61 protein-coding genes (2 of these 61 cut by a window edge) are annotated in these 53,502 nt (G+C 72.0%); 32 read left to right on the top strand and 29 right to left on the bottom strand.

The window, feature by feature from the left end; all coding sequences use genetic code 11:
- From AB0M59_RS24230 to AB0M59_RS24245, 4 genes are all read right to left on the bottom strand, one after another.
- Nucleotides 1-727 carry the 5' portion of a hypothetical protein gene (locus tag AB0M59_RS24230; protein WP_364618622.1) on the bottom strand. Its footprint begins 275 nt before the window's first position, so the window shows 727 of its 1,002 coding nt (coding positions 1-727); its start codon is at nucleotides 725-727; its stop codon lies beyond the left edge, outside the window.
- Nucleotides 724-2,034, bottom strand: coding sequence for a hypothetical protein (locus tag AB0M59_RS24235; RefSeq protein WP_364618624.1), 1,311 nt, complete (start codon nucleotides 2,032-2,034; stop codon nucleotides 724-726). Before AB0M59_RS24235 ends, AB0M59_RS24230 begins: the two co-directional genes overlap by 4 nt.
- Nucleotides 2,035-2,079: 45 nt before the next feature.
- Nucleotides 2,080-3,102, bottom strand: a complete 1,023-nt coding sequence (locus tag AB0M59_RS24240) for a ferritin-like protein (protein WP_364618626.1) — start codon at nucleotides 3,100-3,102, stop codon at nucleotides 2,080-2,082.
- Between the two features lie 62 nt (nucleotides 3,103-3,164).
- Entirely contained in the window at nucleotides 3,165-3,959 is a 795-nt protein-coding gene (locus tag AB0M59_RS24245) for a GntR family transcriptional regulator (RefSeq protein ID WP_364618629.1), read from the bottom strand.
- Between the two features lie 136 nt (nucleotides 3,960-4,095).
- Between AB0M59_RS24245 and AB0M59_RS24250 the strand changes: the two genes are divergently transcribed.
- From AB0M59_RS24250 to AB0M59_RS24260, 3 genes are read left to right on the top strand one after another with little or no spacing between them, the layout of a single operon-like run.
- Nucleotides 4,096-4,965 (top strand): aldolase, encoded by an 870-nt coding sequence (locus tag AB0M59_RS24250; RefSeq protein ID WP_364618632.1) that lies wholly within the window; start codon nucleotides 4,096-4,098, stop codon nucleotides 4,963-4,965.
- 32 nt (nucleotides 4,966-4,997) lie between these two features.
- A complete protein-coding gene (locus AB0M59_RS24255; RefSeq protein WP_364618635.1) occupies nucleotides 4,998-6,485 on the top strand; it encodes a CoA-acylating methylmalonate-semialdehyde dehydrogenase in 1,488 nt (495 codons plus the stop codon).
- Nucleotides 6,486-6,535: 50 nt separating this feature from the next.
- Entirely contained in the window at nucleotides 6,536-6,901 is a 366-nt protein-coding gene (locus tag AB0M59_RS24260; protein ID WP_364618637.1) for a hypothetical protein, read from the top strand.
- A 187-nt stretch (nucleotides 6,902-7,088) separates the two neighbouring features.
- Here the strand turns inward: AB0M59_RS24260 and AB0M59_RS24265 are convergent, their stop codons facing one another.
- Nucleotides 7,089-7,655, bottom strand: coding sequence for a TetR/AcrR family transcriptional regulator (locus AB0M59_RS24265; protein WP_364618640.1), 567 nt, complete (start codon nucleotides 7,653-7,655; stop codon nucleotides 7,089-7,091).
- A 193-nt stretch (nucleotides 7,656-7,848) separates the two neighbouring features.
- Between AB0M59_RS24265 and AB0M59_RS24270 the strand changes: the two genes are divergently transcribed.
- The 5 genes from AB0M59_RS24270 (at nucleotide 7,849) to AB0M59_RS24290 (ending at nucleotide 14,501) form a co-directional block, all read left to right on the top strand.
- The gene (locus tag AB0M59_RS24270; RefSeq protein ID WP_364618643.1) at nucleotides 7,849-8,301 is read left to right on the top strand and encodes a (2Fe-2S)-binding protein; all 453 of its coding nucleotides are present in this window, start codon (nucleotides 7,849-7,851) and stop codon (nucleotides 8,299-8,301) included.
- Nucleotides 8,288-9,250 carry a xanthine dehydrogenase family protein subunit M gene (locus tag AB0M59_RS24275; RefSeq protein WP_364618646.1) on the top strand — a complete coding sequence of 321 codons (963 nt, stop codon included), beginning with the start codon at nucleotides 8,288-8,290 and terminating at the stop codon, nucleotides 9,248-9,250. Before AB0M59_RS24270 ends, AB0M59_RS24275 begins: the two co-directional genes overlap by 14 nt.
- Nucleotides 9,247-11,421 carry a xanthine dehydrogenase family protein molybdopterin-binding subunit gene (locus tag AB0M59_RS24280; protein WP_364618648.1) on the top strand — a complete coding sequence of 725 codons (2,175 nt, stop codon included), beginning with the start codon at nucleotides 9,247-9,249 and terminating at the stop codon, nucleotides 11,419-11,421. The genes AB0M59_RS24275 and AB0M59_RS24280 overlap by 4 nt, the downstream gene beginning before the upstream one ends.
- A gap of 175 nt (nucleotides 11,422-11,596) precedes the next feature.
- A complete protein-coding gene (locus AB0M59_RS24285) occupies nucleotides 11,597-13,027 on the top strand; it encodes a carboxylesterase family protein (protein ID WP_364618650.1) in 1,431 nt (476 codons plus the stop codon).
- 196 nt (nucleotides 13,028-13,223) lie between these two features.
- Nucleotides 13,224-14,501, top strand: a complete 1,278-nt coding sequence (locus AB0M59_RS24290) for an ATP-binding protein (RefSeq protein WP_364618652.1) — start codon at nucleotides 13,224-13,226, stop codon at nucleotides 14,499-14,501.
- 10 nt (nucleotides 14,502-14,511) lie between these two features.
- Here AB0M59_RS24290 and AB0M59_RS24295 read toward each other — a convergent pair whose 3' ends face one another.
- A complete protein-coding gene (locus AB0M59_RS24295; RefSeq protein WP_364618655.1) occupies nucleotides 14,512-14,868 on the bottom strand; it encodes a hypothetical protein in 357 nt (118 codons plus the stop codon).
- A 135-nt stretch (nucleotides 14,869-15,003) separates the two neighbouring features.
- Here AB0M59_RS24295 and AB0M59_RS24300 point away from each other — a divergent pair, with 135 nt between their 5' ends.
- Nucleotides 15,004-15,429, top strand: coding sequence for a DUF2269 family protein (locus tag AB0M59_RS24300; protein ID WP_364618658.1), 426 nt, complete (start codon nucleotides 15,004-15,006; stop codon nucleotides 15,427-15,429).
- Here the strand turns inward: AB0M59_RS24300 and AB0M59_RS24305 are convergent.
- From AB0M59_RS24305 to AB0M59_RS24325, 5 genes are all read right to left on the bottom strand, one after another.
- Nucleotides 15,426-16,103 (bottom strand): GNAT family N-acetyltransferase, encoded by a 678-nt coding sequence (locus tag AB0M59_RS24305; protein ID WP_364618661.1) that lies wholly within the window; start codon nucleotides 16,101-16,103, stop codon nucleotides 15,426-15,428. The genes AB0M59_RS24300 and AB0M59_RS24305 overlap by 4 nt on opposite strands.
- A gap of 61 nt (nucleotides 16,104-16,164) precedes the next feature.
- Complete coding sequence (locus tag AB0M59_RS24310; RefSeq protein WP_364618664.1) at nucleotides 16,165-16,797, bottom strand: hypothetical protein; 633 nt, start codon at nucleotides 16,795-16,797, stop codon at nucleotides 16,165-16,167.
- A gap of 77 nt (nucleotides 16,798-16,874) precedes the next feature.
- A complete protein-coding gene (locus tag AB0M59_RS24315) occupies nucleotides 16,875-17,285 on the bottom strand; it encodes a VOC family protein (protein WP_364618667.1) in 411 nt (136 codons plus the stop codon).
- Nucleotides 17,286-17,355: 70 nt separating this feature from the next.
- The gene (locus tag AB0M59_RS24320; RefSeq protein ID WP_364618670.1) at nucleotides 17,356-17,913 is read right to left on the bottom strand and encodes a hypothetical protein; all 558 of its coding nucleotides are present in this window, start codon (nucleotides 17,911-17,913) and stop codon (nucleotides 17,356-17,358) included.
- A 225-nt stretch (nucleotides 17,914-18,138) separates the two neighbouring features.
- Nucleotides 18,139-19,137 (bottom strand): NAD(P)-dependent alcohol dehydrogenase, encoded by a 999-nt coding sequence (locus AB0M59_RS24325; protein WP_364618673.1) that lies wholly within the window; start codon nucleotides 19,135-19,137, stop codon nucleotides 18,139-18,141.
- Between the two features lie 85 nt (nucleotides 19,138-19,222).
- On the opposite strand from AB0M59_RS24325, the gene AB0M59_RS24330 reads away from it, so the two are divergent.
- From AB0M59_RS24330 to AB0M59_RS24350, 5 genes are all read left to right on the top strand, one after another.
- Nucleotides 19,223-19,552, top strand: a complete 330-nt coding sequence (locus AB0M59_RS24330; protein ID WP_364618676.1) for a helix-turn-helix domain-containing protein — start codon at nucleotides 19,223-19,225, stop codon at nucleotides 19,550-19,552.
- 70 nt (nucleotides 19,553-19,622) lie between these two features.
- Nucleotides 19,623-20,063 (top strand): MarR family transcriptional regulator, encoded by a 441-nt coding sequence (locus tag AB0M59_RS24335; protein ID WP_364618679.1) that lies wholly within the window; start codon nucleotides 19,623-19,625, stop codon nucleotides 20,061-20,063.
- Nucleotides 20,060-20,863, top strand: a complete 804-nt coding sequence (locus AB0M59_RS24340) for an ATP-binding cassette domain-containing protein (protein ID WP_364618682.1) — start codon at nucleotides 20,060-20,062, stop codon at nucleotides 20,861-20,863. Before AB0M59_RS24335 ends, AB0M59_RS24340 begins: the two co-directional genes overlap by 4 nt.
- Nucleotides 20,823-21,644, top strand: a complete 822-nt coding sequence (locus AB0M59_RS24345; RefSeq protein WP_364618685.1) for an ABC transporter permease — start codon at nucleotides 20,823-20,825, stop codon at nucleotides 21,642-21,644. The genes AB0M59_RS24340 and AB0M59_RS24345 overlap by 41 nt, the downstream gene beginning before the upstream one ends.
- A 114-nt stretch (nucleotides 21,645-21,758) precedes the next feature.
- Nucleotides 21,759-23,801 (top strand): transglycosylase domain-containing protein, encoded by a 2,043-nt coding sequence (locus AB0M59_RS24350; RefSeq protein WP_364618688.1) that lies wholly within the window; start codon nucleotides 21,759-21,761, stop codon nucleotides 23,799-23,801.
- On the opposite strand, the gene AB0M59_RS24355 is transcribed toward AB0M59_RS24350, so the two are convergent.
- Entirely contained in the window at nucleotides 23,798-24,223 is a 426-nt protein-coding gene (locus AB0M59_RS24355; RefSeq protein ID WP_364618690.1) for a nitroreductase/quinone reductase family protein, read from the bottom strand. The two genes, AB0M59_RS24350 and AB0M59_RS24355, sit on opposite strands and share 4 nt — an antisense overlap.
- Nucleotides 24,224-24,324: 101 nt before the next feature.
- Between AB0M59_RS24355 and AB0M59_RS24360 the strand changes: the two genes are divergently transcribed.
- Nucleotides 24,325-24,774, top strand: a complete 450-nt coding sequence (locus AB0M59_RS24360) for a zinc-ribbon domain-containing protein (protein ID WP_364618692.1) — start codon at nucleotides 24,325-24,327, stop codon at nucleotides 24,772-24,774.
- Between the two features lie 108 nt (nucleotides 24,775-24,882).
- On the opposite strand, the gene AB0M59_RS24365 is transcribed toward AB0M59_RS24360, so the two are convergent.
- Complete coding sequence (locus AB0M59_RS24365; RefSeq protein ID WP_364618693.1) at nucleotides 24,883-25,395, bottom strand: PhoU domain-containing protein; 513 nt, start codon at nucleotides 25,393-25,395, stop codon at nucleotides 24,883-24,885.
- Nucleotides 25,396-25,521: 126 nt separating this feature from the next.
- Here AB0M59_RS24365 and AB0M59_RS24370 point away from each other — a divergent pair, with 126 nt between their 5' ends.
- The 3 genes from AB0M59_RS24370 to AB0M59_RS24380 all read left to right on the top strand — a co-directional run bounded on the left by AB0M59_RS24370 (nucleotide 25,522) and on the right by AB0M59_RS24380 (nucleotide 27,542).
- A complete protein-coding gene (locus AB0M59_RS24370) occupies nucleotides 25,522-25,956 on the top strand; it encodes a single-stranded DNA-binding protein (RefSeq protein ID WP_364618695.1) in 435 nt (144 codons plus the stop codon).
- A gap of 176 nt (nucleotides 25,957-26,132) precedes the next feature.
- Nucleotides 26,133-26,426 carry a hypothetical protein gene (locus tag AB0M59_RS24375; protein ID WP_364618698.1) on the top strand — a complete coding sequence of 98 codons (294 nt, stop codon included), beginning with the start codon at nucleotides 26,133-26,135 and terminating at the stop codon, nucleotides 26,424-26,426.
- Nucleotides 26,427-26,537: 111 nt separating this feature from the next.
- The gene (locus AB0M59_RS24380; protein ID WP_364618701.1) at nucleotides 26,538-27,542 is read left to right on the top strand and encodes a pirin family protein; all 1,005 of its coding nucleotides are present in this window, start codon (nucleotides 26,538-26,540) and stop codon (nucleotides 27,540-27,542) included.
- Here the strand turns inward: AB0M59_RS24380 and AB0M59_RS24385 are convergent.
- Together AB0M59_RS24385 and AB0M59_RS24390 are read right to left on the bottom strand one after the other, a co-directional pair.
- Entirely contained in the window at nucleotides 27,516-28,358 is an 843-nt protein-coding gene (locus AB0M59_RS24385) for an alpha/beta hydrolase (RefSeq protein ID WP_364618704.1), read from the bottom strand. The two genes, AB0M59_RS24380 and AB0M59_RS24385, sit on opposite strands and share 27 nt — an antisense overlap.
- 503 nt (nucleotides 28,359-28,861) lie before the next feature.
- Nucleotides 28,862-29,536 carry a GntR family transcriptional regulator gene (locus AB0M59_RS24390; RefSeq protein ID WP_364618707.1) on the bottom strand — a complete coding sequence of 225 codons (675 nt, stop codon included), beginning with the start codon at nucleotides 29,534-29,536 and terminating at the stop codon, nucleotides 28,862-28,864.
- Nucleotides 29,537-29,538: 2 nt separating this feature from the next.
- Between AB0M59_RS24390 and AB0M59_RS24395 the strand changes: the two genes are divergently transcribed.
- Nucleotides 29,539-31,209, top strand: a complete 1,671-nt coding sequence (locus tag AB0M59_RS24395) for a thiamine pyrophosphate-dependent enzyme (RefSeq protein WP_364618709.1) — start codon at nucleotides 29,539-29,541, stop codon at nucleotides 31,207-31,209.
- Here the strand turns inward: AB0M59_RS24395 and AB0M59_RS24400 are convergent.
- The gene (locus AB0M59_RS24400) at nucleotides 31,206-32,591 is read right to left on the bottom strand and encodes a pyridoxal-dependent decarboxylase (protein ID WP_364618711.1); all 1,386 of its coding nucleotides are present in this window, start codon (nucleotides 32,589-32,591) and stop codon (nucleotides 31,206-31,208) included. The two genes, AB0M59_RS24395 and AB0M59_RS24400, sit on opposite strands and share 4 nt — an antisense overlap.
- Before the next feature lie 358 nt (nucleotides 32,592-32,949).
- Entirely contained in the window at nucleotides 32,950-33,849 is a 900-nt protein-coding gene (locus AB0M59_RS24405; RefSeq protein WP_364618923.1) for a phosphatase PAP2 family protein, read from the bottom strand.
- Nucleotides 33,850-33,965: 116 nt separating this feature from the next.
- Between AB0M59_RS24405 and AB0M59_RS24410 the strand changes: the two genes are divergently transcribed.
- From AB0M59_RS24410 to AB0M59_RS24420, 3 genes are read left to right on the top strand one after another with little or no spacing between them, the layout of a single operon-like run.
- The gene (locus AB0M59_RS24410; protein WP_364618714.1) at nucleotides 33,966-34,667 is read left to right on the top strand and encodes a response regulator transcription factor; all 702 of its coding nucleotides are present in this window, start codon (nucleotides 33,966-33,968) and stop codon (nucleotides 34,665-34,667) included.
- Nucleotides 34,664-36,094 (top strand): HAMP domain-containing sensor histidine kinase, encoded by a 1,431-nt coding sequence (locus AB0M59_RS24415; protein ID WP_364618717.1) that lies wholly within the window; start codon nucleotides 34,664-34,666, stop codon nucleotides 36,092-36,094. The genes AB0M59_RS24410 and AB0M59_RS24415 overlap by 4 nt, the downstream gene beginning before the upstream one ends.
- Nucleotides 36,091-36,579 (top strand): hypothetical protein, encoded by a 489-nt coding sequence (locus tag AB0M59_RS24420; RefSeq protein WP_364618720.1) that lies wholly within the window; start codon nucleotides 36,091-36,093, stop codon nucleotides 36,577-36,579. The genes AB0M59_RS24415 and AB0M59_RS24420 overlap by 4 nt, the downstream gene beginning before the upstream one ends.
- A 19-nt stretch (nucleotides 36,580-36,598) precedes the next feature.
- Here AB0M59_RS24420 and AB0M59_RS24425 read toward each other — a convergent pair whose 3' ends face one another.
- Both AB0M59_RS24425 and AB0M59_RS24430 read right to left on the bottom strand, forming a co-directional pair.
- Nucleotides 36,599-37,495 carry a methyltransferase domain-containing protein gene (locus AB0M59_RS24425; RefSeq protein ID WP_364618723.1) on the bottom strand — a complete coding sequence of 299 codons (897 nt, stop codon included), beginning with the start codon at nucleotides 37,493-37,495 and terminating at the stop codon, nucleotides 36,599-36,601.
- Nucleotides 37,496-37,529: 34 nt separating this feature from the next.
- Nucleotides 37,530-38,123 carry an NAD(P)H-dependent oxidoreductase gene (locus tag AB0M59_RS24430; RefSeq protein WP_364618726.1) on the bottom strand — a complete coding sequence of 198 codons (594 nt, stop codon included), beginning with the start codon at nucleotides 38,121-38,123 and terminating at the stop codon, nucleotides 37,530-37,532.
- A gap of 98 nt (nucleotides 38,124-38,221) precedes the next feature.
- Here AB0M59_RS24430 and soxR point away from each other — a divergent pair, with 98 nt between their 5' ends.
- Nucleotides 38,222-38,701: a redox-sensitive transcriptional activator SoxR gene (gene soxR, locus AB0M59_RS24435; protein ID WP_364618729.1), complete on the top strand. Its 480-nt coding sequence runs from the start codon at nucleotides 38,222-38,224 to the stop codon at nucleotides 38,699-38,701.
- On the opposite strand, the gene AB0M59_RS24440 is transcribed toward soxR, so the two are convergent.
- From AB0M59_RS24440 to AB0M59_RS24450, 3 genes are all read right to left on the bottom strand, one after another.
- On the bottom strand, nucleotides 38,698-39,207 hold the full coding sequence (locus AB0M59_RS24440) for a DUF664 domain-containing protein (RefSeq protein ID WP_364618732.1): 510 nt from the start codon (nucleotides 39,205-39,207) through the stop codon (nucleotides 38,698-38,700). The two genes, soxR and AB0M59_RS24440, sit on opposite strands and share 4 nt — an antisense overlap.
- A gap of 71 nt (nucleotides 39,208-39,278) precedes the next feature.
- Nucleotides 39,279-39,806: a hypothetical protein gene (locus AB0M59_RS24445; protein ID WP_364618735.1), complete on the bottom strand. Its 528-nt coding sequence runs from the start codon at nucleotides 39,804-39,806 to the stop codon at nucleotides 39,279-39,281.
- Between the two features lie 2 nt (nucleotides 39,807-39,808).
- Nucleotides 39,809-40,525: a hypothetical protein gene (locus tag AB0M59_RS24450; protein WP_364618738.1), complete on the bottom strand. Its 717-nt coding sequence runs from the start codon at nucleotides 40,523-40,525 to the stop codon at nucleotides 39,809-39,811.
- A 246-nt stretch (nucleotides 40,526-40,771) separates the two neighbouring features.
- Between AB0M59_RS24450 and AB0M59_RS24455 the strand changes: the two genes are divergently transcribed.
- Together AB0M59_RS24455 and AB0M59_RS24460 are read left to right on the top strand one after the other, a co-directional pair.
- On the top strand, nucleotides 40,772-41,512 hold the full coding sequence (locus AB0M59_RS24455; protein ID WP_364618741.1) for an SDR family oxidoreductase: 741 nt from the start codon (nucleotides 40,772-40,774) through the stop codon (nucleotides 41,510-41,512).
- 28 nt (nucleotides 41,513-41,540) lie between these two features.
- Entirely contained in the window at nucleotides 41,541-42,428 is an 888-nt protein-coding gene (locus AB0M59_RS24460) for an SDR family oxidoreductase (protein ID WP_364618744.1), read from the top strand.
- Here AB0M59_RS24460 and AB0M59_RS24465 read toward each other — a convergent pair.
- Nucleotides 42,409-42,849: a DUF6314 family protein gene (locus AB0M59_RS24465; RefSeq protein ID WP_364618747.1), complete on the bottom strand. Its 441-nt coding sequence runs from the start codon at nucleotides 42,847-42,849 to the stop codon at nucleotides 42,409-42,411. The genes AB0M59_RS24460 and AB0M59_RS24465 overlap by 20 nt on opposite strands.
- Nucleotides 42,850-42,899: 50 nt before the next feature.
- On the opposite strand from AB0M59_RS24465, the gene AB0M59_RS24470 reads away from it, so the two are divergent.
- Together AB0M59_RS24470 and recQ are read left to right on the top strand one after the other, a co-directional pair.
- Nucleotides 42,900-43,499, top strand: a complete 600-nt coding sequence (locus AB0M59_RS24470; protein WP_364618750.1) for a hypothetical protein — start codon at nucleotides 42,900-42,902, stop codon at nucleotides 43,497-43,499.
- 60 nt (nucleotides 43,500-43,559) lie between these two features.
- On the top strand, nucleotides 43,560-45,395 hold the full coding sequence (recQ, locus tag AB0M59_RS24475) for a DNA helicase RecQ (protein WP_364618753.1): 1,836 nt from the start codon (nucleotides 43,560-43,562) through the stop codon (nucleotides 45,393-45,395).
- A gap of 1 nt (nucleotide 45,396) precedes the next feature.
- Here recQ and AB0M59_RS24480 read toward each other — a convergent pair whose 3' ends face one another.
- A complete protein-coding gene (locus AB0M59_RS24480) occupies nucleotides 45,397-45,624 on the bottom strand; it encodes an antitoxin (RefSeq protein ID WP_285998111.1) in 228 nt (75 codons plus the stop codon).
- Nucleotides 45,625-45,800: 176 nt separating this feature from the next.
- On the opposite strand from AB0M59_RS24480, the gene add reads away from it, so the two are divergent.
- Nucleotides 45,801-46,778, top strand: a complete 978-nt coding sequence (gene add / locus AB0M59_RS24485; RefSeq protein WP_364618755.1) for an adenosine deaminase — start codon at nucleotides 45,801-45,803, stop codon at nucleotides 46,776-46,778.
- Here add and AB0M59_RS24490 read toward each other — a convergent pair.
- Together AB0M59_RS24490 and AB0M59_RS24495 are read right to left on the bottom strand one after the other, a co-directional pair.
- Complete coding sequence (locus tag AB0M59_RS24490; RefSeq protein WP_364618758.1) at nucleotides 46,756-48,123, bottom strand: VWA domain-containing protein; 1,368 nt, start codon at nucleotides 48,121-48,123, stop codon at nucleotides 46,756-46,758. The two genes, add and AB0M59_RS24490, sit on opposite strands and share 23 nt — an antisense overlap.
- Nucleotides 48,120-49,001: a MoxR family ATPase gene (locus AB0M59_RS24495; RefSeq protein WP_364618761.1), complete on the bottom strand. Its 882-nt coding sequence runs from the start codon at nucleotides 48,999-49,001 to the stop codon at nucleotides 48,120-48,122. Before AB0M59_RS24495 ends, AB0M59_RS24490 begins: the two co-directional genes overlap by 4 nt.
- Before the next feature lie 63 nt (nucleotides 49,002-49,064).
- On the opposite strand from AB0M59_RS24495, the gene mgrA reads away from it, so the two are divergent.
- Both mgrA and AB0M59_RS24505 read left to right on the top strand, forming a co-directional pair.
- Complete coding sequence (gene mgrA / locus AB0M59_RS24500; protein WP_364618764.1) at nucleotides 49,065-50,093, top strand: L-glyceraldehyde 3-phosphate reductase; 1,029 nt, start codon at nucleotides 49,065-49,067, stop codon at nucleotides 50,091-50,093.
- A 53-nt stretch (nucleotides 50,094-50,146) separates the two neighbouring features.
- Entirely contained in the window at nucleotides 50,147-50,356 is a 210-nt protein-coding gene (locus tag AB0M59_RS24505; protein ID WP_364618767.1) for a cyclic-phosphate processing receiver domain-containing protein, read from the top strand.
- A gap of 68 nt (nucleotides 50,357-50,424) precedes the next feature.
- On the opposite strand, the gene sigC is transcribed toward AB0M59_RS24505, so the two are convergent.
- Nucleotides 50,425-50,976 carry an RNA polymerase sigma factor SigC gene (sigC, locus tag AB0M59_RS24510; protein WP_364618769.1) on the bottom strand — a complete coding sequence of 184 codons (552 nt, stop codon included), beginning with the start codon at nucleotides 50,974-50,976 and terminating at the stop codon, nucleotides 50,425-50,427.
- 58 nt (nucleotides 50,977-51,034) lie between these two features.
- Entirely contained in the window at nucleotides 51,035-51,547 is a 513-nt protein-coding gene (locus tag AB0M59_RS24515; RefSeq protein WP_364618772.1) for a PadR family transcriptional regulator, read from the bottom strand.
- Between the two features lie 89 nt (nucleotides 51,548-51,636).
- Here AB0M59_RS24515 and AB0M59_RS24520 point away from each other — a divergent pair, with 89 nt between their 5' ends.
- Entirely contained in the window at nucleotides 51,637-52,197 is a 561-nt protein-coding gene (locus AB0M59_RS24520) for a hypothetical protein (RefSeq protein ID WP_364618775.1), read from the top strand.
- Nucleotide 52,198: 1 nt separating this feature from the next.
- Nucleotides 52,199-53,479 carry a carotenoid oxygenase family protein gene (locus AB0M59_RS24525; RefSeq protein WP_364618778.1) on the top strand — a complete coding sequence of 427 codons (1,281 nt, stop codon included), beginning with the start codon at nucleotides 52,199-52,201 and terminating at the stop codon, nucleotides 53,477-53,479.
- Nucleotides 53,480-53,483: 4 nt separating this feature from the next.
- Here the strand turns inward: AB0M59_RS24525 and AB0M59_RS24530 are convergent, their stop codons facing one another.
- Nucleotides 53,484-53,502, bottom strand: partial view of a DUF427 domain-containing protein gene (locus AB0M59_RS24530; RefSeq protein WP_364618781.1) — the final stretch only. The gene runs 722 nt beyond the window's last position; only the last 19 of its 741 coding nucleotides appear in the window; its start codon lies beyond the right edge, outside the window; it ends in the stop codon at nucleotides 53,484-53,486.

A 53,502-nucleotide genomic window follows, 5' to 3' on the forward strand; every position in this document is an offset into this window, starting at 1 on the left:
CGAACACCCCGGCGACCTCGACCTCGAGCCGGATGGCCGTCGGGGCCGCGACGATCCGCCAGGTCACGGTGTTCTCCGCGGCGTCGAGGACGCCCGGCGGCACCCGCGCCCAGTCCACGCTCGTTCGGCCCTCGGTCAGGACGCCGTCCTCGGCCGCGCCCGAACCGGCGCCCGCGGCCAGAGCGTACGCGCGCTGCCCCGGCATCGCGGCGTCCGCCAGCCGGGCCGCGGCCTCGGCGCGCACGACGTCGTCCTGGTCGTCGAACCAGGCCGACAACCGCGTGCACAGGCCACGAACTTCGTCGGCGACGGGTGTAGCGGCGAGCCCTTCGACGGCGGCGTCGAACAGTTCCCCTGGAGTGGCTTCGAATCCGTCGAGCATGCCTTCGGCCACCGCCGCGGTGGCGACCGCGGCTTCGAGGTCCAGCAACGCCGGATCCAGGGACGGAACGCCGAGCGCCGGGCTCGCGGGCCACCACCGGCGGGCCCACAGCAGCAGCGCGAGGGTGGCCAGTTCGGGCCGGGCAGGGACGTCGACGTGGCCGGATGCGAGGGCCGCCAAGGCATGTTCCTCGCCGACGAGCCGGGTCAGCCACGGTTCGGCGGCCGCCGCGTCGGTGAGTTCGACGCGCATCGAGCCGGGCACGCCGGCGAGCAGGTCGGCGAGGGCGAAGCGGACGAGGCCGCCGTCCGCCGCGACGACGGGCGTGTGCACCGGGTGCGTCACGAGACGGCCTCCAGGTCCGGCAAGCGGGCCACGAGCGCGCGGCGCACCTTCGTCCGCAGGTCCAGCGAGGTCGACCGGACGACGCCGGTGACGAGGTCGCGCACGTCCGCGGCGTCGGCCGGGAGCTCACCGCGGACGTCGAAGCCGTGCAGGCGGATCCACAGCCGGCCGAGGAACTGCTTGCCGAACTCGCGCAGCTCGCGCACCAGCTCGGCGTCGGGACGCGGGGTGAGCGGCGTGGTGCCGGCCAGCGCCCGGCGGGCGTGGAGCACGTACCCCTCGCGCGCGACCTGGGCGTTGAGCTGCCGCGCGAATCCGGGGGCGGCCCCGGGCACGCTGCCCTCTAGTGGCCGGAGGGCGGGCGCGAGGACGACGCCGAGCGCGAAACACGTGGCCAGGGCGGGCAACCCGAGTCCGAACCCGGCGACGACGCGGCGGGCTTCGTCGTCGACGAGGTCGGCGACGGAACCGCGTTCGCCGGCGGGGAGCCGGCGCAGGGTGGCGCGCACGCGCCGTTCGACGCTGCGTTCGAGGAGTTCGGGGCCGGCTTCGTCCTGCCGGCGCAGCGGCGGGACGGCGGTGCGATCCCCGCGCTGCAGACCGAGATCCGGCGGCGGCGAGCCGGAAACGGCCTCGGCGGCCCGGGCGAGCGCGTCGGCTCCGCCGGGCCGGCGCAGCGCCAGGCCGAGGGCGTGCCCCGCGGCGGAACCGGCCAGCCACGCGGCATCGGTGAGGGTTTCCACGAACTCGCCGAGCAGCACCGCGGCGTCGTCCGGCACGAGACCGGCATCGGCGTGCCAGCGACGGTGCAGCCCGGCGGTCAGATCCGCGGAAGCCCGGGGATCGGCGAGGTACGCGGCCAGCTGCGCTACGCCGGCTTCGTCGCCTTCGCCGTGCAACTCGCGCAACGCCGCGTCGGCGGTCTCCGGTGCTTCCGGTCCCGGCATCCCGAACGCCGTCGCCAGCTCGTACGCCAGGGGAAAGCACACGTCCTGGACGTCGCCCGCGGTGATGCGCAGGGCCCGGCGCTGCCGCTTCAAGTGCACGAACCACGCGGCGGTCGCCCGCAACCGCGGTGCGTCGGCGAGGAGCAGCTCGGTGAGTTCGGCCGCCGCGGCGGGCTCCAGCAGCGGCCGGCCCAGCTTCGGCCGCGCTGCGGTGCGGACGACCAGCGGATCGATGATCTTCTTGACGGTGCGGGTCAGCGGACCGCCGTCGCCGGACGAGAGGACTTCGACGCCGGGGATCCGGTGCCACGCCGCCGCGAGCACGGCCGAGCGCAGCCGGGGTTTGCCCGATCCCGTCACCGCCACCCCCTCCTGCGAGGCACTTTACGCGATCGGGCCGCCGCCTCAGGCGCGCTGCTCGGGCGGCACGTACTCGAAGGCCGGCCCCGCGGTCGTCCGCCCGTCGCCGGTGGGCAGCTTCATCAACGCCACCGCCTGCGCCCGCAGCGCGTACATCGTCCCGACCGCGTCCCGCATCTGCCCCGGGTCGCCGGTGAAAGCCTGCTCCAGCTGGTAAAGCAGCAGACTGTAGGTCTGGTTGAACCCTTCCTGCGCGACCCGGATCGCGCTGCCTTCCGGATAGTCGGCCGTCCGCGGATTCGGCCGCATCGGCAGCACGCCGTCGAGATCGACGGCGATCTTCTCGCCCGTCGGACCGGACGCGGGCGTGTCGCCGGTGCGGTAGCGGCGGCCGAGACTCAGCTCCTGGAAGCGGTAGTAGTGCGCCACCTCCTCGCGGTCGGGGTGGAAGACGTCGCGGTCGCCGTCCCAGACGTCGGTGCGGGCCGCGCCCTCCCCCTGTTCGACGACCTCCGCCAGCGCCGCCAGGGCGGACTTCAGGTCGTGGACCGCGATGACTTCACCCCCTCCGCCCCGGAGGTGGAACGCGTCGATCTGCCGGGCCGGGTCACCCGTGAAGACCGCGGTTTCGCCCAGCTCGTCGCACAAATCGCGGAAGCCGGCCTCGATGGCGGCGTAGAACTGGCCGATCGTCTCGTACTCGTCCGATTCGGGCGGCGCGTCCGCCGACGCGGGCTGCTCGATGCGCAGGAACAGCTCGAGCGCTTCGGCGCCGAACGGCGCCAGGTGGACGTGTACGGAACGGTCGCCGTGCGGCAGCGGATGCGGATAAGCCGGCAACAGCGCGGGGGTGTCGAGCCGGGGCGAACCGCCCACGGCGTTGAGCAGGTTCGCGTCCAGCGCGAGGTGCAGCATCTCCTCCGCCAGCACCGACCCGACCACCTGCACGGCTTCGGGATTGCGGGCCGGGTCCAGCGAATACAGCGCGCACAGGTAAGGGGGAATGGTGGCGTGCTCGAGTTCGATCGCCCACTGCAGGTGGCGGCGGAGATCGTCCAGCGTGTCCATGGCTACCTCGGTTCGTCAGGTCGGTTGCGGCAGCTGAGACAAGACACCGCACCGGCTTGTGACTACTGAGGGCCGTTGGTCAGTGAGAGGTTGAACGCGTAGCGGGACGCGCGGTAGACGTGCCAGCCGTACTCGACCACCCGGCCCGTGTCGTCGTAGGTCGTGCGCTGCATGGTCAGCAGGGCCGCTCCCGGCGGCTCATCCAGCAGCTCCGCGTCCTCTTCGGTCGCCAGCCGGGCACCGATGTTCTGCTCCGCCGCGTGCAGGCGGACCCCCGCCGACCGCAGGAGCTGGTAGAGGCCTCGCTCGCGCAGTTCGTCGTCGGTCGGGTCGATGATGCCGTCGGGCAGGTAGTTGTTCATCAGCGCGAGAGGTTCGCCGCCGGTCGAGCGGATGCGCTTCAGCCGCCGCACCCGCGTCAGGCCCGGCGCTTCCAGCAGCTCGGCCACCTTGGCATCGGCGTCCTCCACCTCATTGACCAGCACCACCGACTCCGGCTTGCCGCCGAGCCCGGCGAGGTCGTCGAACAGGCTGCTCAGCCGCAGCGGCCGCGCGACCTTGGTGCGGACGACCTGGGTGCCGACGCCGCGACGCCGCACGAGCAGGCCCTGGTTGACCAGCGTCTGGATCGCCTGGCGGACGGTCGGGCGCGAAAGCCGCAGGTTCGCGGCCAGGTCCACCTCGTTGCCCAGCCGGGCGCCCGCCGGCAGCCGGCCGTCCTCGATCGCGGCGTGCAGCTGCTGCGAGACCTGGTGGTACAGCGGCTCCGGGCTGCCCGGGTCCAGCACGATCTCCCGGCCGGGATCCCAGGCCGGGTGCGTGACGTCCACGCCGGACGACGACGGAGGGGTGCTCATCGCCGGAAGCCTACCGCGATCCGGACTGCGGTAGGGATGACCTTATGTCCATATGTCTTGACAAAGTCTCCGAGCGCTGGCAGTGTCGGTTTCGGATCGGCCGAAGGCCGGTACTTCGCAAGCTGGGAGCGGAACTGTGACCGACGTAGTGCGGCGTCTCGTCGCGAAACGAGTGCACCACCCGGAAGCGATCGCCGAGGCGGCCGCGAACCGGGTGCGGGCCAAGTCGCCGTTCAACGACAAGGGCCGCACGATGATCATCGCCGCGGACCACCCCGCCCGCGGCGCCAACGCCGTCGGCGCCAACCCCTCCGCAATGGCCGACCGGGGCGAACTGCTCGAGCGGCTGTGCCTCGCGCTGGAACGCCCCGGTGTCACCGGCGTGCTCGCGACCGCCGACGTCATCGATGACCTGCTCCTGCTCGGCGTATTGGACGGCAAGACCGTGATCGGGTCGATGAACCGCACCGGGCTGGCCGGGTCGAGTTTCGAGATCGACGACCGCTTCGCCTGCTACGACGCCGAAACGATCGAACGGATGCGGTTCGACGGCGGCAAGACCCTCACCCGGATCTGCCTCGACGACCCGGCCACCCCGAGCGTCCTGGTGAACACCGCGAAAGCCGTCAACCAATTGGCCGACCGGAAGCTGATCGCGATGGTCGAGCCGTTCCTGTCGGTCTGGACCGACGGGCGGGTCACGAACGACCTCTCCCCCGACGCCGTCATCAAGTCGATCACGATCGCCGCCGGGCTCGGCCGCTCCTCGGCCTACACCTGGCTCAAGCTCCCCGTGGTGGACGACATGGAGCGGGTCCTCGCGTCGTCGACCCTGCCGGCCGTCCTGCTCGGCGGCGAAGTCAAAGACCCGGACGCGGCCTTCGCCGCCTGGCAGCGGGCCCTGACCCAGCCGACCGTGCAGGGCCTGGTCGTCGGGCGCTCTCTCCTCTACCCGCACGACGGAGACGTCGCCAAGGCCGTCGATACCGCGGTCGGGCTGTTGTGAACCCGCATCGCACTACTACCTGCAGGAGCACCGTGAACACCATCGAACACTGGATCAACGGCACCGCCACGTCCGCGGGCTCGACCCGCACGGCACCGGTCTTCGACCCGGCCACCGGGCGGCAGCAGGCGCAGGTCCTGCTCGCCGAAACGTCCGATGTGGACACCGCGGTCGCGGCCGCGGGCAAAGCCTTCGAGGCGTGGGGCGATTCCTCGCTGTCCCAGCGGACCAAGGTGATGTTCGCCTTCCGCGAGCTACTGGTGAAGCACGAGGACGAACTCGCGCGGATCATCTCCAGCGAACACGGCAAAGTCGTCGACGACGCCCGCGGCGAGATCGTGCGCGGCCGCGAAGTCGTCGAATACGCCTGCGGCATCGCCGACGCCCTCAAGGGGAGCTTCTCCGACCAGGTCTCGCGCGACGTCGACGTGCACGACTTCCGGCAACCGCTCGGCGTGGTCGCCGGGATCACGCCGTTCAACTTCCCGATCATGGTCCCGCTCTGGATGCACCCCGTCGCCATCGCCACCGGCAACACGTTCGTCCTCAAACCCAGCGAACGCGACCCCTCGGCGTCGAACTTCGTCGCCCAGCTCTACACCGACGCCGGGCTGCCCGACGGCGTGTTCAACGTCGTCCACGGCGACAAGACCGCGGTCGACGCGATCCTCGACCACCCGGATATCACGGCGGTGTCGTTCGTCGGCTCGACCCCGATCGCCAAATACGTCCACGAACGCGGGACCGCGGCCGGCAAGCGCGTCCAGGCCCTGGGCGGGGCGAAGAACCACGCGGTCGTCCTGCCCGACGCCGACCTGGAGTACGCCGCGAACCAGCTGACCGCCGCGGCCTTCGGCTCGGCCGGGCAGCGGTGCATGGCGATCTCGGTCGGCGTGGCCGTCGGAGCGGCCGGCGACAAGCTGGTCGAAATCCTCGAGCGCAAGGCGCGCGAGGTCAAGGTCGGCCCCGGCAACGACCCGGCCAGCGACATGGGCCCGGTGGTCACCGAGGCCGCCCACGAGCGCGTGGTGAACGCTGTCGCCCATGGCGCGGAGCAGGGTGCGTCGGTGGTGGTCGACGGCCGCGGGCTGACGGTCGACGGGCACGAGGAAGGCTTCTTCGTCGGGCCGTCGCTGCTGGACAAGGTCACCACGGACATGGACGCCTACCGCGAGGAGATCTTCGGACCGGTACTGGCGGTCGTCCGCGCGGACACCGTGGCCGAGGCGATCGCGATCATCAACGCCAACCCCTACGGCAACGGCACAGCCATCTTCACCGGCAGCGGCGAGGCGGCGCGCAAGTTCCAACGCGAGGTCAAGGTCGGCATGATCGGCGTCAACGTCCCGATCCCCGTCCCGATGTCGTACTACTCCTTCGGCGGCTGGAAAGACTCCCTCATCGGCGACAGCCCCATCCACGGCCCAGCAGGCGTCAACTTCTACACGCGCGCGAAGGTGGTCACGACGCGCTGGCCGCACACGAGCGCCTCGGCGTTCAATTTCCCCACTTCCAGCTGAGCCGAACGGAACCGGAACACCTATCTCCGTTTCTTGGTATCGTGGCCGCCATGGGTTACCGAGGTCCGCTCCCGAAGAACGCCGTCGACCGCGTCAACACGTGCGTCGGCTCGCTCCGGACGTCCCCGCGCTGGGGACGTCTGGTCCGCCGCCACCTCACCCAGGTCACCTACACGGGACGGCGGTCGGGCCGCACGTTCACCACGCCCGTCGGCTACCGGCGGGCGGGCGACGTCGTCACCATCGGCGTCCGGCTGCCCGACGCCAAGAACTGGTGGCGCAACTTCACCGGCGACGGCGCCCTACTGTCCCTCGAACTCGACGACACGGCACGCACCGGCCACGCGGTGGCGCGTCGCGACGAGAAAGGCCGCGTCACCGTGACCGTCCGGCTCCACGAAGACGAAACCGCCTAGTGTCGCGCGTCCGAGGTTCGTTGACAGCGCGGCGGCGAGTGCGAACGTCTTGAATGACTCATTCAGGTCTTCGGAGGTCTTGAATGACTCATTCAAGACCTTTGGGCCGGGCTTCCGAGCCGGGCTCGGGCTCGGCGAGCGCCCGGACTCCAGCGGCCCGAACGGCAACGACTTGCCACGCGCGAAACTAGCGGGCCATCCCGTGCCAGAGCAGTTCGGCGAGGCTCGCCGCGTCGCCGCGCCAGTCACCCGCCGGGTCGAGCAGGAGCAACCCGGCCAACCCGCGCAGTACCACCAGCGGGTCGAGCTCCGGCCGCACGGTCCCGGCCGCCTCGTTGGCCTTCAGCAACGTCGAGACCGCGCCGACCATCGCCTCGTACGCGTTCGCCGGCAGCTCGCCGCGGGACGCCGTCGCGCGGCGCAGCGCGTCGGCCAGCCCCTTCTTGGTCATCATGTAGTGCGCCAGGTGGTCGGTCACCCACACCCGGAACGCCTCGTCCGCGGCGTGCTTCTGCAGCAGCACCGGCACGATGTCGACGATGTGCCGCACCTCGCGCTGGTACACCGCCAGGATCAGCGCCTCCGGTGTCGGGAAGTGCCGGTACACCGTGCCGACGCCGACCTCGGCCTGCTTCGCGATCGCGTTAAACGAGACCTCGCCCGTGCCGGCCAGCGACTTCGCGGCCACGACGAGGATGCGCTCGTGGTTGCGCCGGGTGTCCGCACGCCGGGGGCTGACCGATCCCGTCGTCATCGTCCTCCCGCTCCTCGTGCCGTCTCGCCGAATCTAACCCAGACCTGGAGCAACTCCAGCGTGTCCGGTTCGTTGCGAACCGGATTGTAATCCGCTAGCCTCGCGAACGGGTGAAGCGGATGAGTATCCGCTCCCCGTTCGCCGCCACCACCACCGTCAGGTACCCACCCGGACGAGCTGCGGAAAGAGACCAGTGGAATTCTCACTCGAAGTCAACGGCAGTACCGAACACCTGGACGTCGATCCCGGTGTGACCCTCCTCGACGCCCTGCGCGAGCGCCTCGACGTCACCGGCCCGAAGAAGTGCTGCGACCGCGGTCAGTGCGGCGCCTGCACCGTGCACGTCGGCGGCCGGCCCGTGCTGTCGTGCCTCACCCTGGCCGCCACCGTCAAGCAGCCGGTGACGACCGTCGAAGGACTGTCCACAGAGGACGCGCTGCACCCGGTGCAGCAGGCGTTCGTCGACCAGGACGCTCTGCAATGCGGGTTCTGCACCGCCGGGCAGATCATGTCGGCGGTCGCGGCCGTCGAGCAGGACGTCGAAGACGTGCGGGAGTTCATGTCCGGCAACCTCTGCCGGTGCGCGGCCTACCCGAACATCGTCAAGGCCGTCGACCAGGCGAGGCGGGCCGATGCGTCCCTTTGAGCTGACCGCCCCCACCACCGTCGAAGACGCCCTCGCCTCGTCCGGCACGTTCCTGGCCGGCGGGACGACGCTGGTCGACCTCATGAAGCTCGACGTCCTCACGCCCGAGCACGTCCTGGACATCAACCAGGTCCCGCTGCGCGGCATCGACACGAGCGACGGCCTGCGCTTCGGCGCGCTGGAGCGGATGAGCGCCATCGCCGCGCACCCGCAGGTGTACCCGGCGATCTCGCGCGCGCTGCTGCTGAGCGCGTCGCAGCAGATCCGGAACATGGCCAGCATCGGCGGGAACCTGCTGCAGCGCACGCGCTGCTCGTACTTCCGGGACGTCGCGACGCCGTGCAACAAGCGCGAGCCCGGCAGCGGCTGCTCGGCGCTCGACGGCGCCAACCGGATGCACGCGATCCTCGGCACCAGGGACCCGTGCGTCGCCACGCACGCCAGTGACGTCGCCGTCGCCCTGGTCGCGCTCGACGCGCGCCTGCGGCTCGCCGACGCCGAAGGCACCCGCGAAGTCGCCCTGCGCGACTTCTACCAGCTGCCCGGCGACACCCCGGCTCTGGAGAACGACCTGCGCCCCGGCGAGCTGATCACCGACGTGCTCGTCCCCCGGCTGGACTGGGCCGCGAACTCGACCTACGTCAAGGTGCGCGACCGGCAGTCCTACGAGTTCGCGCTGTGCTCCGCCGCTGTCGCGCTGGACGTGCGCGACGGGCGGATCGCCGACGCGCGGGTCGCGGCCGGCGGCGTCGGGACGGTGCCTTGGCACCTGCCCGCCGTCGAGGAGGCCCTGCGGGGCGCCCCGGCGACCCAGGCCTCCTTCGAGGCCGCCGCGGCCGTGGCGGCCGACGGGGCGCACCCGTTGTCCGACAACGGTTTCAAGGTGTCGCTGCTCAAGCGGACCATCATCCGCGCACTGCTCGAACTGACCGAGGGGAGCTCCCGATGATCACCCGGCTCGACGCGCCGCTGAAGGTCACCGGCGAGGCCAAGTACGGCGCCGACCACTCCTTCCCTGGCATGGTCTACGGCTACGTCGTGCTCAGCACGATCGCGCACGGCGAGATCGAGGCCGTGGACGCCACCGCGGCGAAGAGCGCACCCGGCGTGCTCGAGGTCTACACGCCGTTCGACCCGCTGACGCTGCAGACCCCGAGCATGCCGCCCTTCGGCGAGACGTGGGTTCCGTTGCAGGGCAAGGAAGTCACCTACTACGGCCAGCCGATCGGCTTCGTCGTCGCGGAGACGTTCGAGCAGGCCCGGGACGCCGCGGCCCTCGTCGCGGTCGCCTACCGCGAGCAGCCCGCCCGGACCTCGCTCGCCGAACACCTCGACTCGGCCGAACCCGCGCCCCCGGCCATGGACGGCGCACCACCGGAAATCGAGGTGCTCGAAGACGGCGTCGAATCCTTCGATGCCGCCCTGGCCGCGAGCCCGGTGGTCGTCGAGGCGACCTACACGACCGCGACGCAGAACCACGCCGCGATGGAGCCGCACTCCGCCGTCGCCGTGTGGGACGACGGCGAGCTGACCATCTACAGCGGGAACCAGGCGTCGAACATGCAGGCGGCGGAAGTGGCCACGGCGCTCGACCTGGCGCCGGAAGCAGTCCGCGCGGTCAACCCGTTCGTCGGCGGCGCGTTCGGCGGCAAGGGGCGGACGTCCACGCCGGCGTTCCTGGCCGCGGCGGCGGCCCGCGCCCTCGGCCGGCCGGTGAAGGCCGCGCTCACCCGCGAACAGGTCTTCACCGCCACCGCCGGCCGGGCCTCGACGGTGCAGAAGCTCGCGCTCGGCGCCGAGCCGGACGGCACCTTGGTGGCCCTGCGCCACGACTCGTGGTGCCACACCGACACCGCCCGGTCGTTCGTCGAACCGACGTCGCACGGCACCTCGCGCGAGTGGTACGCCACGAAGAACCTGTCCATCTCCCAGAAGATCGTGCCGCTGAACGTCCCGCCGACGACGTTCATGCGGGCTCCCGGCGAGGCACCCGGGTCGTTCGCGCTGGAGAGCGCGGTCGACGAGCTCGCCGTGAAGCTGGGCATGGACCCGATCGAGCTGCGCGTCCGCAACAACTCGACCGCCCCGCCCGGCCACGACCTGCAGTGGTCGAGCAAGCACCTCGACGAGTGCTTCCGCGTCGGCGCGGACCGCTTCGGCTGGGCGCACCGCCCGGCGGGCTCGCGCACCGACGGCGACTGGCTCGTCGGCATGGGCGTGGCCACCGCGGTGTTCCCCGCCCTGCGGTTCCCGGCCACCGTCGGCATCACACTGCGGGCGGACGACACCGCCGTCGTCGCGACGAGCGGCGCGGACCCCGGCACCGGCCTGCTGACCGTGCTCTCCCTGGTGGGCGCCGAATCGCTGGACATCCCGGCGGACCGGATCACCCCCCGCCTCGGCGACTCGACCCTCCCGCCGGGCGGCATGTCCGGCGGCTCGACGGCGACGGCGAGCGCCGGCACGGCGATCATGCTCGCCGCCACCAAGGCGATCGACGAACTGACCGCGCTCGCCGCCGATCCCGGCGCGCCGTTCGACGGGCAAGAGGTCACCTACGCCGACGGCCGCGTCTTCGCCGACGGCAAGTCGATGACCTTCGGCGAGCTGCTGCGGACCGTGGGGCGCGAATCGCTCGAGGTGACCGGCACGTCGGCGCCCGGAGAGGAGCTGACCAAGCACTCCTTCGCCTCGTGGGGCGCCCAGTTCGTCGAGGTCCGCGTGCACAAGTGGACGCGCGAGGCCCGGGTGTCGCGGATGCTCGGCGTCTTCGACGCGGGCCGGATCATCAACGACAAGGCGGCCCGCAGCCAGATCATGGGCGGCATGATCTGGGGTGTCTCGGCCGCGTTGCACGAGGGCCTCGAGATCGAGGCGAACGGCCGGCTCGCCAACGGCGACTTCGCGAGCTACCTGCTCCCGGTCAACGCCGACATCCCCGAGGTCGGCGTCCACTTCGTCGAGTACCCGGACACCCTCCACAACGCGGTGGGCGCGCGGGGCCTCGGCGAAATCGGCACGGTCGGCATGGCGGCGGCGGTGGCCAACGCCGTGTACAACGCCACCGGCATCCGGGTCCGGCACATCCCGATCACCATCGAAGATCTGCTCGAGGACTGATCGCCCGGGGTGGGACGCGCGCGCGTCCCACCCCGGCGTTCGGCCACCTGGCGCAACGAGCCCGGCGCCGTTATCCATCCGCGACAACTCTCGGCGGATCGCCCATGACGGCGGCCGGTCCCCGGTCCTAGGCTGACGGGCGCTCGCCCGATCTTCCTCGAAGGGACCCCCCGGCATGACCGACCCCGTCGTCCCCACCACGTCCGGCGCGGTCCGCGGTCAAGTCACCGCCGCCGGCTTCGCGCTGTTTCGCGGCATCCCGTACGCCGCCGCGCCCGAGGGCGACCTGCGCTTCGCCGAACCCGTCCCGGCCCCGCCGTGGGAGGACGTCCGCGACGCGAGCAGACCGGGGCCGACCGCGCCGCAACGCCGGCACGACGTGCCCGGGCTCGACCTCTCCCCCCTCACCGGCACCGGCTGGCGGCCGGGTCCGGAGTACCTGACGGTCGACGTCTGGACCCCGCAGCTCGGCGCGGCCGGCCTGCCCGTGCTCGTGTTCGTGCACGGCGGCGCGTTCCTCGGCGGCACCGGGTCGGCACCGGTCTACGACGGCACCTCGTTCGCGCACGCCGGCGCGGTGCTCGTGACCGTCCAATACCGCCTCGGCGTCGACGGCTTCCTGCCGCTCGACGGCGGCACGACGAACCTCGGGCTGCGCGACCAGCTCGCGGCCCTGCGGTGGGTCCAGGAGAACATCACCGGCTTCGGCGGCGACCCCGGCAACGTCACCTTCTTCGGCGCCGCCTCCGGCGCGGTCAGCGTCGCCTGCCTCCTCGGTTCCCCGCTCTCCCAGGGACTCTTCCACCGGGCCATCGTCCAAAGTGGACACCCGGACATGGTGCGCGACAGCGTCCAGGCGCGCCGCCTCGCCCGGGTGATCGCCGACGAACTGAAGGCCGAACCGACCGCCGAGGCGTTCCGGAAGGTCTCGACCGAGCAGCTGCTCGACGCGCAGGACGCCGTCCTGCGGCCCGGTGGTGCCCCCGACCTGCGCGACGCGCTCGGCTACGACCGCGGCTACGGGCTCAGCCCGTTCCTCCCGATGGTCGGCGACGACGTCCTGCCGCAGCACCCGGCCAAGGCGATCCGGGCGGGCGCGGGCCGCGACGTCGACCTGGTCGTCGGCAGCTGCAGCGAGGAGATGCGGCTCTACCTGGTGCCCACCGGCGCGCTCGACGCGGTCACCGACGACCAGGCCGTGGCGTCGCTGGCGGTGTCGCACCCCGACCCGGCCGGCGTGCTCCACCGGTACGGCCTCGGCTCGGACCGCTCGGCGGGGGAGGTCCTTGTCGCCGCCTTGACCGACCTGGTCTTCCGCGACGGCGTCCGCGACCTGGCCGAGCACCACGGCGGCCGGACCTTCCGGTACGAGTTCGAATGGGGTTCGCCGCTGCTCGAAGGCAGCTTGGGCGCGTGCCACGGGCTCGAGCTGCCCTTCGTGTTCGACGCGCTGGGACCGGCGTCCGGGCCGCGGGGCCTGCTGGGCGAGCACCCGCCGCGGGAGCTGGCCCGCGACCTGAACGGCGCCTGGTACCGCTTCGCCGCGACCGGAGCGCCCGGCTGGGAGGAGTACGCGGGCGAGGAGACGGTGTTCCACACGTACTAGCCGTCGGTGAGGACCTTGCGCCAGGTCGCGTCCCACGTGGTCGGAATACCGGCCCGCCGCGGCACGACCGACCCCTTCCGACGGCCTTTCCCTTGTCCCACCGGGCCCGGACCCCACCCCGGGAGCGGTTGACGACGCCCCTGCCGCGCTGCCAGGCTCAGACCGCCCGGACGGCCGGATGAAATGGGGACCACCGATGCCCGAGGCGGGCTCCGCCGCGCCGCCGCGCGCGCTCGTTCGCACGCTGCTGCGCAGCGGCACGCCCGCGGAGCCGGCCGAGTCTCCCGACGAGCACGGTGACCTCGCCGCCGTCGGGGACGCGACGCTCGCCCGCGCCGCCCGGTACTGGGTCGTCGTGCCGCTGGCCTACCGGATCGCGGCGTTCGTCAAGGTGTTCATCGGGTTCGCCGCGGCCAACGGCCGGGTCGGGCTCGGGCCGGTGCTGGCGGCCACCGTGTTCGCCGTCGCGGCCAACACCGCCGCGGTGGCCTGGGTGCTGCGCTCGGGCGGGCTGCGGGCCCGCGTCACCGGCCGGGCCCTCGCGTTGGACCTGGCCGTGGGGGTGGCGCTCAACTTCGCCGTCGCCGCGACCGCCCCGGCGGCGGTGCAGCCGTTCGCGGTCGACGTGGCCTGGACCTGGCTGGTCGGCGCCGTCGCCATGTGGGCGGGCACGTCCGGGCTGCCCTCGGCGCTGTGGCTGGTGGTGGCGGCCGCCCCGCTCCGGGCGGCGCTCACCCTGGCCGGCGGCCTCCCCCTGACCGACCAGCTCTCGGTGACGCGCTCGATCGGCTGCATGATCGCGCTGGCGGTGGCGATCGTGCTCGCCGCGGGCATCCTCATCCTGCTCGGCGCCGGCACGCGGTTCGCGGTCGACATCGGGATCCGGCGCGGGCGCGAGGCCGAGCGCCGCCGGACGCGGCGCATCATGCACGACAGCGTGCTGCAGACGCTGGAAGCGCTCGCCATCTCGGCGCCGGGCGACGACGCGCACGCCGTGAGCCGGCTGTCCGAGGTGCGGTCGGTGGCGAAGGCCGAGGCCGCCGAGATCCGCCGCCAGATCACCGAGCCGATACCGAACGGGACGGCCCGCGGGTTCGCGGTCGAGCTCGCCGACGTCGCGACCGAGATGGCCCGCGACGGCCTGCGCACCCAGCTCGTCGCGGCGGACTTCGCCGACGACGACAAGCTGTCCCAGGACCGCCGCACGGCGATGTGCGAGGCGGTGCGGGAAGCGTTGCGCAACACGGTGAAGCACTCCGGGACGAAGCAGGTCGTGCTGCGCGTGGAGGAACGCGACGGCGGGATCGCGGTGGTGGCGCGCGACCAGGGCCAGGGCTTCGACGTCCACGACCGGCCGCCGGGCTTCGGCATCACCCAATCGATCGTGGCCCGCCTGGCCGAGGTCGGCGGGCACGGGACGGTGGACTCCCAGCCGGGCCGCGGCACCCGCGTGACGATGTGGGTGCCGAGCTAGGCGCTGCCGGTCAGGCCGCGCGCCGGGCGTCGCGCTCGGCGGCCAGGCTCGCGCGGCAGGCCGTGGTCAGCCGGGTGGTGGCGGCGCTGCCGCCGTGGCCGCAGCGCGGGCAGGTCATCGCGACGGCCAGGGACAGCTCGTCGACGGCGACGCACAGCTCGGTCCGGCAGCCGCGGCACCAGCGGTGCCGGGTGACCGGGCTGACGTGCGCCGGCGAGGCGACGCACTGGTGGATCCACCGGCCGTGCACGTGGCAGGTCAGGCGGTCGTCCGGGGCCAGCAGGCCCATGTCCTCGGCGTCGTCCTCGGTGGCGAGCAGGACCGGCAGGCTGCGGATCCGGGTGGTGGTGCACGTCGTGGCGGTCATCGTGGTCCCCTTCCTCTACCCGGACGTCGAACCGGGGACGCCGGAATCGACATCCGGACGCCGTTGGCCGGATCTCGGTGGTTCCTGGCATTCCAGCCACTGCTGGCCCCTCACGAAGATCGGTAACTTCGGCGCGTGTCGAAAATCCTGCTCTCGGTCCACGTCCTGGCGGCGATCCTCGCCGTCGGCCCGGTCGCCGTCGCGGCCAGCATGTTCCCCGCCGCCGTCCAGAAGGGCGATCTCAAGATCGCGAAGATGCTGCACCGGATCTGCCGCGTGTACGCCTACGCCGCCATCGCGGTGCCGGTGTTCGGCTTCGGCGTCGCGGGCACGATGCACGTCATGGGCGACCCGTGGCTGCTCACGTCGATCGGGCTGACCGCCGTCGCGGCCGCGGTGCTCGCGGTGCTGGTGCTGCCGCGGCAGAAGCGCCTGCTCGCCGAGGAGTCCACTTCGGCCAAGCTGAGCCGGCTCGCCATGGTCACCGGGGTGTTCAACCTGCTGTGGGCGGTGGTGACGGTCCTGATGATCGTGCGACCGGGCTCCTCGACCGGCGCCTAGCCGGGCACGCGGACCGCGACGAAGTCCGGCCGCCGCCGCAGGGCGAACCCCAGGGACAGGTAGAGGCGGATCGCGGAGGTGTTGCTCGCGGCCGCGTGCATCATCGGCGTCTCGCCGCGCTCGCGGATGCCCGCCGCCACCGCGAGCACGAGCCGCGTCCCGAGGCCCTGCCCGCGGTGGGCCGGGTCCGTGCAGACCGCGCTGATCTCGGTGTAGCCCGGCGGGTGCAGCCGCTCGCCGGCCATCGCGACCAGCGCGCCGTCCCGCCGGATCCCGAGGTACGTGCCGAGCTCGACGGTCCGCTTCCGGAACGGCCCGGGCTTCGTCCGTTCGACGAGGTCGAGCATCTCCGGCACGTCCGCGAGCCCCAGCCGCACGGCTTCCGGGTCCGGCGCGGCCGCGACACCCTCGTCGACGAGCTGGACGCCGGGCAGCGCGTCGAGCACCTCCCAGCCGGACGGCGGCCGCGCGGCCGTGGCGGCGAGCACGACGACGGCTCCCGGCCCGGCGAGCCCGGCGACGTCGAGCCAATCCTGCTCCTCGGGAGGGTCGGGAAGGCCGAGGAAGGGAGCGACGTCCTCGGGGTAGCGCACCACGCGCCCGCGCCGTTCGGCGAAGCGGGCGTGCGGGCCGGTCAGAGACGTCAAGACCGGGTTGTCCAGCGGAGAAGCCATTCTTCCAGAATGCTCAAAACCGCCGATCTTCCGGCGGTGCTCCCACATCCTGAGCAAGCGCTCAGCCGACCGTGGTCAGCTCGTCGTCCGAGAGCACGCCGGAGCCGGCCGACACGACCAGCCTGCCGCCACCGACCTGGTAGGTGTAGTCGCCGTTCTTCGCGACGAAACCGTCGCCCGAAGCCTGGGCGGGCAGCACGATGTGGGTGTCGTCCGAGGCCGCCTGCCCGCGCGCCTGACCGTCGTAGAAGATCCGCCCGTCGGGCACCTGGCAGATCGTGATCAGCGACTTCACCGTCTGCGCGACGAGCAATGCCGTCCCCTGGCCGCCCGGTAGGTATCGAGCCGCGTCCCCCGGGCACGGCTTCCCCGCCGGTGTCGGCGAGGTCGACGTCGACGGCGTCACCGGCGGGGTGACGCCGTTCGCCGTCGTGACCACGGTCTTGGTCGTCGGCAGGACGGGTGTCGTGTACGACGGAAACGGCCCGGACGCGTCGGGCGAGGGCTTCGCGCGGGCCGTGAACAGCAGGACCCCGCCCACCGCGACCCCGGCGACCAGCATCAGCGTCAGCATCACCCACAGCGCCCGCGCGCGAGCCCGGCCGGGGGCCAGGCTCGAGCAGGTGCCGCACCGCCCGGCCGCGGGGTCGTTGACCGCGCCGCACTGCGCGCACGTCCAGGGGGAACCCGCCATCGGGCCTCCTTCGCCCCGGCGCGGAAGCACGCCGGCCCCTCATCGTCACCGACGCGGGCGCGGGCTGCAACGCCCCGTTACGCCTGATGGACGACGTTGACCATCCACGGGATGCCGAACTTGTCGACGCAGGCGCCGAATTCGTCGCCCCACATCTGCTTTTCGAACGGAACCGTCACGGTGCCGCCCTCGCTCAGCTTGTCCCAGTAGCCGCGCAGGTCGCCGGCGTCGTCACCACTGAGGCTCACCGAAATGTTCGTGCCCGGGTTGTGGTCCACCCCGGTCGGCGTGTCGGCCGCCATCAGCGTGAAGCCGTTGTCGGTCTCCAGCTGGGCGTGCATGATCTTGTCCGCGTCCGCTCCTTCGGGTGAACCGAATTCCCCGAAGGTGTTGACGTGGAGCGTTCCGCCGAAGACGTCCTTGTAGAACTCCATGGCCTGCCGCGCGTCGGCGCGGAAGCTCAGGTACGGGTTGAGCACGGAAGCCATTGCGTTCTCCTACTCCTCGAAGAGAGCAGCATCTTCGCAGAAGCCCGCGACCTCGACAAACACAGAATTTTCAGACGACGAACCGGCGGTGCGCGTGCGGTTCCAACGGCAGCGCACCGTGCAGCGCCGCGCGGGCGCGCAGCTCCAGCGCGCGGTCGAGGGGCCGAGCCCCGGCGGCCGCGGCGGTGTGGAACGTGCCGCGGTCGAACAGGTAGACCAGCGCCAGCTTGCGGTCGCGGCGCCCGCCCGGCTCGGCGAACTCGACGGTCGCCGACCGCAGGCAGCCGCCGTAGCCCGCCCGGGCCAGCCGGTCCGCGACGTCGACCAGGTCGGCGGTCAGCACGCGCAGGTCCCGGTTGCGGCGCCAGCACCGGACCGTCGAACGCCCGTGGAGGTCCTGCGTCACCAGCGGGTGCACCGGCAGCCGGGCCGACGTCGCGGCGATCAGCTCCGCCTCCGTGCGGGCCAGGGCGTCCCCGTCCACCCTGAAGCCGACCGTGCCGCCGCCGGTGGGCATGAGGCCGAGCGCGGCGTGCATCCGCGGGGCGGCCGCGGCGAGGGTGTAGAGGGACTGCAGGTGCGGACGGGACGTCCAGCAGCGGACGAGCTTGCTGTCCAGCAGGGTCACGGGCGGTGTGTCCTATCTCCGGTCGAGAAGACCGCCGGGCCGGGCGCACTGGCAATGTCCACAGTGGACGTCAGGCGCGGGGACGCGAGGGGTCGGAAGGGACAGCATGCTCCCGCGTCCGCCGGTTCCGGACCGGAACCACGCGATCACGCGGCGAACGGCAGCCCTTCGCCGCCGAACGGTCACTCCGGGTCAGGTTCAGCCGATCAGCGGTACCCTCTCGCCTCACGCGACGGAAACAACGACCTTCCCGAGGTTGCGCCGGCTCCGGAACCGCTCGAACGCCGCGACGGCGTCGCCGAATGGGAAGACGCTGTCGACGACCGGCTCGAGCGGGCGGACCGCGAGCCACCGGACGAGGTCTTCGGTGTCCTCGCGGCTGCCGACCCAGATCTTCCGCACGGTCGCGCCGCTGCGGAAGAGGTCCATGAAGTCCACCGGCGCTCCCCCGGCGCCGACGAACCCGACGAGCGCGATGTCGGCGTGGTGCGTCCCCGCCGCGACGAGCGACTGCGCGAACGTGCCGGGCCCGCCGACCTCGACGATCCGGTCCGCGCCGCGGCCGCCGGTGGCGTCGAGGACGGCCTTGCCCCACTCGGGCGTCGCGGTGTAGTCGATCACGACGTCGGCGCCGAGTTCCGTCAGCTTGGCCGCCTTCTCCGGGCTCGACGTCGTCGCGACGACCCGCGCGCCGTGCTGCTTGGCGAGTTGCAGGGCGAACAGCGACACGCCGCCGGTGCCGAGGGTGAGCACGACCTCGCCCGGGCGCAGCGGCGTCCCGCCGTTCAGCGACGTCCACGCGGTGACCGCGGCGCACGGCAGCGTCGCCCCTTGCTCGTAGCTCAGGGAATCCGGCAGCGCGACGAGCGCGTGCTCTCCGACGGCGCGGTACTCCGCGAGCCAGCCGTCCTGGCCGTTCCCGTAGCCGACGAGGGCGTCGGGCAGCCGTCCCGCGATCCAGTTCGAGTGGAAGGCGTTGATCACCCGATCGCCCTTCGCGAAGCGCGTCACGCCCTCGCCGACGGCGGCGACTTCGCCCGCGGCGTCGGACACCGGGATCAGGCTTCCGGGGCCGGCGGTGAAGTGGTCACCGTCGAGGATGAGCAGGTCCCGGTAGTTCAGCGACGTCGCCCGGACCCGGACGAGCACCTCCCCGCGCTGCGGCTCGGGCACGGCCTCTTCGCGCTGGACCAGCTTTCCGGATTCGGGACGGTAGACGCGCACCGTTGGGCTCCCTCATGTTAATCGATTGGCTAACATCGACCATGGCACAGCCGTCCGCGTCGCGGCAACCAGGGATACTCGAACCATGGCCAGCCGCACCGCGACCCCCTTGGAGCACCCGGCGCTCGCGGACGTCTCGTTCCCCGCGGCCCTGGAAGCCCTGCGCGACCCGCACCGGCTGGCCATGGTCGCCGCACTCGCGCGCGAACCCGGCCAGTCGTGCGGGGCGATCATGCCGCCGGTCAGCAAGCCCGCGGCGTCGCGGCACTTCAAGATCCTCCGCGCGGCCGGGCTGCTGAAGCAGTGGGACTGCGGCACGCAGCGGCTGAACGCGTTGCGCAACGAGGAGTTCGACGCCCGTTTCCCCGGCCTGCTCGGTTTGGCCCTCGCGGAAGCCGCGCGTCTCCCCGGCTGATTCCTCGCATTTCTCTCGGACCAGACATTTAGCATTGCTAATAGATCTGAGTCAGAGCTACCTTGACGACATGACCGAACTCGCCGAACGCCTGCTCGGCGCCGTCCAGGGCATCCGCCGGATGGTGCGCCGCCGCGTGCGCGCCGAAGTGCCCGGTTTTCCCCTGCCCGGCGCCCAGGTCGAGGTCCTGCGCGTGGTGGCCGACCAGCCAGGCATCGGCGTCGCCGCGGCCGCGCGCGAGCTGCACCTGGCCGCCAACTCGGTCAGCACGCTGGTGAACCAGCTCGTCGACGCCGGTCTGCTGCGCCGGGAAGCGGACCCCGCCGACCGGCGCGCGGCCCGGCTGGAGGTGACCGGCGCCGCGCGCGACCGGATGACGTCGTGGCGGCGCGCCCGGACGGGGCTCGTCGCCGAAGCGCTCACCGGACTGTCCGAAGAGGACAGCGCGGCGATCGAACAGGCGTTGCCGGCCCTCGAAAAACTCATGGGCATCCTGAAGGAGCAGCCATGACCGAACCCGCGGTGCGGTGCACCGGCCTGACCCACTCGTTCGGGACGACCCGCGCGGTGGACGGCGTCGACCTGGAGATCGCGCCCGGCGAGGTGTTCGGCCTGCTCGGCCCGAACGGCGCCGGCAAGACGACGACGCTCCGGATGATCACGACGCTGCTGCCCACCGCGGCGGACCGCATCACGGTCTTCGGCGTCGACGTCGCGCGCCGCCGGATGGCCGTGCGGCGCCTCATCGGCTACGTCCCGCAGCAGCTGTCCGCCGACGGCGCGCTGACCGGGCGCGAGAACGTCGCGTTGTTCGCGCGGCTCTTCGACGTACCTCGCGCGCGGCGCGAGGGCGAGGTGCGGCGCGCTCTGGACCTCGTCGGGCTGGCCGACGAAGCCGATCGCGTCGCGAAGGGCTACTCCGGCGGCATGATCCGCCGGCTCGAGCTCGCCCAGGCCCTGGTCAGCTCGCCGCGGCTGCTGATCCTCGACGAGCCGACGATCGGGCTCGACCCGGTCGCCCGCTCGGCGGTGTGGGAACGGATCACGCAGATCCGCACCGACACCGGCATGACCGTGCTCGTCACCACGCACTACATGGACGAGGCCGAGCAGTACTGCGACCGCGTCGCGCTCATGCACACTGGCCGGATCCGGGCGCTGGGCACCCCCGCCGACCTCGAGACCGACCTCGGCCCGGGGTCCACATTGGACGACGTGTTCCGCGCGGTCACCGGCGACCGCCTCGAATCCGACGAAGGAGGGATCCGCAGTGTCCGTGCCGCTCGCCGCACCGCCCGCCGTCTCGGCTGACCCCGGCCCGCTGCGCCAGGTGCGCATCCTCGCCGCGCGCGTCGGCGCGATGTGCCTGGTGGAACTTCAGAAGCTGCGCCGCGACCAGACCGAGCTGCTCACCCGCGCGATCCAGCCCGCGCTGTGGCTGCTGATCTTCGGGGAGACGTTCACCCGGCTGCGCGCGATCCCCACCGGCTCGACGCCGTACCTCGACTACCTGGCGCCCGGCATCCTCGCGCAGTCGGCGTTGTTCATCTCGATCTTCTACGGCATCCAGATCATCTGGGAACGCGACGCGGGCGTGCTCGCCAAGCTCCTGGTGACGCCGACGCCGCGAGCCGCGCTCGTCGCGGGGAAGGCGTTCGCCGCCGGGGTCCGCGCGCTCGTGCAGGCCCTGATGGTGCTGATCCTCGCGGCGATCCTCGGCGTCGGGCTGACCGTGAACCCGCTGAAGCTGCTGGCGATGGCCGTCGTGCTCGTGCTCGGGTCGGCGTTCTTCTGCTGCCTGTCCATCGTGATCGCCGGGATCGTGCTGTCGCGGGAACGGCTGATGGGGATCGGCCAGGCGATCACGATGCCGCTGTTCTTCGGCTCGAACGCGCTGTACCCGGTGGACCTGATGCCGTCGTGGCTGAAAGTGCTCAGCCACGTCAACCCGCTGAGCTACCAGGTCGATGCCCTGCGCGGGCTGCTGATCGGCACGCCGTCGCACCTCGGGCTCGACTTCGGCGTGCTGGCCGCGGCGACCGTCGTCGCGATCACCGTCGCTTCGGCCCTGCTCGGCAGGTTGGCCCGGTGAGGCACATGTCTCACCGAACGGAAGCTTCATTCCCCGGTGGCTAATCTCGGTTTCGTGAATGGTCGCCCTGGCGTGTTCTCTTTTGCCGGTTTGTGCGTTCTCGCCGGAATTCTGGTGGCGGGCACGGTAGCACCCGCCGCCATCGGCGCCGGCCTGCTGTCGAATCAGGTCAGCGATTCGGTGGACGCCATTTCCGCCCAGCTCGCCGCGGCCGACCCGCCGCTGACCACGACGGTGACCGACCGGGACGGCACGCCGATCGCGACGCTCTACGCGCAGTACCGCCTCCCGGTGACTTCGGCCGGGATCGCGATGACGATGAAGGCCGCCATCATCGGGATCGAGGACCGGCGCTTCTACACCGAAGGCGGCGTCGACATGCAGGGCATGCTGCGCGCGGCGGTCAACGACAGCGCCGGCGGCGCGCTGCAGGGCGCCTCGACGATCACGCAGCAGTACGTCAAGAACTACCTCGTGAACGTCGTCGACCGGAGCAACCCGATCGCGCAGCAGGAAGACCGGGAAGACTCGCTCGCGCGCAAGCTGCGTGAAGCGAAAATGGCCGTCCAGCTCAACGACACCACGAGCAAGGACGACATTCTGGCGAATTACCTCAACGTGGTCGAATTCAGCGGAACGGTGTACGGGGTCGGCGCCGCGGCGAAAGCCTATTTCGGGACGACGGCGGACAAACTGACCGTGCCGCAGGCGGCGTTGCTCGCCGGAATGGTGAACAACCCCAGCGTCTACAACCCGTACACCCACGCGGACAAGGCGCTGCAGCGCCGCAACCTCGTCATCGACGCCATGGTCACCAACGGCTCCCTCCCGGTGTCCTACGCGGCAACGGCGAAAGCGGCACCGCTCGGTCTGCTGCCGAACGGCCCGGTGACGCCGTCCGGGACGTGCATGGGCGCGGCGCCGGACGCGGGGTTCTTCTGCGCCTACGCGGAGAACTACCTGGTGCGCGCCGGGTTCACCGCGGACCGGCTCGCCACCGGCGGCTACACGATCAAGACCACCCTCGACCCGCACGTCTCCCAGGTGACGAAGAACGCCGTCGACGCGAACGTCCCGACCACCCAGGACGGCGTGGCCAACACCTTCGCCGTCGTCCAGCCGGGCTCGAGCGGCCACCAGGTGCTCGCCATGGTCGCCAACCGGAACTACGGCACCGACCCGGCGCTGGGCGAGACGTCCACGGACATCGTCGCGGACGCGAGCAACGAGTTCGGCGCGGGCTCGTCGTTCAAGATCTTCACCTCGGCCGCGGCGCTCGTCACCCGCAAGGCCGGCCTGGAGACACCGCTGCCCAACCCGGACAGCCAGTGCTTCACGCCGCCGAACGCCAACGCGCACACGGCGTGCTACACCGTCCACAACGACGGTCACTACGCCGATCCGATCACCCTCGCCGACGGGCTCGCGACGTCGCCGAACGTCGCCTTCGTCGGGCTCGAGAGCCAGGTCGGGATGCCCGCCGTGCTCGACATGGCCTACAAGCTGGGGCTGCGGAACACGCTCGCGACCAACGACGCCGGGGCCGCGCCGAACCCCGCATCGAGCAACCCGCAGTACAACGAGCCGCAGTCGCAGTACTTCCAGAACCTGCTGTCGTTCACCCTCGGCAACAGCCCGGTCAGCCCGCTGGAGATGGCGAACGTCTCGGCGACGCTGATGAGTGGCGGCGTCTGGTGCCCGCCGAACCCGATCCTCTCGATCACCGACCGGAACGGGAACGCCGTCCCGGTGCCGCAGCAGGCGTGTGAGCAGGTCATCCCGACCGGCGTGGCCAACACCCTCGAAGCGGGCCTGAGCAAGGACACGACGGACGGCACGTCGGCCCAGGCCGCCCACGCGGCCGGCTGGACGCGTCCCGACATCGGCAAGACGGGCACGACGCAGCAGAGCGAGTCCGTGGCGTTCGTCGGCGGCGTCGACGGCTACGCGGTCTCGTCCATGGTCTTCGCCGACGGTCCGCGGCCACGCGAAATCTGCCCGGGCACGCCGGTGCACCTCGGCAACTGCGGCCACGGCGCGTTCGGCGGCACGGTCGCCGCGCCGCCGTACTTCCACGCGATGAGCCAACTGCTCGCGGGCGTGCCGGACCAGCAGATCCCCGGCCCGGACCCGGCCTACCTGACCGCGCGGAGCTAGCGCGGTTCGAGGAAGACGAGCGGGATCTCGCGCTCGGTCTTCGTCTGGTACTGCGCGTAGTTCTTGAAGTCGCCGGAGATCTTCGGCCAGAGCTTCGCGCGCTCGCCGGCATCGGCGACCCGGGCGTGCATCGGCCGCTTCGGGGCGCCCTTGAGCGAGACCTCGACCTCGGGGTTGTCGCGCAGGTTGAGGAACCACGCGGGGTGCGTGTCGTCCCCGCCGCGCGAGGCCACGACGACCAGCGTGTCGCCGTCCTGGTGCGGCGAGGTCAGCAGCACCGACCGCGGCTGCCCGCTCTTGCGGCCGATCGTGGTGAGCTCCAGGACGGGCATGGCGGCGTGCCAGCCCACCTTTCCGCCGGTGAGCTTGATCAGGCCGCGGTGCACGGCGTTCATGGTCTTGAGGGCGAAATCGCTCGGCATGATCACAATCTAGTCCCCGAGTTCGGCGAAACCGCCACGCGGCGGCGGGCCGGTGTGCGAGGCTGCGCGGCGAACAGAAGACCCGGGAGAAAGAAGTACCGATGCTGATCTGGGGCTGGCGGACGCGGATCTACGTGCTGGCGATGACGACCTTCCTGTGCGGCCGGTGCGGCAACCCCGCTTCGCACGCGGTGCGCAAGGCGGTCACGAAGTTCACCCTCTTCTTCATCCCGCTCTTCCCGATCAGCGTGAAGTACTCCGCGCAGTGCACGTTCTGCGGGATCGAGAACCGGATCCCGAAGGAAGACGCCGTCCGCCTGCAGGCGCAGGAGGAGCAGGGGCAGCAGCAGGGTTCCCAGCCGGGCTACCCGCAGCAGCCGCCGTCGCAGGGTTTCCCGCAGCAGGGCGCGCCGCAGGGTTTCCCGCAGCAGGGGGCGCCGCAGGGCTTCCAGCCGCCGCACCCGTCCCAGCCGCAGGGTTTCCCGCAGCCGCAGCACCCGTCGCAGGGCCAGTACCCGCAGCAAGGTCAGTTCCCCCAGCAGGGCAACTGACTCGATCGGCGCTCGAAGGCGCACTGCCCTATCCGGACAATCAGCTGCCAATCGGGACGAATCCGGTGGCTCGGCGCGCGATTCCGCCGAGGTCCCGGTGAACCGCCCTTAGATCGCGGCGAGCAGCACCACGTCCACGGCGGCACCGGCCTCTTCGCGCAGTTCCCGCTCCGCCGCTTCGGCGAGCGCGACAGCGTCGGCCAAGACTGCGCCACCGTTTCCAGCGAGCAGACCCTGAAGCGCCCGGGCGGCGGCCACCGCGTGCCCACCCAGCCGCCCGAGCGCCGGTCTCAGCTCCACCGGCACCCGCCGCGGCTCCGCGACCTCCCGTGCAAGACCACCCATCCGAGTGAGATCCGCGGCGGCGTGGACGGCGGCGACGACCGCCTTCACGTCCTCCTCCCGCGGCGCGTGCAGGGCCAGCAGCGCACACGCCTGGTCCTCGCACGCGGCCCCGAGCGCGGCGACCGCGGCGGCGTCTTCGCGCACCCGTCCACCCAGCGTGCGGTCACTTTCGAGGACGGCGCGCGTGGCGTCTTCGAACGCGATCGCGACCAGCGCACACAGGTCCGCCAGCCGGTGGGCGAGCGTGCCCAGCTCCTTCTGAAACGCCGTCGGCATGGCGGCAGGAAACCACCCCGGCCGGGGGACGGCATCTCCTCGCCCGGGCCCGGAACTGTCGGTCCCCCGTGCTCTCCTCGTCGGCGAGAGCGGTGCACCCCGCACCCGGAGGAGAAGGAGAGACCGATGGCAGGCGAAACGCTGGTCACCGTGATCGGCAACCTGACGACCGATCCCGAGCTGCGGTTCACCCCGTCCGGCGCCGCGGTCGCGAACTTCACGGTCGCGTCCACGCCGCGCACGTTCGACCGCGAGTCCGGCGCCTGGCGCGACGGCGAGGCGATGTTCCTGCGCTGCAGCCTGTGGCGGCAGTACGCGGAGAACGTCGCGGAGTCGCTCGGACGCGGCGCCCGCGTGGTCGTCCAAGGCCGGCTGAGACAGCGGTCGTACGACACGAAGGAGGGCGAGAAGCGCACCGTGACGGAGCTGGACGTCGACGAGATCGGCCCGGCCCTGCGGTACGCCACGGCCAAGGTGACCAGGCTCAGCCGAGCCGCCGGCGGTGAGGAGAGCAGTTCGTGGACGCCGGAGCCGGCGGTCGCGGCAGCGCCCCCGTTCTGAGTCCCCTCCGGAGTCCGGGACGCCCGTCGACGGGGAATCGACCCGGGCTCGACCGGCCGCGGTGACGATGGACGGACGCTCCCGGCCGAGCCGGTTCCGGATGTGCTGTCGAAATCCCGTCAGCTGGTTCGACGCATGGGTAGGACGAGGTCGAACCACGAGCGGGAGGGACCGAGATGAACAGCGACGAACAGACCGGAACGCCGGCCGTGCGCCCCTTGGTGAACCACCGGATGCTGGCGATGCTGCGAGCGGTCGGCGCGGGCCGCGGCCGGGTGTCCTGCAGCAGTGAGCCCGACCTGTTCATCGACGGCGTGTCCTGCGGCGACCAGTTCGCGGCCCACGCACTGGCGCACCAGGGCCTGGTCCGCGCGGCCCGCCCCGGCCTGCCGGGCAAGCTGGTCCCGGCGGTCCTGACGGCCGACGGCCAGGCCGTCGTCACGGCGCAGCAGCAGCACCACGCCGCCTGACCCGGCGGCGCGAAGCTTGACAACTCCACAAAGGGAACACGGCCACCACCGCGCCGTCCGGGCCGCCGAGGCCGCCCGAACCGGGTGGGGAACGCGACTACCGTGGCGGACATGAGCAACACCGAGGCCGCCCCCACCGAGCTCGCCTGCGGCGACCGGCCCACGACCGCCGACCCCGAGCACCCGGCCGTCGAGATCCTCACCCCGCGTGAGGTCCCCCTGGGCGGCCCGCGGGCGATGCGGGTCCGCCGGACGCTCCCTCAGCGGTCCCGGTCGCTGATCGGCGCCTGGTGCTTCGCCGACCACTACGGCCCGACCGAGGTCACCGGCGCGATGGACGTCGCCCCGCACCCGCACACCGGCCTGCAGACGGTGAGCTGGCTGTTCGCCGGCGAGATCGAGCACCGCGACAGCCTGGGCACGCACGCGATGGTCCGGCCCGGCGAGCTGAACCTGATGACCGGCGGGCACGGCATCTGCCACTCGGAAGTCTCGACCGAAGCCGCGAAGACGCTGCACGGCGTCCAGCTCTGGGTGGCGCTGCCCGAGCGGCACCGGCACACGGCGCGCGCTTTCGACCACTACGTGCCCTCGGTGAACCGGATCGAGGGCGCCGAGATCCGGGTGTTCCTCGGGTCGCTGGCCGGGCGCACGTCGCCGATCCCGACGTTCACCCCGCTCCTGGGTGCGGAGGTCGTGCTGGGCCCGGACGCCCACATGTCCCTCGGCGTCGACCCCCGCTTCGAGCACGGCGTCCTGGTCGACACCGGCGACGTCGTCGTGGCGGGCACCCGCGTCCGCGCGGCCGAACTGGGCTACGTCGGCACCGGCGTGCGCTCCCTGACGCTGAGCAACCGGGGCGCGGCGCCGGCCCGGTTCCTCCTGCTGGGCGGTACGCCGTTCGACGAAGAGATCCTGATGTGGTGGAACTTCGTCGGGCGGACCCACGAGGAGATCGCGGATTTCCGCGAAGCCTGGCAGGCGGAGTCCGACCAGTTCGGCAGCGTCACCGGCTACACGGGTACGCCGCAGCGGCTGCCGGCACCGGAGCTGCCGGCGGTCCGCATCAAACCGCGCCGGAACCCGGCTTCAGGCCAGGAAACCCGCCACGGCTGAGACGAACGCGGGCGCGTCGTCCAGCCAGGGATAGTGCGCGGCGCCGGGCAGGACGGCGACCCGCGCGTCCGGGAACAGCGCGGCGAACTCGCCGGCGACGCCCGGGCTGGCGATCCAGTCCAGCTCACCCGCCAGCACCAGCACGGGAGCGTCGACGGCACCGAGCGCGGCCCGGGTGCGCTCGGGTTCGAAGGCACCGTCGGCGTTGTAGACGCGTGCGGCGGCACCGTTGCGCTGACCGGCCTCGGTGGCTTGGTGCCGCCGGGCGGCGTCGTCCCACCGGCCGTAGTACAGCGGCGCCATGGCGGCCCAGTCGGCACTGGTCGCGGCTCGGGCGGCGATCGCCTCGTAAGCCGCGGCGGCGGCATCGAACCAGGGCGCACCGGCCCGCCGGGCCATGATCCGCCGCCGTTCGGCGACGGGCAGCTGCAACCCGACGGCCCGCGGGCTCGGCGCGACGAGCGCGAGGCGGCGCAGCCGCCCGGGATACCGAGCGGCATAAAGGACGGCGAGACTCGCCCCGGCCGAGTGCCCGAGCAGGTCGAACCGCTCGAGGCCGAGGTGCTTGCGCACCGCTTCGACGTCCTCGACCTGCCGATCGCACCGATAGGTGGCGGGGTCCCCGGGCGCTTCGGAGTCCCCGGTCCCCCGCAAATCCAGCACGGCGAGCCGTCGCCGGGCATCAAGCCCACCGAGATCCCCCAGATAGGCCCCGGCCCGCATGGGCCCACCGGGCAGGCAGACAACAGGGTCGCCGCGGGAGCCGGAGAGGTGAAAGGCGAGCGCGGTCCCATCCGGCGCGGAGAAGATCGGCATCCCCGACCCTGACACTCCCCAGGCGGCCCGGGCAACCCTCACCCGGGCAACGACCGGCCACGCCACGCCGACAACCCCGCCCCGCCCAGCGCACCACACGGGCATCACCTTCGCCCCGCGCCAACCCCGCGCCCCGCGCAAGCAACCCTCGCTCCGACCAGCGCCGCGCACGCCACGAAAGCACCCTCACCCCGACCAACCCTGCGCGCCACGAGAGCAACCTCGCCCCCAACCCCGAGCGAGCCACGCGAGCAGCCCCGCCCGCGCCAACCAGGCAACGCAACCAGCGCCCGCCCGCACCACGCGCGGGCGCACCACGCGTGCATCCCTTCGCCCGCGCCAACCCCGCGCCACGCAAGCAACCCTCACCCCGACCAGCGCCGCGCACGCCACGAAAGCACCCTCACCCCCGACCAACCCCGCGCGCCACGCAAGCAACCTCGCCCCCAACCCCGAGCGAGCCACGCGAGCAACCCACGCCCCTCAGCCGAGCCCGGCGACCATCACCGCTGCCGCGCGAGATAAGCCTCCAACGTCGCCAACCGATGCCCCCGCGCGCACCGCTCGACCTCCGCCGGATCGCCCCCACCCTCGATCATCACCAGCAGCCGCTCATGCTCCTCGACCGACTCCGGCGCGCGCCCCGGCACGGAAGCGAACGTGCTGTCCCGGACCGCGGCCAGCCGGGTCCAGCACCGCTGCACCAGATCGACCAGGTTCGGGTTCGGACAAGCGCTGAACAACACTTCGTGGAACTCCGCGTTCAGCGCCGTGAACGCCAGCGGGTCGAACTCGACCAAACTCCGCCGCATCCGCTCGTTCAGCGACCGGGCACGTGCCAGCGCCTCCGGCGTGAGCAGCGGCGCGGCAAGCCCGGTGGCCGCGCCCTCCACGATCGCCACCGTCTCCATCGCGTGCCGGTACTCCGTCGGGTCGATGGCCACCACCCGGGCGCCGACGTTCCGCTCGAACTGGATCAGCTCCTCGGCCTCGAGCCGGCGCAGTGCCTCGCGGACCGGCACCGCGCTGACCTCGAGCTCGCGGCCGATCTGGTCGAGCACCAGCCGGTACCCGGGGCCGTAGCGGCCGTCCAGGATCCTGGCCTTGATCGTCTCGTAGGCCAGCTGGGACTTCGTGACCGGTCTTCCCGAGGACGCGCTGATCATGTAGGAAACCATATATGGTCCTGCCGACGGACGACGCCCAGGAGGCCGTGCCGATGCCGATTCCCCCGCCCACCCCCACCGCGGCCGACCTGATCGTCGACGGCCTGCGGGCCCACGGCGTCGACACCGTCTTCGGGCTGCCCGGCGTGCAGACCTACGACCTATTCGACAGCCTGGCCCGCGCCGGCGACGACATCCGGGTGATCGGCGCCCGGCACGAGCAGACCGTGGCCTACATGGCGTTCGGGTACGCCCAGGCCACCGGCCGCACCGGCGTGTACTCCGTGGTGCCCGGACCCGGCGTCCTCAACGCCTCGGCCGCGATGCTCTCGGCGCACGGGGCGAGCGCGCCGGTGCTGTGCCTGACCAGCGAAATCCCCCGCGCGTACCTCGGCCGCGGGCTCGGGCACCTGCACGAGATGCCCGACCAGCTGGCCACCCTCCGGACGTTGACCAAGTGGTCGGCGCTGGTCGAGCACCCGGTGGAGGTGCCGGACGCGCTGGCGACCGCCTTTCGCGAAGCCGCGGGCGGGCGGCCGAGGCCGGTTTCCCTGGCGGTGCCCTGGGACGTGCTCGGCCTCCGCGCCCCCGCCGAAGCGGCCGGACCGCTGCCGCTGCACCGCCCGGCCGTCGACCCGGTCGCCGTGGAGCGGGCCGCGGAACTCCTCGCCGGCGCGAAGAACCCGATGATCATGGTGGGCGGCGGCGCCCGGCACGCGGCCGCCGAGGTCCGGGCGCTGGCCGAACGCCTGCAGGCGCCGGTGGTGCCGTTCCGCGGCGGACGCGGCATCGTGGGCGACGACCACCCGCTGGGCTTCACCTGCGTCTCCGGCTTCGAGCGGTGGGCGGAGACCGACGTGGTGATCGGCATCGGGTCGCGCATGGAACTGTCGTGGTTCCGTTGGCCGGAGAAGCCCGCGGGCCTGAAAACGATCCTGCTCGACATCGACCCGCGCCAGGCGACCCGGCTGGAAGCGGACGTCGCGATCGTCGCCGACGCCGCCGACTCCACGGTCGCGCTGACCGAGGCCGCCGGTCCACAACGGACGGACCGGGCCGCGGAGTTCATGGCGCTGAAGGCGACCGTGGCCGAGCGGTTCATCGATGTCGGGCCCGAACTGGAGTACCTGCGGGCGATCCGGGAGGTGCTCCCGCGCGACGGCTTCTTCGTCGAAGAGATCTGCCAGGTCGGCTTCGCGTCCTACTTCGGGTTCGAGGTCTACTCGCCACGCACCTTCGTCACGTGCGGCCACCAGGGCACGCTCGGCTTCGGCTACCCGACGGCGCTCGGCGTGCAGGCGGCGTTCCCTGGCCGCCCGGTGGTTTCGGTGGCCGGCGACGGCGGCTTCATGTTCGCCGCGCAGGAGCTGGCCACGGCCGTCCAATACGGACTGAACGTGGTCGCCGTCGTGTTCGACAACGGCTACTACGGCAACGTCCACCTCGACCAGGAGCGGCTGTTCGAGGGCCGCGCCCTGGGCGGGCGGCTGCGGAACCCGGACTTCGCCCGGCTCGCCGAGACGTTCGGCGCGCTCGGCCTGACCGCGCGCACCCCGGACGACCTGCGGGGCGCGCTGGACAAGGCGTTCGCCGCGGGCCGGCCGGCGCTGGTGCACGTGCCGTGCGAGCTGGGCGCCGGCGCGTCGCCGTGGAAGTACCTGATGCCGAAGTCGGACCGCAGCTAGCCGGCGGCCACGCGCTCGAGCACGGCGAAGACGCGGTCGACGTCGGCCGCGGTCGTCTGCCAGTTGCTGAAGGCCGCACGCAGCGCCGGGCGGCCGTCGTACACGGTCGGGGTGAGGAAGGTGGTCCCGTCCTCGGCGATGGCGCGGACGAGGGCGTCGATCCGGTCCTGGGTGACGTCCTCGGCCGGGGCGAAGCACACGACGTTGAGCCGCACCGGCGCGAGCAGCCGCCAGCGGGGCGAGCCGTCGAGCCGCGCGCCGAGGTCCCGGGCGAGCGACACGCAGCGCTCGACGATCTCGCGGTGCCCGTCCCGGCCGTAGGCCACGAGCGAGAACCAGGCCGGGAGGGCGCGCAGCCGCCGGGAGTTCTCCGGCGTGAGGTGCAGGAAGTCCGGGGTTTCGCCGATCTCGCCGAGGTAGGCCGCGTTGTTGCTGAACACGCGCAGCTGCAGGTCGCGGCGGCGGGTGAACTGGACGGCGGAGTCGTAGGGCACGTTGAGCCACTTGTGCAGGTCGACGACCACCGAGTCGGCCTGGTCGAGGCCCGCGGTCAGCGCCGCGTGCTCCGGCGCGAGCGCGGCGAACCCGCCGAACGCGGCGTCGACGTGCAGCCAGAAGTCGTACCGCTGCTTGAGCGCGGCGATCGCGTGCAGGTCGTCGAAGTCGACGGTGTTCACGGTGCCCGCGTTCGCGACGACGACGGCCGGCCCGTCGAGCGATTCGAGCGATTCGGCCAGCTTGGTGACGTCAACGGCTTCGCGGCCCGGCAGCACCGGCACCTTCCGCAGCGCCGAACGGCCCATCCCGAGGAACGACAACGCCTTCAGGATGCTCGAATGCGGCGAGCCGGACAGCACGGTGACCGGGCCGAGCGCGGCGACGCCGTCGTCGGACACCGACACCCCGGCGCGCTCGCCGAGCCATTCGCGGGCGATGGCGAGGCCGGTGACCGTGGACATCGTGGCGCCGGTGACGAACGCGCCGGAGAACTCCGCGCCGAGCCCGAACAGCTCGGCCAGCCAGCCGACCGTCTCGCGCTCCAGGTCCTGGGCCGAGGAGTCCATGCCGCTGGCGGGGTTCTGGTCGTAGGTGGAGGTGAGCCAGTCCCCGGCCAGCGACGCCGGGGTCGCGCCACCAGTGACGAACCCGAGGTAGCGGGGCCCGGCACTGCCCGCGAAGCCGGCTTCCCAGCGCTGCGAGAACTCTTCCAGCGCACCCCGGCCGCCGACACCTTCGACCGGCAGCGGCGCCCGCACGAGATCCCCGGGCGGGACGGCGGCGGGTCGCTCGGGCAGCCCCGCAAGCGCTTCGCCGGCAAGCTTCCGCGCGGCGTCGAGCAGCTCGGGCAGGGACTTCAGGTCTTCGGCAAGCCTAGGATGCACCTCACCGACGCTAGGCCCCGCGACCAGCGCTGTCGCGGTCCAATCCCCCGAAACTGGCCCGCCGCAACCCCGTGTCGACCCTCGAATCACGCGAGTCGACCCCGGCAATCACGCGTGATGCCCCTCCCATCACGCGAGTTCCGCCTTCAATCACGCGAGTTCCGGCCAGGATCACGCGGGATCGGCTTTAGATCACGCGAGTCGTCCGTCCAGGTACGCGAACCGACCCTCCGGGTATGCCAGGCGACCGCCCAGGTACGCGAGCCGACTGCCCGAGTACGCCGGCCGACCCCTCCAGGCACGCCGGCCGACCGCCCAGGCGCGCCGGCCGACCGCCGGGACAGCCGAGCCGCTCCGGTCAGCGGCGCCGAAGCCGGCGGACCCGAGCCTCCGCCGGGTCGAACGCCACCCGCCTCAACGGCACCGCCAGCAGCAGCACCACCGCCATCGCCGACAGCGCGGCGAGCACCATCGCGGCGACGAACTGGGCCGCGCCGGACGTCGCCGTCCCGAGGACCAGGTAGCCGGCCAGCACCAGCGCTACCGGCGCCAGCAAGCCGCAGAGCACCGGCACCGGCGGCACCCGGTCACCGTCGGGGCGGCGGGCGGACACCACCGCCGCCCCGGCGCAGGTGACCGCGGCGACCAGGAGACAGCCGCCGACGGTGTCGCTCAACCGGTGCCAGCCCAGCGCCACGGCCGCGGCCGAGACCCAGGCGACGCCGACCCCGCCGGCCACCAGGGCCTGGAGGCGGAAACGGCGCGGCAGGACGATCGCGAGCGCCACCAGCACGGCCATCGCCGCGCTGACGTGCCCGCTGGGAAAGCTGTTGTGGCTCGCGACGCCGAGCCGGTCGCCCGTGCTCGGGCGGTCCAGGACGTACAGCTTGAGCAGCTGCGCCACCATCAGCGGCGCGGCGAGCATGATCAGGGCCGTCACGCCGAGAGCGAACCGGCGCCGCACCAGGGCGATCACCACCAGCAGCACCGCGACGCCGCCGAGCACGACCACCAGGTCGGTGTCGCGCAGCGGGTCCGCCCACGCCACGGTCGTCCCCGCGGACTGGGCGCTGCGGACGACGCCGTTCTCCACGCCGCGGCCGGCCTCGGTGCGGACGAAGAGCAGGTAGGCCGCGACGAAGGCGAGGGCGAACCCGGCCGCGCTCGCCGCGAGCACGGCGGTGCGGGACACGGCCCGGGTCACGAGCGCGTGGCGCCCGGCCGGCGGGGTGACGGGGCGTACCTCGGAGATGATCACTGCCATGTCTCCGAGTCTGGCTCCGGGATTTCGAGATCCCGTCAGAGCGATGTCATGGTTTTGCTACAAGATCCGCCCGGGTCGCCATGACGTGCGCTTTTCCGAATAATGGCGCCGTGGCCGAGGTACTGGTGGTAGAAGACGACGCGGCGGTGCGGGAAGGACTGCAACTGGCCCTGCGCCGGCAGGGACACGTGGTGCACACCGCGGAGTCGGGCGAGCTCGGCATCGAGGTGCTCGTGCGCCGGCATCCCGACATCGTCGTGCTCGACCTCATGCTGCCCGGCATGGACGGCTTCGAGACGTGCCGCCGGATGCGCGCGTCGGGACCGATCCCGATCATCATGCTCACCGCGCGCAGCGACGACTTCGACGTCGTGGCCGGACTCGAAGCGGGAGCCGACGACTACGTCGCCAAACCGGTCGAACCCCGCGTGCTGGACGCGCGGATCCGGGCCGTGCTGCGCCGGGCCGTCGCCGAGCGGCCAGGTGAGCGGCCGGGCGAGCAGCCGGAACCCGAGGAACGCCACGGCGACCTCGTGATCGACCGGGCCGGCCTCGAAGTGACCAAGCGCGGAGTCCCGGTGTCGCTGACCCCGACCGAGCTGAAGCTGCTGCTGGAGCTCTCGCGCACGCCCGGGCAGGTGTTCAGCCGCCAGCAGATCCTCACCGCCGTCTGGGACCACGACTACCTCGGCGACTCGCGGCTCGTCGACGCGTGCGTGCAGCGGCTGCGCGCGAAGATCGAAGACGTGCCGGCGAAGCCGGACCACGTGCAGACGGTCCGGGGGTTCGGCTACCGGTTCGGCCGGTCGTGATCCGGCAGGTCCGCTCGTGGCTGGCCGGGCTGAGGCCCCGGCTGGTCGCCGCCTTCGCGGTCATCATGATCCTCGGCGCCACCGCCGCGGCCGGCGCGAGCTACGTCTCCGCGCGCAACGCCATCCTCAAGGGCATCCAGGACCAGACGATGCTGAAGCTGCGCGACCAGATCGTCGCGTACCTGCCGACCGTGTCGCTGCCGCCGACGCAAGCCACGCTCGACGCGTTCGCGGCCGCGTTGAAGCCCAGCGGCGCGCTGGTCGTCTACCACAACCTGTACTCGTCGTCGGGCATGGGGCCGGACCAGGTGCCCGCCGAGCTGCGCAAGACCGTGGCGAGCAGCACGTACACCCAGTTCCAGCGGGTCGACGCCCAGGGGTTCCCGCAGTTCTACGTCGGGATCCCGGTGCAGACGGCGTCGGGCACGCCGAGCGGCCTCGAGGTCTTCGCGGGGACGTCGCTGGACCAGCAGCAGGCCGCCATCGACGAACTGGCCCGCCAGGCCTGGCTGGTCTCCGCGCTCGCGCTGCCGTTCGCCGTGGGGGTGGCCTTGCTGGCCGCGCGGCAGGTGCTGCGGCCGGTCCGCGCGCTGAACACCGCGGCGGACCAGCTCGGCCGGGGACGGCTCGACGTCCGGCTGCGCGTCAAGGGCTCCGACGAGCTCGCGCAGCTGGTCACGACGTTCAACCACACCGCGGCGGAGCTGGAGCGCACGGTCGGCACGCTGCGCGCGATGGAGGCCGACGCGCGGCGGTTCGTCGCCGACGTCTCCCACGAGCTGCGGACACCGCTCGCGGCGATGAACGCCGTCACCGACGTCCTCGACGAGGACGCCGGCCAGCTGCCGGCGGACACCGCGGTCGCCGCGCGGCTGGTGTCGGCGGAGACCAAGCGGCTGACCCGGCTGGTGCAGGACCTGATCGAGATCTCCCGGTTCGACGCCGGCCGGGCCGAGCTGCGGCGGGAGGAGCTGGACGTCGCCGCCGCCGTCACCGACAGCCTCGCCGCACGCGGCTGGGAACCCGGTTCCGAAAACTCCGCGGTGGTCGCCGACCTGCCGCCCGGGATCACGGCCGCGCTCGACCGGCGGCGGCTGGACATCGTCGTGGCGAACCTCGTCGGCAACGCGCTGCGGCACGGTGCGCCCCCGGTGGAGGTGGTGCTGCGGGCGGAGCGCGGCGACGTCGTGCTGACCGTCACCGATCACGGGCCGGGCATCCCCGCCGGAGTGCTGCCCCGGATCTTCGACCGCTTCGCCAAGGCGGACACGGCCCGGGCGCGGTCCGAGGGCAGCGGGCTCGGGCTGTCCATCGCGCGCGAGAACGCGCGGTTGCACGGCGGTGACATCCTCGCGGCCAACACCGGCACGGGCGCTCGCTTCGAGCTGCGCCTGCCCCGGGAGGCCCCATCCGTGGAGGCGCGGTGAAGAAGCTCTTCGTCCTGGTCGTGCTGCTGCTGGTGAGCGCGTGCGGCGTCAAGCCGACCGGCGTCGTCCCGGCCGGGCCGGCGCCGACGCTGCGGAACCCGGGCAGCGGCGGGCGCGGCACCGACGTGATCCTCTACTTCGTCCTCGACGGGCGGGTGGCCCCGGTGTCGCGGTCGACCGGCAGCAGCGTGGATGTCGAGACGGCGTTGTCGATGCTGCTGGCCGGACCGACCGCCGGCGAGGCCTCCGACGGGTACGTGTCGGCCCTCCCGGCCCGGAGCGGGCCGATCGTGCTGGCCCCGGGCCCGCCGGCGGCGATCTCGCTCCCGTTCGCGCTGAAGCCGATCAGCAGCAGCGGGATCAACCAGCTGGTCTGCACCGCGTTCGCGGCGCTGGCGACGCAGAGCAGCTACGCGGTCGACGGCACCATCGCGCTCGCCGGGACGGACGTCCAGCTGCCTTACCAGACGTGCCAGGCGTTCTGACCCGGCCTGACCCGTGTGTCTACTGTGGACCGTCCGGCGCCGTCGCCGAGGCGACGAAGATCGGGATCGCCAGGAAGAACCGGCCCGCCGCGGCCCGCGCCGCCTGTTCCCGCAGCCAGGCGTCGACCTGCACTCGCGTCGCGACGCCGGCGTCCCGGGCCGCGGCGGCGAGGCCGTCGAGCAGGGGCCGGAGGCCGCCGTCGGTGTCGGCCATCGTCGTGACCTCGACCGCGACCCCGGTGAACCCGGCGTCGACCAGCAACGTGCGGTACTGCCGGGCCGCGCGGGGGCCCGCGATCGCGTCGGCGCGGGCATGGACGATCGCGCGGGTCAGGGCCGGCCGGTCCGAGTCGAGCACCAGCGTGTCCCAGTCCTGTCCGCACAGCACGACCCGGCCGCCGGGGGCGAGCACCCGCCGGGCCTCCGCGACGGCCGCCGCCGGGTCGGCCAGCTCGTGCAGCACCTTGTCGGCCCGGTAACCGTGGAACGCACCGCCGGCGAACGGCAGCCGCAGCACGTCGGCCTCGACGAACCCGGCCTCGGAAGGCTCGCCGATCGGCGAGCGCTCCGCCGGGGACAGGCTCGCCGACGTGCCGGCGGGTGGCGGAAGACCACGAGTGCGAGCCCCCGGCGAGCGGACTTCCGGCGGCGCACCACGCTCCGGGCGAGCCGGCGGCGGAACGTCCGCACTCCGTGCCCGCGCCGCCGCCAGCATCCCCGGATCGCGATCCGCACCCACCGCGCGCACGCCGCGGCCGCACAGCTCCGCGACCGCCCGTCCGCCACCACAGCCGACGTCGAGAACCCGGTCGCCCGGCTCACACCGCAACAGCTCGTACGTCGCTTCGCGCAGCTCCTGCGCCCCCGGCAGTGCGTCGGCCCGATCGAGGCGGGCGAGCAGCGGTTCCGTCGTCATGCCCGCCATCGTCGGCCTTCAAGCCGACCTGAAGTCAAGCTCCGGGATACGGCCGGACCGCCCGGGCCTCCGCCAGCGATCGGGCCCACCAACCCAGCTGGTCGAGCATCGCCTTCGCCGCGACCGCCGCCGCTTCGTCCGTCGGCGCTCCGTCCACGCCGAAACGGGCGTGGGCGCCGTGGAAGCTGACCGTGTCGCGGATCGTCACCGCGTGGAGCTCGGCGAAGACCGCCCTCAGGTGCTCGACCGCGCGCAGGCCACCCGACATCCCGCCGTAGGAGACGAACGCGACCGGCTTGGCCGTCCACTCCGCGCGGTGCCAGTCGATCGCGTTCTTCAGTGAAGCCGGATAGCTGTGGTTGTACTCCGGGGTGACCACGACGAACGCGTCGGCCGCTTCGAGCCGCGGAGTCACCTTCGCGACCTCGGCCACGACCGCCGCCGGTGGCGTGGTGCCGAACGCCGGCAGCACCATCGGAAGGTCGGGCTCGGCGAGGTCGACGACGTCGACCTCGAACCCGCCGTGGTCGCCCGCGACGCCGGCCAGCCAGTCCGCCACCACCGGGCCGAACCGTCCTTCCCGGACACTTCCCACGATCACCGCGACCCGCACGGGAGCTTCGGACACACTTCCTCCTTGGCACAGCGGCGTTGTTGCCGTCCGGGCCAGGATCAGACCTCAAGCTCGCTTGAAGTCAAGCATGGGGCTGTGGTTGGCTGGGGAGCATGGTGAACGCCACAGCCCGGACGCTGCCCGAGCTCACCGTCGGCGAACTGTCGCGGCGCAGCGGGGTCCCCGCGTCGGCCCTGCGGTTCTACGAGGACGAAGGCCTCATCCGCAGCCGCCGCACCGCCGGCAACCAGCGCCGCTACTGCCGGGACGCGTTGCGGCGGGTGACCTTCATCCGGATGTCCCAGCGGGTCGGCATGCCGCTGTCGACGATCCGGGAAGTGCTCGCCCTGCTGCCCGACGACCGCACGCCCACGCGGGCCGACTGGGCGCGGATTTCCCAGTGCTGGCAGGAAGACCTGAACGCGCGGATCCGTCAGATGGAACAGCTGCGCGACGAGCTCACCGACTGCATCGGCTGCGGCTGCATGTCCCTGGCCAAGTGCCGGCTCGCCAACCCGGGCGACCGGCTCGGCGCCGACGGGCCCGGCCCGCGGCGCCTGGCCGACCACCGCGGGGACGGCTACGAAGACTAGCGGCGGTCCAGCACGCCGCGGACGAACATCGCCTGCCCGGCGTGCTGGATGTCGTCGTCGAGGACGCTGACCAGCCGCACACCCAGCGACACCGGCGGGTCCCAGGCCTCGTCGACGATCCGGTCGAGCGCGCGTTCGTCGAGGTTCTCGACGAACCGGACGGTCTGCTCGTGCACCGCGTCGTAGTACCCGGTGAGCAACTCCGGCTCGGCCACGCGGACCGCCTCGACGTCGGCCGAGCGGTGCCCGTAGCCGGTGTCGCCCGCCGGGAACGGGAGGCCGAACCGCGAAAGCCAGTCCTGGCCGGTCCACACCTGCTCGGTCCCGGCCACGTCCGCGACGTGGTCGTCCTGGACCCGGGTCAGGTGCCACACCAGCCAGGCGATCGAGTTGGCCCCGTCGTCCAGCCGGGTCCGGAGCTGCTCGGCGGTGAGCCCTTCCACCGCCGCGTGCACGTTCTCGCGGACCCGGCCGAAGCCGTCGACGAGCAGATCGGCCACGTTCATCGGCTGCCTCCCGTTGCTGGAACCGTTCACCGGCGTGCTACCCGATCATGCCCGCCGGCAAACGGTTCCGGCTACCGCGGCAGCAGCTGGTCGAAGAACGAGCGGTAGCGGCGCAGCGCGATCCGCAGCTCCTCGGTGGCCGGCTCGCCCTGCTGCCACTGGCCTTCCAGTTCGCTCTTGTGCTCGGCGAACGTCGTGGCCAGGGCGCTGATCACGGCCGCGACCAGCTCGTCGGCCTGGTGCACGGCCTGCTTCGGGTCGTCGACGAAGCCGGTCTGCACGTTCTGCCAGCGGTCCCGGAAACCGGTGATCTTGTCCTCGTCGATGAGCGGCGGGGCTTCGACGTCCCCGCCCGACTGCGCGGGACGGGCGTCCGTGCGGGAGTCCTCGGCGGTCGGCTGGGCCGAGGCCGAAGCCAGGTCCGCCGTGCTCAGGTTCTGGTCGCCGTCGCGGTCACCGTCGTGGCTTTCCCCGGCGTCCGGTTCGCGGAAGTCGGCCCGGTCGCCGGGGACTCCGGCGGTGTCCGGCTCGCGGACGTCCGCACGCTCGTTGAAGTCGTCATCGTGTTCGGCGCTGTGCCGGGTCAGGTGCTCGGTCATGGTCAGCGTCCTCCGTTCCACTCGGTCCGCGGCTGCGCGGACGCCTGGCGTTCGTGCTGTCCGGTCTCGTGGGTCTCGTGACGGTCGTCGTCGCGGGTTTCGGCGTCGCGACGGTCGGCGTGGTCACTGTCGTGCCCGTCGTGGTCGTGCCCGTTGCGGCGGTCGTGGTGGTCGTGCTGCCGGTCGTCGTCCGCGCCGTCGGTCAGCAGGTCCTCGAAGACGGTGCGGTAGCGCACCATCGCGTCGCGGAGGTCCTCAGTGGACGCTCCGTCACGCTTCTGCTGCGTGGAGTGCGCGGCGCGGTAGTGCTCGAGCGTCTTGGCGTGCCGCACGGAAAGGTCGGCCACCTGCTGCTCGTACCCCTCGGTCGGGTACCCGCGCTCACCCATCAGCGCCACGAGGAGCCGGTCCGCTTCGGCGACCGCGGTGGACGGCTCGTCGACGAACTTTTCCTGCACCTGCGCCCATTCCCGGGCGTAGCGCTCACGCGCCGACGCCGAAAGCGGGCGGATGTCGAGCTCCTTGTGCCGGCGCTCCCGCTCGGCGAGTTCGCGTTGCGCGGCACGCGGGTTGTCGCTCTCTTCGACGGTCCGGTCGTACTCCGGGCCGAACCGCTGCTGCAGCCGCTTTCGCTGCATCTCTTGCGTCACAAGCCAAATCACGGCGCCGAGCACCGCGATGGCCACGACGACGATCACGACGATCAGCCATGTGGGCATTGCACAAACTCCTTCACGGATGTCGCCCCCGACGCGTCCGGAGTTCCCGTCCGCCGGTGCCGGAAACCGCGTTTATCCGCGATTCGGCCGACCGGCCGCGCCGATACGGCCGGATGCCGACCACGCTCCAGGGGGTGTAACGACGATAACACCGAAGCACTAGCGTTGTTACCGTCAAAGTGCTACCATCGATAACAGAACGACGGAAGCGGTGATACCACCATCGCCCTGACGGAAGAAGGAACCATGAGCACCACCACAACCCGCGTCGCGATCGTCACTGGCGGCTCTCGCGGCATCGGCCGCCAGGTCGCCGAGCGTCTGGCCGCCGACGGCATGGCGGTCGTCGTCAACTACGCCGCCAACGAGAAGGAGGCCCAGGCCACCGTCGACGCCATCACCGAACGGGGCGGGCAGGCGATCGCCTTCCGCGCCGACGTGGCCGACCCGGCCGCGGTCGCGGAGCTGTTCGACACCGCGGAGGCCACTTACGGCGGCGTCGACGTCGTGGCCCACCTGGCCGGCGTGATGACCGCGCCGACCCCGATCGCCGACACCGACTTCGAGGTCCTCGACCGGGTGCACCGCACCAACATCCGCGGCACGTTCGCGGTGGCCCAGCAGGCCGCGCGGCGGGTGCGCGCGGGCGGCGCGGTGATCACCACCTCGACGTCGGTGCTCGGGCTCAACCTGCCCGGCTACGGCATCTACAACGCGACCAAGGGCGCGGCCGAGGCCATCACCATGATCCTGGCGCGCGAGCTGCGCGGGCGCGACATCACCGTCAACACCGTGGCGCCGGGCCCGACGGCGACCGCGCTGTTCCTCGACGGCAAGGACGAGGAGACCATCGACCGGATGGCCAAGCAGCCGCCGCTCGAGCGCCTCGGCAAGCCCGAGGACATCGCCGAGGTCGTCGCGTTCCTCGCCGGCCCGGCCCGCTGGGTCAACGGCCAGGTGCTGCGCGCCAACGGCGGCATCGTCTGAGCCCCCTCGGCACGCGAAGGAGAGAACCATGATCATCGTCGTCACGGGCGCCTCCAGCGGGATCGGCGCCCTCTCCGCCCGGGCGCTGGCCCGCGCCGGGCACACCGTCTACGCGGGCGTGCGCGACACCGGCGGCCGCAACGCGCACCAGGTCGAAGCCGCCGCCGCGTACGCCGGCGAGCACGGCGTGGACCTGCGCACCGTAGAGCTCGACGTCTCCAGCCAGGAGTCGGCCGACGTCGCCATCGAGCGGATCGTCGCCGAACAGGGCCGGCTGGACGTCGTCGTGCACAACGCCGGGCACATGGCGCTCGGCCCGGCCGAAGCGTTCACGCCCGAGCAGCTCGCCGAGCTCTACGACACCAACGCGATCGGCACCCAGCGCGTCAACCGTGCCGCCCTGCCGCACCTGCGCGCCCAGCGCGACGGGCTGCTGGTGTGGGTGTCGAGCAGCAGCGTCCGCGGCGGCACCCCGCCCTACCTCGCGCCGTACTTCGCGGCGAAGGCGGCAATGGACAGCCTCGCCGTCTCCTACGCCGCCGAGGTTGCCCGGTTCGGCATCGACACCACGATCGTGGTGCCCGGCGCGTTCACCGCGGGAACCAACCACTTCCCGCACTCCGGGCACCCGGCCGACCGGGCCGTCGAAGCCGCTTACGAAGAGCGCTACGCCGGTCTGAGCGACCAGGTCGGGCGGAAGCTGGCCGAGATCACCCCGCCCGACGCCGACGTCGCGGTGGTCGCCGACGAGCTGACGCGCGTGGTCGGCCTGCCGAAGGGACAGCGGCCGTTCCGGGTGCACGTCGACCCGGCCGACGACGGCGGGTGGCTGGTCGCCGAGGTCGGCGACCGGATCCGGAGCGAGTTCCTGCGCCGGATCGACCTGGGCGACCTGCTCAGCCCGGCGGCCGGCTGAACCGCGTGACGATCACGTGGTCCTTCGCCGGGCCGCGGACCGCCCACTCCTGCCGCCAGCGCCGGGCGTCGAGCACGCGGTAGCTGCCGCGGTAGAGGTCGGCGCGGCAGGGGTGGTCCGTTTCCCAGTGCCCGGCGCGCAGGTCGAGGGCGTGGAAGAACCCGCCGTGGTCGAAGTGCACGTCGGCGCGGCCGGGCGCGGTGGGCCGGTAGTGCAGCGTGCGGGTCACCGGGCCGCGGTAGGTGCCGAGCCGCAGCTCGCCGGTCTCCCGGTAGACGAGGACGCCGTCCTCCTCGGTGAAGGTGGCGGCGCCGGTCACCTCCCCCGCCGGATCGCCGCCGGCGGTGAGGATTTCGCGGTCGAGCCGCCACTCGCCGGCGAAATGCGCGGCCAGGTCGGGGACCGGGAAGTACTCGTCCATCGCGTTCAGTGTGTCATCCGGTCGTGACCGGCCGGGGCTAGGTTCGGATCATGCGATTCGCGAGGGGGATGGCCGCCGTGGGCGTGCTCGCCTGTTTCACCGCCTGTTCCGGCCCGCCGGCCCCGGCCCCGCCGCCGGCCACGACCTCCCACGCGCCGACGTCGACGCCGCGCCCCACCACCAGCCCGCCGCCGAAGCCCGCGTTCGTCTCGCCGGCGAAGGTCACCGCCGCGTGCCCGTTCGTCACGGTGGACGACATCACGCAGGCGATCGGCGGCAGCTGGTCGGCCACCGCGGTCGAAGAGCCGGCGACGAAGGACTCGTTCCGGTGCACCTACAAGAGCGAATTCCACGACGCCGCGGCGTTCCAGCTACGGATCCTCGTGCCCGCGGGCCGGTCGCCGCGGGCGTTGTCCGCCGACATCGCGAAGACGTGCGCGAAAAGCTCCGTGGCCATTCCCGGCACCGGCGACGCCGCCTTCCACTGCCAGGGACCCGACCAGGACATCGACGGGATCGCGGAGCAGCAGACGCGGATCGTCGTCGCCAAGGCGAGCCACGGCCAGACCCGGGCCGGGGTGCTGGACCTGCACACGATCCGCGAAGAGGTCTACGTCGCCCTCGCCCGGCTGCTCGGCGATCGGCTCTGATCCCGCCACGCCGGAGAGGGCGGCCGGAAGTTGTCGGACCCCGGCTCTAGACTCGGCCGCGTGGCAGCCCCCGAGACGGCAACGGTGTCCGAAGCGCTGGAGACCCTCCAGCGCGTGTTCGGCTACGACAGCTTCCGCGGCGACCAGGCGGCGATCGTCGAGCACGTGATCGCCGGCGGCGACGCGCTCGTGCTGATGCCCACCGGTGGCGGGAAGTCGTTGTGCTACCAGATTCCCGCGCTCGTGCGGCCCGGCGTCGGCGTGGTCGTCTCACCACTCATCGCGCTGATGCAGGATCAGGTCGACGCGCTGCGCAACGCCGGTGTCCGCGCCGGTTTCCTCAACTCCACGCAGGACTACGCGGCCCGCCAAGAGGTCGAGTCGGCGTTCCTGTCCGGCGAGCTCGACCTGCTCTACCTGGCCCCGGAACGGCTTTCGGTGGAGTCCACCGTCCGGCTGCTCGACCGCGGCAAGATCTCGCTGTTCGCGATCGACGAGGCGCATTGCGTCGCCCAGTGGGGCCACGACTTCCGGCCCGACTACCTCCAGCTCTCCGCGCTGCACGAGCGCTGGCCGGACGTGCCGCGGATCGCGCTCACCGCCACGGCCACCGAGGCCACGCACAAAGAGATCGCGGCCCGGCTGAACCTCGACGAGGCCCGCCACTTCGTCGCGAGCTTCGACCGGCCGAACATCCAGTACCGGATCGTCGGCAAGAACTCGCCGCAGCGGCAGCTGCTGGAGCTGCTGCGCACCGAGCACCCCGGCGACGCGGGAATCGTCTACTGCCTGTCGCGGAACTCGGTCGAGAAGACCGCGGAGTTCCTGGTGCAGAACGGGATCCCGGCGGTGCCGTACCACGCGGGTCTCGACGCGCGCACCCGCGCGAAGCACCAGTCGCGGTTCCTGCGCGAGGACGGCCTGATCGTGGTCGCGACGATCGCGTTCGGCATGGGCATCGACAAACCGGACGTCCGGTTCGTCGCGCACCTGGACCTGCCGAAGTCCGTCGAGGGCTACTACCAGGAGACCGGCCGGGCGGGGCGCGACGGCCTGCCGTCCACCGCCTGGCTCGCGTACGGGCTGCAGGACGTCGTGCAGCAGCGCAAGATGATCGACACGTCCGAGGGCGACGACGCGCACCGGCGCCGGCTCGGCGCGCACCTGAACGCGATGCTCGCGCTGTGCGAAACGGTGGAATGCCGGCGCGTGCAGATCCTCAACTACTTCGGGCAGCAGGGGCAGCCCTGCGGCAACTGCGACACGTGCCTGAGCCCGCCGGAGAAGTTCGACGGCACGATCCCGGCGCAGAAGCTGCTGTCGACGATCGTGCGGCTGCGCAACGAGCGGCGGCAGAAGTTCGGCGCCGGACAGGTCATCGACATCCTGCTCGGCAAGTCCACCCCGAAGGTCACGCAGTTCCAGCACGACACGCTCAAGACGTTCGGCATCGGCACCGAGCTGCGTGAGCCGGAGTGGCGCGCGGTGGTGCGGCAACTGCTGGCCCAGGGCCTGCTCGCGGTCGAAGGCGACTACGGCTCGCTGGTGCTCACCGAGGCCAGCGCCGAAGTGCTGGGCGGTGACCGCGAGGTGATGCTGCGCCGCGAGCCCGAGCGTGCGGCGGCCGCGAAGGTCCGTGGTAGCAGGAAGACCGCCCCCGCGGTGGACATGCCCGCGGAGGCGGCCCCGTTGTTCGAACGTCTGCGCGCCTGGCGGGCCGGCGTCGCGAAAGAGCAGGGCGTACCCGCCTATGTCATCTTTCACGACGCGACCCTGCGCCAGATCGCCACGCAACGGCCGTCGTCACTGGCCGACCTGGGCACGGTCAGCGGCGTCGGCGAGAACAAGCTCGCCAAGTACGGCGAAGGTGTCCTCGAGGTGCTGACCGCCGAGTGACCTAGCGGGCGGCCGGTCCCGGCCCCGGCCGGCCGTCCGGCCCGGTCACGGAGTTGACCTTGCGGACGGCGCCGGCGATCCGGTCGTGGTACTTGCCCTTGGTCCGGTCGTCGACGAACTTGGCGGCCTTGCCGACGTACTGGTTCACCTTTTCGGGGTTCTTCTTGGCGTAGGCGCGGGCCGCGCCCGCGGCCCCGGCCAACATGGTCAGTCTGCGCATCAACGGCACGGTGGTCCTCCCTCATCGGGTTTCGGTCATCCTGACAACGCGGACGAACCACCCGAAGGTTCCCCGTGTGACGACGGCCAAACCCCCCGGTGCTCAGCGTACCCGGCCGTGGACGCGCAGTGGGCGGCCGGAAAAGGGGACGCGCACGTCGCGCCGCGCCCCTTAGGCTCGTGATCATGCGCGACCTGGCCACTCTGCCGAAGGCCCACCTGCACGTCCACCTGGAGAGCACCATCCGGCCGGGCACGCTGCGCGAGCTGGGCGAGGCCAACGGCGTCGACGTCCCGGCCGAGCCCCCGGTGTTCGACGGCTTCCGCGCCTTCGCCGACTACAACGCGCTGGTGCGATCCTGTCTCCGGCGTCCCGAAGACTTCGAGCGCATCGCCCGCGAATATTGCGAAGACGAAACCGCTCAGGGAACGCGCTACGCCGAGGTCACGTTCACCGCAGCGTCCCACGGCGAACGCCTGGGCGACCCCGAGATGCCGCTCGAGTCCGTCCTCAAAGGACTGAACGCGAGCACTTCCGGGCTGGAGTGGCGGCTGCTGCTGGACCACTCGCGACGCCGTTCGGTCGAACGAGCGGAACGCACTCTCGATCTCGCGCTGAAGTACGACGAAGTCTTCGCGATCGGCATGGCCGGCGAGGAAAACCACTCCCTGCGTCCTTTCGCGACGGTCTTCGAGAAGGCCCACGCGGAGGGCATCCACCTGCTGCACCACACCGGCGAGGACGCCGGCCCGGACAGCATCCGCGAAGCCCTCGACGTCGGCCGGACCGAACGGCTGGGCCACGGCATCCGCGTCCTCGAGGACCCCGAGCTGGTCGCCGAGGTCCGCGACCGGGGTCTGGCGCTGGAGGTCTGCCCGTCGTCGAACGTGACGCTCGGGCTGGTCGCGTCGCTGCCCGGGCACCCGCTCCCCCGTCTCCTCGACGCCGGGCTGACGGTCACGCTCAACACCGACGTCCCGTCGGTCACCGGGGCGAACCTGGCCGAAGAGTACGCCCGGGTCAGAGACGCCTTCGGCTACGACGACGCCGTGATGGCGGACTTCGCGCGGGCGAGCGTCACCGCGTCCTTCGCCCCCGAAGCGACGAAGCGAATGGCCCTCGAAGACATCGACGCGTGGCTCACACCGGCAGCAGGCGGGTGACCAGCGTGCCGAGCTGGTGCACCGTGCGGCACTCGTGCATCTCGACGACGTCGGCGTACTCCAGCGCCGCCGAGTCGCCGGTCGACCACAGCGACCGCCGCTCCGGGTTCAGCCAGTAGACGTGCCGGGCGCGAGCCTTGATCTCGCGGACGGCGTCGAGGTTGGGGTCGCCGCCGTTGGTGCGGGCGTCGCCGAGGATCAGCACCGACGTGCGCGGGCCGACGGCGTCGAGCCAGTTCGAGGTGAACTGGCGCAGTGAGCCGCCGTAGTCGCTGTGGCCGTCCCAGCGCACCAACGCCGCTTCGGACAGCATGCGCGCGCCCAGGTGCTCGGGGTCGGCCGTGCCGGTGGTGACCAGGTGGGTGACCTCGTCGGCGCTGTCGACGAACGCGAACACGCGGATCTTGCTGAACTGGTCACGCAGGGCCTGGACCAGCAGCATGGTGAAGTTCGCGAACCCTGCGACGGACCCGGAAAGGTCGCACAGCAGCACGATCTCGGGGCGGCCGGGCCGCCGGTGGCGGTAGGCCGGGCGCAGCGGCACCCCGCCGGTCGAGAGCGACCGCCGCAGTGTGCGGCGCAGGTCGATCTGCCCGCGCGTCGTGCGCTTGCGGCGGGCGGCGAGGCGCGTCGCGAGCTTGCGGGACAACGGCTGGATCGTGCGGCGCAGCTCGGCGAGCTGGTTCCGGCTGGCGATCAGGAAGTCGACGCGGTCCGGCGCGGGCGCGATGGCGTGCTTGGCGACGCGCTCGCGGCCACGGACTTCGGCCGCCCGGCGACGCGCCTCCGTGCGGACCTGGCCGCGGAACCCTTCGACGCGGCGGCGGATCTCGTCGCGGTCGAGCCGGTCGGTGAACTCGCCACGCGCACCGCCGCCGCGCACCGCGGCCAGCACCCGCGCGATCAGCGTCTGCGGCTGGAGCCGCTCCAGGGTCTGGTGGGCCGAGAACCCGCCACCGGGTCCGGACGAAGAGCCGTATTGGCCGAGCATGTCCACCGCGAGCCCCGCGAGCTGGGACAGGGCCTGCCGGTCGCCGTCCGCGAGCGCGGCGGCGAGCTCCTCACGCAGTTCCTCCAGCGTCGACGGCTGGTCCTCGCGGGCCCGCTCGGGCGTGCCGATCCCGGCCGGGAAGTACAGGTCGAACGCGGCGTCGAACACCGCGCGCTGCCCGCCGCGGCGGACCAGCGCCGCGGCCAGTCCTTCGCGGACCAGCGAACGGTCGTCGAGGCCGAGGACTTCCAGCGCGGCCGCGGCGTCGACCGTCTCGGCGGGCCCGGCCGGGATGCCCTGGGCCCGCAGTGCCTTGACGAACGACGCGAGCCGCTCCGGCACCCCGCCGGTCACGACGCGTCCAGGACCTGTTCGAGCTTCAAGCCGGCGCCGGCCTTGGCGATGTCGTCCTGGTGCTTGAGGACGACGCCGAGGCTCTCCCGCACGACCCGCTCGTCCAGGCTCGACGCGCCGAGCGCGAGCAGCGTGCGCGCCCAGTCGATGGTCTCGGCGACCGACGGCAGCTTGCGCAGGTCCATCGCGCGCAGCGCGGCGATCACCCGGACGACGGAATCGGCGAGCGCGGCGTCGATACCCGGCACCTTGAGCCGGACGATGTCGCGTTCGAGGTCTTCGTCCGGGAAGTCGATGTGCAGGAACAGGCACCGGCGGCGCAGCGCCTCGGACAGCTCGCGCGTCGCGTTGGAGGTCAGCACGGCGAACGGCGCGCGCGTCGCGGTGATCGTGCCCAGCTCCGGCACGGTCACCTGGAAGTCGCCGAGCACTTCCAGCAGCAGCCCCTCGACCTCCATGTCGGCCTTGTCGGTCTCGTCGATGAGCAGCACGGTCGGCTCGTCGGAGGAGATCGCGGTGAGCAGCGGGCGGCGCAGCAGGAACTCCTCGCCGAAGATGTCGGTGCGGGCGTCCTCCCACGTCTCGCCGCGGCCGGCGGTGATCCGCAAAAGCTGCTTAGCGTGGTTCCACTCGTAGAGCGCACGGGCCTCGTCGATGCCCTCGTAGCACTGCAACCGCACCAGCCGCGAGCCGCTGACCTGCGCGACGGCCTTGGCGAGCTCCGTCTTGCCGACGCCGGCGGGCCCCTCGACCAGCAACGGCTTGCCGAGCCGGTCGGCCAGGAACACCGTGGTCGCCACGGCCGTGGACGCCAGGTAGCCCGCCTCGGCCAGTTTCGCCGACACGTCGTCGACGGAGGTGAAGAATCCGGTGCCCACCACTGACCTCCTAAGCGGTCGCTCACCCGGAGCGTACCCGACAGCCGGGCTAGCATCGGCCGCGTGACCTACGTTGCGGCTTCCGGCCGATACGAATCGATCCCCTACCGGCGCTGCGGGCGTTCCGGACTCAAGCTGCCCGCGATCTCGCTCGGGCTGTGGCACAACTTCGGCCACGACCGCCCGCTGGAAACCCAGCGCGACATCACCCGCCGCGCCTTCGACCTCGGCATCACGCACTTCGACCTGGCGAACAACTACGGCCCGCCGTACGGCTCGGCGGAGGAGAACTTCGGGCGGCTGCTGGCCACCGACTTCAAGCCGTACCGCGACGAGCTGGTGATCTCCAGCAAGGCGGGCTACGACATGTGGCCCGGCCCGTACGGCGAGTGGGGCTCCCGCAAGTACCTGCTGTCCTCGCTGGACCAGTCGCTCGGCCGGCTGGGCCTGGACTACGTCGACATCTTCTACTCCCACCGGTTCGACCCGGAGACGCCGCTGGAGGAGACGGTCGGGGCGCTCGACTCCGCCGTCCGCGCCGGGAAAGCGCTCTACGTCGGAATTTCCTCGTACAACTCGGAGCGGACCGCGGAGGCGGCGCGGCTGCTGCGCGAGCTCGGCACGCCGCTGCTGATCCACCAGCCGTCGTACTCGATGCTGAACCGCTGGATCGAGGAGGACGGGCTCCTGGACACCCTGGAGGAGGCGGGCGCGGGCTGCATCGCGTTCTCACCGCTGGCGCAGGGGCTGCTGACCGACAAGTACCTGAAGGGCGTCCCGTCCGATTCGCGGGCGGCGCAGGGCAAGTCGCTCGACCCGGACACCCTCGACGAGAACCGCCTGGGCCGCGTCCGCGCGCTCAACGAGATCGCCGGGCGCCGCGGGCAGTCGCTGGCACAGCTGGCGCTCGCGTGGGCGCTGCGCGACAGCCGGGTGACATCGGTGCTGATCGGCGCGAGCAGCGTCAAGCAGCTCGAGGACAACGTCGGCGCACTGGGCAACCTCGACTTCAGCTCGGAGGAGCTGACCGAGATCGACGGCCACGCCACCGACGCGGACATCAACCTCTGGAAGAGGTCCTCGGACGGCTGACGACGGGACGGCGGCGGGGCGCCCGGTGCGTCCCGCCGCTTTCCGGCTCGACGTTGGACCGGATTTCGTTCGACTCGCCGGCCGGTGATTTCGCCGCGATTTCGTTGGACCACGACCTCGGCGGCGACGACACGACCCGCCCGGTCGTGCTCTGGCTGTGCGAAAACGACCGCTGTCCGCCGGAAGTGCGCGTCCACACGGCGAACCCGGTGGGCCGAGAGTGGCTCACCGGCATGGCGAGGCGGCAAGTGCGAACGTCTTGAATGAGTCATTCAGGACTTCCGAAGACCTGAATGACTCATTCAAGACCTTTGGTCCGACCCCGGGTCCGCTAACCGGCACCGCGGGCCCGGCGGGCCTGGATCAGGTCTTCGCGAGCGCGGGCGACCCGGGAACGGACGGTGCCGACCGGGCAGCCGCAGACGTCGGCGGCCTCGGCGTAGGACAGGCCCAAAACCTGCGTCAGCACAAGGACTTCGCGCCGCTCCGGTTCGAGGCCGTCGAGCAGCAGGCCCAGCTCGACGAGTTCCTCGAAGCCGGCCGCGGGGTCGCGGGTGCGCTCGGCGGCGGCTTCCCAGTCGGTGTCCGCGATCTTCGGGCGGGCGCCCGCGGCCCGGATCTGGTCGACGACGACCCGGCGCGCTATGGACAGCAGCCAGGTCCGCGACGACGAACGTCCGGCGAACCGGCGAAGACTGCCGAAGGCGCGAAGGTAGGTCTCCTGCGTCAGGTCGTCGGCCGAGGACGCGTCGGCGAGGTGGGCGAGGAAGCGCCAGACGTCGGCCTGCGTCGCGCGGACCCAGTCGTTCAGGGCCCGCCGATCGCCGCGGCCGGCCGCCATCGCCAAGGCCGTGACGCGCTCGTCGTCCTCACCGCGGGTCATGATCCGGAAGATAGCAGTGACGGGCGACCCCACCGCCGTGTAGGGCGTTATACGACCCTCACTCGACCTGCTTGACCGCCCACTCCGCCCATTCGCGCTGCATGGCCGAGAACCGCTTGCCCCACTCCAGGACCAGGCGGCCGTAGAGCGACTGGTTGTCGTCGCCCCAGTCGATCGCATCCTCCAGCTCGTCCAGCCGCTCTTCGCGCGCCCGTGCCGACTCCCCCATCGACGCGACGTAACCGCGCGCCTGCGCCGGCGTGACCGAGCCGAGGAAGTACACGCGCAGCAGACCGGCGCTGCGCGGCGGGCCGCCCGGGTCGACGTCGATCAGCCAGTGCCGCAGCTCCTCGAGCCCGGCCTCGGTGATCTCGTACTCCTTGCGCCCGCGCGGGCCCTCGGCGAGGACGTGGATCATGCCCGCCGCCTCCAGCTTGCCGAGCTCGCCGTAGAGCTGGCTCTGCGTCGCGGGCCAGACGTTGGCCATCGCCCGCTCGAACCGCTTCAGCAGGTCGTAGCCGCTTCCGGGCTCGTCGGCCAGCATGCCGAGCACCGCGTGTCGAAGGCTCATGCGCCCATCATGACATTCCACTATTGACATGTCTATCCAGGAGCTTCTAGTTTCGACATGTCAAAGTTGGAACGTCTGGGGAGACCCGCATGAACTACCTGAAGAGCTTTCTCCCGTGGATCGCCTTCGCCGTGGTCGCGACGCAGTTCGACTGGCGCTGGTCCGGCCTCACCGGGCTCGTCATCTCGGCCGCGCTCCTGCTGAGCGCCCGCCGCGAAGGCCGCAAGACGGACGCCCTCATCATCGAGTGGAGCGCGCTCGCCTTCTTCACCCTGCTCACGGCCGTCGCGTTCACCTTCCCGGCGTCGCCGCTGAAGACCTACACCGGCGCGCTCACCGACGCCTGGCTGGCGCTCACCGCCTGGGGCTCGCTCGCCATCGGAAAGCCGTTCACCCTCGGCATCGCGCGGACGATGACGCCGCCGGAACTCTGGGACAACCCCATCTTCAAACGCGTCAACGTGCTCATCACGCTCGTGTGGGCCGCGAGCTTCACCGTCACCGGCCTCGCCGGCATCGCCCTGCTGAACTTCGCCCCGCACGCGACGGCCGCGTTGATCGCGCTCAAGGTCCTCGGCTTCGCCGTCCCCGTCGTCTTCACCATCCGCTACCCGCGCATCGTCCGCGCCCGAGCCGAGAAAGCCGCCTGACATGACCACCAGTGACTTCCACCTGAGCGGCGCCTACGCCCCGGTCCACGACGAGCTGACCGCGTTCGACCTCCCCGTGACCGGCGCGCTCCCGCCCGAGCTGACCGGCTGGTACCTGCGCAACGGCCCGAACCCGCGCGAGGACAGCAAGCACTGGTTCACCGGTGACGGCATGGTCCACGGCGTCCGGCTCGAGAACGGCCGCGCCGCCTGGTACCGCAACCGGTGGGTGCGGACCGACAGCTTCGACGACCCGGATCTCGAGCTCTACAACGAAGACGGCACGCGCAACCTGCACGCCAGCGTCGCGAACACGCACGTGGTCAACCACGCCGGCCGCACGCTCGCGCTCGTCGAATCGTCGCTGCCGTACGAGATCACGACGGACCTCGAGACCGTCGGCGCCTACGACTTCGGCGGCGAGCTGGCCGACTCGATGACTGCCCACCCGAAGATCTGCCCCACGACCGGGGAACTGCACTTCTTCGGCTACGGCAGCATCACCGCGCCGCACGTCAGCTACTACCGCGCCGACGCCGCCGGCAAGCTCGTCGTCAAGCAGCCCATCGACGTGCCGGGGCTGACGATGATGCACGACTTCGCGCTCACGAACGACCACACCGTCTTCTACGACCTGCCGGTGGTGTTCGACCAGGCTTCAGTCGGCAAAGGCATGCCCTACCGGTGGAACGCGGGCTACGGCGCCCGGCTCGGCGTACTGCGCCGCGACCGGCCCGAAGCCGGCGTGCGCTGGCTGGAGATCGAGCCCTGCTACGTCTTCCACACGCTCAACGCCTTCGACACCCCGGACGGCCGGATCGTCGTGCACGTCCTGCGCTACGACCACCAGTGGCAGGCCGGCCACGACGACCCGCCGGCGTACCTGTCGCGCTGGACCATCGACCTCGCCGCCGGCACGGTGACCGAGGACCGGCTCGACGACCGGCCGGGCGAGTTCCCCCGCATCGACGACCGGCTCGCCGGGTCCGACGCGCGCTTCGGGCACGTCACCGGCCACGACGTCCTGCGCCGCTACGACCTGCACGCCGGGACCGCCACCGAACACGCCTTCGGGGAAGGACACGTCCCCGGCGAAGCGGTGTTCGTCCCGGCGGAGCACGGCGAAGGCTGGCTGCTGACGTACGTCTACGACGCGGCGGAGGACCGCAGCGACCTCGTCGTGCTCGACGCGGGGAACGTCGCCGCGGCGCCGGTCGCCACCGTCCACCTCCCGCAGCGGGTTCCCGCGGGCTTCCACGGGAACTGGCTGCCGGACGCGTGAGTGCTCAGGCGAACTTCGTCTTC

This window comes from Amycolatopsis sp. NPDC051371, from assembly GCF_040682155.1.
Classification (GTDB): domain Bacteria; phylum Actinomycetota; class Actinomycetes; order Mycobacteriales; family Pseudonocardiaceae; genus Amycolatopsis.

Excerpts from the sequence above, each read along its gene's own strand:
- AB0M59_RS24390 (WP_364618707.1), bottom strand. The coding sequence starts at position 29,536 with ATGGTTTCCTACATGATCAGCGCGTCCTCGGGAAGACCGGTCACGAAG.
- AB0M59_RS24240 (WP_364618626.1), bottom strand. The coding sequence starts at position 3,102 with ATGGACACGCTGGACGATCTCCGCCGCCACCTGCAGTGGGCGATCGAA.
- AB0M59_RS24445 (WP_364618735.1), bottom strand. The coding sequence starts at position 39,806 with ATGACCGAGCACCTGACCCGGCACAGCGCCGAACACGATGACGACTTC.
- AB0M59_RS24340 (WP_364618682.1), top strand. The coding sequence starts at position 20,060 with ATGACCGAACCCGCGGTGCGGTGCACCGGCCTGACCCACTCGTTCGGG.
- AB0M59_RS24460 (WP_364618744.1), top strand. The coding sequence starts at position 41,541 with ATGATCATCGTCGTCACGGGCGCCTCCAGCGGGATCGGCGCCCTCTCC.
- AB0M59_RS24365 (WP_364618693.1), bottom strand. The coding sequence starts at position 25,395 with ATGCCGACGGCGTTTCAGAAGGAGCTGGGCACGCTCGCCCACCGGCTG.
- AB0M59_RS24335 (WP_364618679.1), top strand. The coding sequence starts at position 19,623 with ATGACCGAACTCGCCGAACGCCTGCTCGGCGCCGTCCAGGGCATCCGC.
- AB0M59_RS24290 (WP_364618652.1), top strand. The coding sequence starts at position 13,224 with ATGCCCGAGGCGGGCTCCGCCGCGCCGCCGCGCGCGCTCGTTCGCACG.
- AB0M59_RS24360 (WP_364618692.1), top strand. The coding sequence starts at position 24,325 with ATGCTGATCTGGGGCTGGCGGACGCGGATCTACGTGCTGGCGATGACG.
- AB0M59_RS24525 (WP_364618778.1), top strand. The coding sequence starts at position 52,199 with ATGACCACCAGTGACTTCCACCTGAGCGGCGCCTACGCCCCGGTCCAC.
- sigC (WP_364618769.1), bottom strand. The coding sequence starts at position 50,976 with ATGACCCGCGGTGAGGACGACGAGCGCGTCACGGCCTTGGCGATGGCG.
- AB0M59_RS24440 (WP_364618732.1), bottom strand. The coding sequence starts at position 39,207 with ATGAACGTGGCCGATCTGCTCGTCGACGGCTTCGGCCGGGTCCGCGAG.
- AB0M59_RS24425 (WP_364618723.1), bottom strand. The coding sequence starts at position 37,495 with ATGACGACGGAACCGCTGCTCGCCCGCCTCGATCGGGCCGACGCACTG.
- AB0M59_RS24260 (WP_364618637.1), top strand. The coding sequence starts at position 6,536 with ATGGGTTACCGAGGTCCGCTCCCGAAGAACGCCGTCGACCGCGTCAAC.
- AB0M59_RS24395 (WP_364618709.1), top strand. The coding sequence starts at position 29,539 with ATGGTCCTGCCGACGGACGACGCCCAGGAGGCCGTGCCGATGCCGATT.
- AB0M59_RS24305 (WP_364618661.1), bottom strand. The coding sequence starts at position 16,103 with ATGGCTTCTCCGCTGGACAACCCGGTCTTGACGTCTCTGACCGGCCCG.
- AB0M59_RS24465 (WP_364618747.1), bottom strand. The coding sequence starts at position 42,849 with ATGGACGAGTACTTCCCGGTCCCCGACCTGGCCGCGCATTTCGCCGGC.
- add (WP_364618755.1), top strand. The coding sequence starts at position 45,801 with ATGCGCGACCTGGCCACTCTGCCGAAGGCCCACCTGCACGTCCACCTG.
- AB0M59_RS24370 (WP_364618695.1), top strand. The coding sequence starts at position 25,522 with ATGGCAGGCGAAACGCTGGTCACCGTGATCGGCAACCTGACGACCGAT.
- AB0M59_RS24285 (WP_364618650.1), top strand. The coding sequence starts at position 11,597 with ATGACCGACCCCGTCGTCCCCACCACGTCCGGCGCGGTCCGCGGTCAA.
- AB0M59_RS24520 (WP_364618775.1), top strand. The coding sequence starts at position 51,637 with ATGAACTACCTGAAGAGCTTTCTCCCGTGGATCGCCTTCGCCGTGGTC.
- AB0M59_RS24330 (WP_364618676.1), top strand. The coding sequence starts at position 19,223 with ATGGCCAGCCGCACCGCGACCCCCTTGGAGCACCCGGCGCTCGCGGAC.
- AB0M59_RS24375 (WP_364618698.1), top strand. The coding sequence starts at position 26,133 with ATGAACAGCGACGAACAGACCGGAACGCCGGCCGTGCGCCCCTTGGTG.
- soxR (WP_364618729.1), top strand. The coding sequence starts at position 38,222 with ATGGTGAACGCCACAGCCCGGACGCTGCCCGAGCTCACCGTCGGCGAA.
- AB0M59_RS24385 (WP_364618704.1), bottom strand. The coding sequence starts at position 28,358 with ATGCCGATCTTCTCCGCGCCGGATGGGACCGCGCTCGCCTTTCACCTC.
- AB0M59_RS24280 (WP_364618648.1), top strand. The coding sequence starts at position 9,247 with ATGATCACCCGGCTCGACGCGCCGCTGAAGGTCACCGGCGAGGCCAAG.
- AB0M59_RS24355 (WP_364618690.1), bottom strand. The coding sequence starts at position 24,223 with ATGCCGAGCGATTTCGCCCTCAAGACCATGAACGCCGTGCACCGCGGC.
- AB0M59_RS24315 (WP_364618667.1), bottom strand. The coding sequence starts at position 17,285 with ATGGCTTCCGTGCTCAACCCGTACCTGAGCTTCCGCGCCGACGCGCGG.
- AB0M59_RS24310 (WP_364618664.1), bottom strand. The coding sequence starts at position 16,797 with ATGGCGGGTTCCCCCTGGACGTGCGCGCAGTGCGGCGCGGTCAACGAC.
- AB0M59_RS24455 (WP_364618741.1), top strand. The coding sequence starts at position 40,772 with ATGAGCACCACCACAACCCGCGTCGCGATCGTCACTGGCGGCTCTCGC.
- AB0M59_RS24295 (WP_364618655.1), bottom strand. The coding sequence starts at position 14,868 with ATGACCGCCACGACGTGCACCACCACCCGGATCCGCAGCCTGCCGGTC.
- AB0M59_RS24275 (WP_364618646.1), top strand. The coding sequence starts at position 8,288 with ATGCGTCCCTTTGAGCTGACCGCCCCCACCACCGTCGAAGACGCCCTC.
- AB0M59_RS24470 (WP_364618750.1), top strand. The coding sequence starts at position 42,900 with ATGCGATTCGCGAGGGGGATGGCCGCCGTGGGCGTGCTCGCCTGTTTC.
- AB0M59_RS24265 (WP_364618640.1), bottom strand. The coding sequence starts at position 7,655 with ATGACGACGGGATCGGTCAGCCCCCGGCGTGCGGACACCCGGCGCAAC.
- AB0M59_RS24515 (WP_364618772.1), bottom strand. The coding sequence starts at position 51,547 with ATGAGCCTTCGACACGCGGTGCTCGGCATGCTGGCCGACGAGCCCGGA.
- AB0M59_RS24380 (WP_364618701.1), top strand. The coding sequence starts at position 26,538 with ATGAGCAACACCGAGGCCGCCCCCACCGAGCTCGCCTGCGGCGACCGG.
- AB0M59_RS24450 (WP_364618738.1), bottom strand. The coding sequence starts at position 40,525 with ATGCCCACATGGCTGATCGTCGTGATCGTCGTCGTGGCCATCGCGGTG.
- AB0M59_RS24245 (WP_364618629.1), bottom strand. The coding sequence starts at position 3,959 with ATGAGCACCCCTCCGTCGTCGTCCGGCGTGGACGTCACGCACCCGGCC.